This window comes from Alishewanella sp. HH-ZS (assembly GCF_001704375.1).
GTDB classification, from domain to species: domain Bacteria; phylum Pseudomonadota; class Gammaproteobacteria; order Enterobacterales; family Alteromonadaceae; genus Alishewanella; species Alishewanella aestuarii.
Map to the genome: position 1 here is coordinate 1 of NZ_LZEJ01000018.1, position 56,757 is coordinate 56,757.

58 protein-coding genes (1 of these 58 only partly in view) are annotated in these 56,757 nt (G+C 51.7%); 27 read left to right on the forward strand and 31 right to left on the reverse strand.

The genetic code is table 11. The features are described 5' to 3' along the window. The first annotated feature begins 149 nt into the window (after positions 1-149). The 4 genes from vapB (at position 150) to A9165_RS08705 (ending at position 2,587) form a co-directional block, all read left to right on the forward strand. Positions 150-383: a type II toxin-antitoxin system VapB family antitoxin gene (vapB, locus tag A9165_RS08690; protein ID WP_065955586.1), complete on the forward strand. Its 234-nt coding sequence runs from the start codon at positions 150-152 to the stop codon at positions 381-383. After that, positions 383-793: a tRNA(fMet)-specific endonuclease VapC gene (gene vapC, locus A9165_RS08695; RefSeq protein ID WP_065955587.1), complete on the forward strand. Its 411-nt coding sequence runs from the start codon at positions 383-385 to the stop codon at positions 791-793. Before vapB ends, vapC begins: the two co-directional genes overlap by 1 nt. 115 nt (positions 794-908) lie before the next feature. Beyond that, positions 909-1,958, forward strand: a complete 1,050-nt coding sequence (locus A9165_RS08700; RefSeq protein ID WP_065955588.1) for a DUF262 domain-containing protein — start codon at positions 909-911, stop codon at positions 1,956-1,958. After that, entirely contained in the window at positions 1,955-2,587 is a 633-nt protein-coding gene (locus A9165_RS08705) for a hypothetical protein (protein WP_065955589.1), read from the forward strand. Before A9165_RS08700 ends, A9165_RS08705 begins: the two co-directional genes overlap by 4 nt. A 249-nt stretch (positions 2,588-2,836) precedes the next feature. Here the strand turns inward: A9165_RS08705 and A9165_RS16895 are convergent, their stop codons facing one another. Then, the gene (locus tag A9165_RS16895) at positions 2,837-2,995 is read right to left on the reverse strand and encodes a hypothetical protein (protein ID WP_176714606.1); all 159 of its coding nucleotides are present in this window, start codon (positions 2,993-2,995) and stop codon (positions 2,837-2,839) included. A gap of 94 nt (positions 2,996-3,089) precedes the next feature. Between A9165_RS16895 and A9165_RS08710 the strand changes: the two genes are divergently transcribed. Then, the gene (locus tag A9165_RS08710) at positions 3,090-3,896 is read left to right on the forward strand and encodes a PEP-CTERM/exosortase system-associated acyltransferase (protein WP_065955590.1); all 807 of its coding nucleotides are present in this window, start codon (positions 3,090-3,092) and stop codon (positions 3,894-3,896) included. 23 nt (positions 3,897-3,919) lie between these two features. Continuing rightward, positions 3,920-4,975 (forward strand): metal-dependent hydrolase, encoded by a 1,056-nt coding sequence (locus A9165_RS08715; RefSeq protein WP_065955591.1) that lies wholly within the window; start codon positions 3,920-3,922, stop codon positions 4,973-4,975. On the opposite strand, the gene A9165_RS08720 is transcribed toward A9165_RS08715, so the two are convergent. Genes A9165_RS08720 through A9165_RS08730 form a run of 3 tightly spaced genes read right to left on the reverse strand, consistent with a single transcriptional unit; the run spans position 4,890 to position 7,342 of the window. Further along, a complete protein-coding gene (locus A9165_RS08720) occupies positions 4,890-5,390 on the reverse strand; it encodes a DUF1543 domain-containing protein (protein WP_065955592.1) in 501 nt (166 codons plus the stop codon). The two genes, A9165_RS08715 and A9165_RS08720, sit on opposite strands and share 86 nt — an antisense overlap. A gap of 9 nt (positions 5,391-5,399) precedes the next feature. After that, positions 5,400-6,656, reverse strand: coding sequence for an FtsX-like permease family protein (locus A9165_RS08725; RefSeq protein WP_065955593.1), 1,257 nt, complete (start codon positions 6,654-6,656; stop codon positions 5,400-5,402). Further along, complete coding sequence (locus A9165_RS08730; protein WP_065955634.1) at positions 6,650-7,342, reverse strand: ABC transporter ATP-binding protein; 693 nt, start codon at positions 7,340-7,342, stop codon at positions 6,650-6,652. The genes A9165_RS08725 and A9165_RS08730 overlap by 7 nt, the downstream gene beginning before the upstream one ends. Positions 7,343-7,440: 98 nt before the next feature. Between A9165_RS08730 and A9165_RS08735 the strand changes: the two genes are divergently transcribed. Continuing rightward, on the forward strand, positions 7,441-7,986 hold the full coding sequence (locus tag A9165_RS08735; RefSeq protein WP_008608847.1) for a DUF3299 domain-containing protein: 546 nt from the start codon (positions 7,441-7,443) through the stop codon (positions 7,984-7,986). A gap of 115 nt (positions 7,987-8,101) precedes the next feature. On the opposite strand, the gene A9165_RS08740 is transcribed toward A9165_RS08735, so the two are convergent. Further along, the gene (locus A9165_RS08740) at positions 8,102-8,728 is read right to left on the reverse strand and encodes a DUF2796 domain-containing protein (protein ID WP_065955594.1); all 627 of its coding nucleotides are present in this window, start codon (positions 8,726-8,728) and stop codon (positions 8,102-8,104) included. 124 nt (positions 8,729-8,852) lie between these two features. On the opposite strand from A9165_RS08740, the gene A9165_RS08745 reads away from it, so the two are divergent. The 3 genes from A9165_RS08745 to A9165_RS08755 are packed head-to-tail and all read left to right on the forward strand — an operon-like array spanning position 8,853 to position 13,230. Further along, complete coding sequence (locus A9165_RS08745; RefSeq protein WP_065955595.1) at positions 8,853-10,382, forward strand: cryptochrome/photolyase family protein; 1,530 nt, start codon at positions 8,853-8,855, stop codon at positions 10,380-10,382. Beyond that, complete coding sequence (locus tag A9165_RS08750) at positions 10,379-11,719, forward strand: DASH family cryptochrome (RefSeq protein ID WP_065955596.1); 1,341 nt, start codon at positions 10,379-10,381, stop codon at positions 11,717-11,719. The genes A9165_RS08745 and A9165_RS08750 overlap by 4 nt, the downstream gene beginning before the upstream one ends. Beyond that, positions 11,692-13,230, forward strand: coding sequence for an FAD-binding domain-containing protein (locus A9165_RS08755; protein WP_255365681.1), 1,539 nt, complete (start codon positions 11,692-11,694; stop codon positions 13,228-13,230). The genes A9165_RS08750 and A9165_RS08755 overlap by 28 nt, the downstream gene beginning before the upstream one ends. A gap of 28 nt (positions 13,231-13,258) precedes the next feature. Here A9165_RS08755 and glnB read toward each other — a convergent pair whose 3' ends face one another. Further along, positions 13,259-13,597, reverse strand: coding sequence for a nitrogen regulatory protein P-II (glnB, locus tag A9165_RS08760; RefSeq protein ID WP_008949963.1), 339 nt, complete (start codon positions 13,595-13,597; stop codon positions 13,259-13,261). A gap of 138 nt (positions 13,598-13,735) precedes the next feature. Here glnB and nadE point away from each other — a divergent pair, with 138 nt between their 5' ends. Next, positions 13,736-14,569 carry an ammonia-dependent NAD(+) synthetase gene (gene nadE / locus A9165_RS08765; protein ID WP_008608862.1) on the forward strand — a complete coding sequence of 278 codons (834 nt, stop codon included), beginning with the start codon at positions 13,736-13,738 and terminating at the stop codon, positions 14,567-14,569. Positions 14,570-14,708: 139 nt separating this feature from the next. After that, a complete protein-coding gene (locus A9165_RS08770; RefSeq protein WP_065955598.1) occupies positions 14,709-15,203 on the forward strand; it encodes a GspH/FimT family protein in 495 nt (164 codons plus the stop codon). Between the two features lie 104 nt (positions 15,204-15,307). Here A9165_RS08770 and A9165_RS08775 read toward each other — a convergent pair whose 3' ends face one another. From A9165_RS08775 to murJ, 19 genes are all read right to left on the reverse strand, one after another. Next, a complete protein-coding gene (locus tag A9165_RS08775; protein WP_065955599.1) occupies positions 15,308-15,709 on the reverse strand; it encodes a type IV pilin protein in 402 nt (133 codons plus the stop codon). Then, positions 15,709-16,776 (reverse strand): hypothetical protein, encoded by a 1,068-nt coding sequence (locus A9165_RS08780; protein WP_065955600.1) that lies wholly within the window; start codon positions 16,774-16,776, stop codon positions 15,709-15,711. The genes A9165_RS08775 and A9165_RS08780 overlap by 1 nt, the downstream gene beginning before the upstream one ends. Further along, complete coding sequence (locus A9165_RS08785; RefSeq protein ID WP_255365682.1) at positions 16,773-17,150, reverse strand: hypothetical protein; 378 nt, start codon at positions 17,148-17,150, stop codon at positions 16,773-16,775. Before A9165_RS08785 ends, A9165_RS08780 begins: the two co-directional genes overlap by 4 nt. A gap of 43 nt (positions 17,151-17,193) precedes the next feature. Then, complete coding sequence (locus tag A9165_RS08790; protein WP_065955601.1) at positions 17,194-18,156, reverse strand: PilW family protein; 963 nt, start codon at positions 18,154-18,156, stop codon at positions 17,194-17,196. 3 nt (positions 18,157-18,159) lie between these two features. Next, the gene (locus tag A9165_RS08795; protein WP_065955602.1) at positions 18,160-18,633 is read right to left on the reverse strand and encodes a prepilin-type N-terminal cleavage/methylation domain-containing protein; all 474 of its coding nucleotides are present in this window, start codon (positions 18,631-18,633) and stop codon (positions 18,160-18,162) included. A 78-nt stretch (positions 18,634-18,711) separates the two neighbouring features. Beyond that, complete coding sequence (locus tag A9165_RS08800) at positions 18,712-19,122, reverse strand: type IV pilin protein (RefSeq protein WP_065955603.1); 411 nt, start codon at positions 19,120-19,122, stop codon at positions 18,712-18,714. Next, positions 19,119-22,532: a pilus assembly protein gene (locus tag A9165_RS08805; RefSeq protein WP_065955604.1), complete on the reverse strand. Its 3,414-nt coding sequence runs from the start codon at positions 22,530-22,532 to the stop codon at positions 19,119-19,121. Before A9165_RS08805 ends, A9165_RS08800 begins: the two co-directional genes overlap by 4 nt. Before the next feature lie 9 nt (positions 22,533-22,541). Beyond that, positions 22,542-23,051, reverse strand: a complete 510-nt coding sequence (locus A9165_RS08810) for a PilX N-terminal domain-containing pilus assembly protein (protein ID WP_065955605.1) — start codon at positions 23,049-23,051, stop codon at positions 22,542-22,544. Positions 23,052-23,053: 2 nt separating this feature from the next. Next, a complete protein-coding gene (locus A9165_RS08815) occupies positions 23,054-24,034 on the reverse strand; it encodes a PilW family protein (RefSeq protein ID WP_065955606.1) in 981 nt (326 codons plus the stop codon). Continuing rightward, positions 24,031-24,456 carry a type IV pilus modification protein PilV gene (gene pilV / locus A9165_RS08820; protein WP_065955607.1) on the reverse strand — a complete coding sequence of 142 codons (426 nt, stop codon included), beginning with the start codon at positions 24,454-24,456 and terminating at the stop codon, positions 24,031-24,033. Before pilV ends, A9165_RS08815 begins: the two co-directional genes overlap by 4 nt. 13 nt (positions 24,457-24,469) lie before the next feature. Beyond that, positions 24,470-25,054, reverse strand: coding sequence for a GspH/FimT family pseudopilin (locus tag A9165_RS08825; protein ID WP_065955608.1), 585 nt, complete (start codon positions 25,052-25,054; stop codon positions 24,470-24,472). 108 nt (positions 25,055-25,162) lie between these two features. Then, positions 25,163-25,870, reverse strand: a complete 708-nt coding sequence (locus tag A9165_RS08830) for a LytTR family DNA-binding domain-containing protein (protein ID WP_008608882.1) — start codon at positions 25,868-25,870, stop codon at positions 25,163-25,165. Then, positions 25,848-26,927, reverse strand: coding sequence for a sensor histidine kinase (locus tag A9165_RS08835; RefSeq protein WP_065955609.1), 1,080 nt, complete (start codon positions 26,925-26,927; stop codon positions 25,848-25,850). Before A9165_RS08835 ends, A9165_RS08830 begins: the two co-directional genes overlap by 23 nt. A 12-nt stretch (positions 26,928-26,939) precedes the next feature. Continuing rightward, complete coding sequence (gene ispH / locus A9165_RS08840; RefSeq protein WP_065955610.1) at positions 26,940-27,869, reverse strand: 4-hydroxy-3-methylbut-2-enyl diphosphate reductase; 930 nt, start codon at positions 27,867-27,869, stop codon at positions 26,940-26,942. A gap of 2 nt (positions 27,870-27,871) precedes the next feature. Beyond that, positions 27,872-28,303, reverse strand: coding sequence for an FKBP-type peptidyl-prolyl cis-trans isomerase (gene fkpB / locus A9165_RS08845; protein ID WP_065955611.1), 432 nt, complete (start codon positions 28,301-28,303; stop codon positions 27,872-27,874). Further along, positions 28,300-28,791, reverse strand: coding sequence for a signal peptidase II (lspA, locus tag A9165_RS08850; RefSeq protein WP_065955612.1), 492 nt, complete (start codon positions 28,789-28,791; stop codon positions 28,300-28,302). The genes fkpB and lspA overlap by 4 nt, the downstream gene beginning before the upstream one ends. After that, positions 28,791-31,616: an isoleucine--tRNA ligase gene (gene ileS / locus A9165_RS08855; RefSeq protein WP_065955613.1), complete on the reverse strand. Its 2,826-nt coding sequence runs from the start codon at positions 31,614-31,616 to the stop codon at positions 28,791-28,793. Before ileS ends, lspA begins: the two co-directional genes overlap by 1 nt. A gap of 14 nt (positions 31,617-31,630) precedes the next feature. Next, the gene (gene ribF / locus A9165_RS08860; protein WP_065955614.1) at positions 31,631-32,581 is read right to left on the reverse strand and encodes a bifunctional riboflavin kinase/FAD synthetase; all 951 of its coding nucleotides are present in this window, start codon (positions 32,579-32,581) and stop codon (positions 31,631-31,633) included. Positions 32,582-32,629: 48 nt separating this feature from the next. Next, complete coding sequence (gene murJ / locus A9165_RS08865; protein WP_065955635.1) at positions 32,630-34,207, reverse strand: murein biosynthesis integral membrane protein MurJ; 1,578 nt, start codon at positions 34,205-34,207, stop codon at positions 32,630-32,632. A gap of 174 nt (positions 34,208-34,381) precedes the next feature. Between murJ and rpsT the strand changes: the two genes are divergently transcribed. Then, a complete protein-coding gene (gene rpsT, locus A9165_RS08870) occupies positions 34,382-34,651 on the forward strand; it encodes a 30S ribosomal protein S20 (RefSeq protein WP_008608893.1) in 270 nt (89 codons plus the stop codon). Between the two features lie 118 nt (positions 34,652-34,769). On the opposite strand, the gene A9165_RS08875 is transcribed toward rpsT, so the two are convergent. Beyond that, positions 34,770-35,066 carry a metalloregulator ArsR/SmtB family transcription factor gene (locus A9165_RS08875; RefSeq protein WP_065955615.1) on the reverse strand — a complete coding sequence of 99 codons (297 nt, stop codon included), beginning with the start codon at positions 35,064-35,066 and terminating at the stop codon, positions 34,770-34,772. An 89-nt stretch (positions 35,067-35,155) separates the two neighbouring features. Continuing rightward, complete coding sequence (locus A9165_RS08880; RefSeq protein ID WP_008608896.1) at positions 35,156-35,545, reverse strand: response regulator; 390 nt, start codon at positions 35,543-35,545, stop codon at positions 35,156-35,158. Between the two features lie 120 nt (positions 35,546-35,665). On the opposite strand from A9165_RS08880, the gene A9165_RS08885 reads away from it, so the two are divergent. The 3 genes from A9165_RS08885 to smrA all read left to right on the forward strand — a co-directional run bounded on the left by A9165_RS08885 (position 35,666) and on the right by smrA (position 38,115). Further along, entirely contained in the window at positions 35,666-36,994 is a 1,329-nt protein-coding gene (locus tag A9165_RS08885; RefSeq protein WP_065955616.1) for a M20/M25/M40 family metallo-hydrolase, read from the forward strand. A 151-nt stretch (positions 36,995-37,145) separates the two neighbouring features. Continuing rightward, a complete protein-coding gene (locus A9165_RS08890; RefSeq protein ID WP_065955617.1) occupies positions 37,146-37,424 on the forward strand; it encodes a hypothetical protein in 279 nt (92 codons plus the stop codon). A 112-nt stretch (positions 37,425-37,536) separates the two neighbouring features. Then, a complete protein-coding gene (gene smrA / locus A9165_RS08895) occupies positions 37,537-38,115 on the forward strand; it encodes a DNA endonuclease SmrA (RefSeq protein WP_008949982.1) in 579 nt (192 codons plus the stop codon). 310 nt (positions 38,116-38,425) lie between these two features. Here the strand turns inward: smrA and A9165_RS08900 are convergent, their stop codons facing one another. Next, positions 38,426-39,346: a glyoxylate/hydroxypyruvate reductase A gene (locus A9165_RS08900; RefSeq protein WP_065955618.1), complete on the reverse strand. Its 921-nt coding sequence runs from the start codon at positions 39,344-39,346 to the stop codon at positions 38,426-38,428. A 152-nt stretch (positions 39,347-39,498) separates the two neighbouring features. On the opposite strand from A9165_RS08900, the gene A9165_RS08905 reads away from it, so the two are divergent. The 8 genes from A9165_RS08905 (at position 39,499) to A9165_RS08940 (ending at position 49,487) form a co-directional block, all read left to right on the forward strand. Further along, on the forward strand, positions 39,499-41,205 hold the full coding sequence (locus A9165_RS08905; RefSeq protein ID WP_065955619.1) for a lysophospholipid acyltransferase family protein: 1,707 nt from the start codon (positions 39,499-39,501) through the stop codon (positions 41,203-41,205). A 135-nt stretch (positions 41,206-41,340) separates the two neighbouring features. Then, positions 41,341-42,885 (forward strand): DUF3300 domain-containing protein, encoded by a 1,545-nt coding sequence (locus tag A9165_RS08910; protein WP_065955620.1) that lies wholly within the window; start codon positions 41,341-41,343, stop codon positions 42,883-42,885. 151 nt (positions 42,886-43,036) lie between these two features. After that, a complete protein-coding gene (locus A9165_RS08915) occupies positions 43,037-43,732 on the forward strand; it encodes an OmpW family protein (RefSeq protein ID WP_065955621.1) in 696 nt (231 codons plus the stop codon). 133 nt (positions 43,733-43,865) lie between these two features. Further along, positions 43,866-45,710, forward strand: coding sequence for a bifunctional acetyl-CoA hydrolase/transferase family protein/GNAT family N-acetyltransferase (locus tag A9165_RS08920; RefSeq protein ID WP_065955622.1), 1,845 nt, complete (start codon positions 43,866-43,868; stop codon positions 45,708-45,710). Then, entirely contained in the window at positions 45,710-46,627 is a 918-nt protein-coding gene (locus tag A9165_RS08925; RefSeq protein WP_065955623.1) for a histone deacetylase family protein, read from the forward strand. Before A9165_RS08920 ends, A9165_RS08925 begins: the two co-directional genes overlap by 1 nt. A 51-nt stretch (positions 46,628-46,678) precedes the next feature. Beyond that, a complete protein-coding gene (locus tag A9165_RS08930; RefSeq protein ID WP_065955624.1) occupies positions 46,679-47,803 on the forward strand; it encodes a GGDEF domain-containing protein in 1,125 nt (374 codons plus the stop codon). Between the two features lie 301 nt (positions 47,804-48,104). After that, positions 48,105-48,842, forward strand: a complete 738-nt coding sequence (locus A9165_RS08935; protein WP_176714607.1) for a tetratricopeptide repeat protein — start codon at positions 48,105-48,107, stop codon at positions 48,840-48,842. A 150-nt stretch (positions 48,843-48,992) separates the two neighbouring features. Beyond that, the gene (locus tag A9165_RS08940) at positions 48,993-49,487 is read left to right on the forward strand and encodes a hypothetical protein (protein WP_065955626.1); all 495 of its coding nucleotides are present in this window, start codon (positions 48,993-48,995) and stop codon (positions 49,485-49,487) included. Positions 49,488-49,760: 273 nt separating this feature from the next. On the opposite strand, the gene A9165_RS08945 is transcribed toward A9165_RS08940, so the two are convergent. Beyond that, positions 49,761-50,516 (reverse strand): hypothetical protein, encoded by a 756-nt coding sequence (locus tag A9165_RS08945; RefSeq protein WP_065955627.1) that lies wholly within the window; start codon positions 50,514-50,516, stop codon positions 49,761-49,763. A gap of 115 nt (positions 50,517-50,631) precedes the next feature. On the opposite strand from A9165_RS08945, the gene A9165_RS08950 reads away from it, so the two are divergent. Continuing rightward, a complete protein-coding gene (locus tag A9165_RS08950) occupies positions 50,632-50,841 on the forward strand; it encodes a hypothetical protein (RefSeq protein WP_065955628.1) in 210 nt (69 codons plus the stop codon). A gap of 89 nt (positions 50,842-50,930) precedes the next feature. Here the strand turns inward: A9165_RS08950 and purL are convergent, their stop codons facing one another. Further along, on the reverse strand, positions 50,931-54,821 hold the full coding sequence (gene purL / locus A9165_RS08955; RefSeq protein ID WP_065955629.1) for a phosphoribosylformylglycinamidine synthase: 3,891 nt from the start codon (positions 54,819-54,821) through the stop codon (positions 50,931-50,933). A gap of 198 nt (positions 54,822-55,019) precedes the next feature. Between purL and mltF the strand changes: the two genes are divergently transcribed. Further along, on the forward strand, positions 55,020-56,450 hold the full coding sequence (gene mltF / locus A9165_RS08960) for a membrane-bound lytic murein transglycosylase MltF (protein WP_065955630.1): 1,431 nt from the start codon (positions 55,020-55,022) through the stop codon (positions 56,448-56,450). A gap of 74 nt (positions 56,451-56,524) precedes the next feature. Then, positions 56,525-56,689, forward strand: coding sequence for a hypothetical protein (locus A9165_RS16900; RefSeq protein WP_008608916.1), 165 nt, complete (start codon positions 56,525-56,527; stop codon positions 56,687-56,689). Here A9165_RS16900 and tadA read toward each other — a convergent pair. Then, positions 56,646-56,757, reverse strand: partial view of a tRNA adenosine(34) deaminase TadA gene (gene tadA / locus A9165_RS08965; protein WP_008949992.1) — the final stretch only. Its footprint extends 392 nt past the window's final position; the window shows 112 of its 504 coding nt (coding positions 393-504); its start codon lies beyond the right edge, outside the window; its stop codon occupies positions 56,646-56,648. The genes A9165_RS16900 and tadA overlap by 44 nt on opposite strands.

Here is a 56,757-nt window from a genome sequence, read left to right on the forward strand (position 1 = left end):
CTACTATTTGGCACAGTTATTTAGAGAAGCGGCGTATCAGCGCCGCTTTTTTATTGCCTGCCATTCCCGCTGCCGGATTTACTGCTCGATACTTTGAGTATCCTGCGCCATAGGTATATACTTCTACTATCTAGTTGTTGGAGTTGAATATGGATACGGGCACAGTGTTTAAAAATAACAATACCCAGGCGGTGCGACTGCCGGTTGAAGCGCGTTTTCCAGACGATGTAAAAAAGGTGGTGGTGCGTGTTGTCGGTAAAGACCGCATCCTAACGCATGTTGCCAACAGCTGGGATTCGTTTTTCATGCAATGCCCTGCGGTAACAGACGACTTTATGACTGAACGGGCATCACAAGAGCAGCAAGAACGGGAAGCCTTTTAATGCTGAAATATATGCTGGATACCAATATCTGCATATATGTAATAAAGCACCGCCCTGTTGAAGTGCTGGAAACCTTTAACAAGTATGCAGGCTTAATGTGTATCAGCTCTATTACCTACGCAGAGCTTTGTCATGGTGTAGAGAAAAGCGCGAGACCAGAGCAAAACCGAAAAGTAGTAGAAGATTTTGTTTCCAGACTAGAAACCTTACAGTATGGTGAAGTTGCTGCTCAGCACTATGGTGAGATAAGAGCTGAACTAGAAAAAAAAGGTAATCTGATAGGTCTAGATGATATCCACATTGCGGGACATTGCAGAAGTAAAAGCCTTTCCTTGGTTACAAACAACACAAAAGAATTTATTAGCGTTTCAGGCTTGAGGCTTGAAAACTGGATCAAAAATATCGACTAGACTCGTGGAGTTTATTAGAAGAAGTAATAGACGTCCCTTTTAAAGGGTATAACTAAAAATTATAAATCTAATCGGGCATTACATTGTAAACGGTTAGTCCAACGGGATAGCAGACATGAACATTAACCATTCTGAATATACAATTGCAGAGATAGCTGAACTTTTCAAAAAGAAAGATCTGATAATTAATCGACACTATCAAAGAGCATCTGGAGTTTGGCCAATATCAGCCAAGGTTTTTTTTATTGATACTCTTCTTGAGAATTATCCATTCCCTAAAATGTATTTTTATCAGTTATTTGATAGAGCTAAAAGGCGCCCAGTAATGGAAGTTATTGATGGTCAACAGCGCCTAATGACAATACTGGAATTTGTTGATGGTGATTTCAAATTAAACAAAGGCTCTAAAAATTATGCCGGGATGGCTTTTTCCAATTTGAGCGAGGAACAACAAGAAAAATTTTTAATGTACCGAGTACCGGTGGATGTTATTTTGGCAGCTCAACGTTCCGAACTATTAGAAATGTTCAGGAGAATGAACGCATATACTGCACCACTGAATACTGCAGAAAAAAGGCATTCTCAATTTCAAGGAGCTTTTAAGTGGTTTGCCGTTGAGTTATCTTCAAAAATTAGCCCCATGTTAGAAGAATGGGGAATTTTGACTACCAAACAAATAGTCAGGATGTCTGATAGCGAGCTTATAGCTGAATTATCACTTGTTTTAGAAAAAGGCTTAATAAACAAATCTGAAACTGAAATTAATAAAATTTACAGCAAGTATGATGATGCTTTCCCAGTTGCAGCTATTTATGAAAGCATTATTTCAGGTTTCTTCGAGAGTATGGCGACTAATTTTTCAGAGTTACGCGGTACAAATTTATCGAAACCATATGCGATCCATTCTTTGTTCGCAGCTTATGCTCATATCACACACGGAATACCAAATGGAGAAGTGGATTTAGGTTTTCCTACTAGAAATAAAGCAATTAAAGTTTCAAATGACGTAAAAATGGCTTTGTTGGAAATATCAGATGCGCAAGAGCTAAAAGAAGTCACAGGCAAATATGGTCAATATGTTGCTGCGGCATTAAGTACAACAACAAAAGTTGCTCAAAGAAGAGCGAGAACTAAAGTACTGGCGCAGATTCTTGATCCGAAATGAACGATCAATACAAAAGCTTCATAAAGAAAAGCACTAAATTCAAACAACGCGCTGACCTCATTCTCAACCATAGAAGTGAGTTATGGATGATTCAGTATTTGAATATCAGCCTACTTTCCGATCTCTGGCAGGCTTGGTGCTCATTTTCCAGAGAAGTAATCCTAAGCTCGTGCAATGGTACAACGACTAGATCCGGAGCCAGAGTACCTCCAATAGCAGGGGATAAATCATGGCAACGATTAGGTTATGTTGTACAACAAGCTAAGCGAGGTAATCCTATTAAACCCTCAAAAACAATCGCATTTTTGAGGGAAGAGCCCACTTGGGGTGATCAAAATGTATTAATTTCTGCAGTTAATACACTTATGCCCAGTAATATGACTACTTTGTTAATGGGTTTTGGGCAACCGACTAAAGCTATTCCTCATATTCAGACAGTCAGAAATGCAACAGCTCACTTGAATTCAGAGACAATTGCTAATGTGAAACAACTACTGCCCTTTTATCTAGGTCATGGCTTCTCGCATCCAATTGATATCATGTGGATGCAAGATCCTAATGCTAGAACTGAAGCTATTTATTACTGGCTTGATGAGCTTCAACTAATAGCCGATATTGTAACTTCGTGACAATTACAAATCATGTAAGAGGTATTGATTTTATTATGTTTTTAGAAAGTTCAACTCCCGCCAGCTCCACCAACTAGAGAAGCGGCGCATTAGCGCCGCTTTTTTATTGCCGTAACCACAAACCACAGCATAATCTCACCATCTAGCAATCTTTGTTTGCCAGCAGCAATTTAACCTCTTAGCGACTATCCTGCCCCCAAAGCCGCTTTATCATAACCTTGGCGATGCGAAATACACTCTGTATCGATACTATGTATAAATAATTTTCACACCTTTTTCCCTTGCCCTGTGGTGATTTAGCAGCGATTTGCTGCTAAATAAGCGCTTGCTGGTTTGATCTCTGCAAATAAAATCTGCATAGTAAGCAGCAGTGCTGCGCTGCGCCTGAAAATGGGCGGCCAGTTGCATAGCTGTATCAGGGAAGAATGCCGCATTCAGGACGCGCCGGCCGGCTTATGCTATTACAACAAAAACAGCATTTTCCTATTGTCAGGGTTGCGCCATGCATTCTAATTCTCAGGCCAGTCTCGCGCTTAGCCTGCCACAAACTGCTGTGCCCAGCGAACCACACTCACAGCAAGGTGGTCACTGGGCATTATTGTTTCAGCGTGATTTTCAGATCAAACGCGCCGTTAGTAGCGACGAGCAGCAACAAAGCTATCGCTTGCGCCATCAGGTATATTGCGAAGAGTTAGGCTTTGAACCCACCAACGCCAATGCGATTGAGCAGGATCACTACGATCAGCGCTCTGCCCATTATCTGCTGCAACACCGGCAAAGCCGAAGCCTGGCAGGCACTATGCGGATGGTGTATTGCCGTACAGCTGCCGAACAGTTACCGGTAGTCAGTTATTTTGACGACCATTTTACTGAACCACAATTGCAGCCAGCTGCCTTTGCGCCGCACAGCGTTTGCGAATTATCACGCCTGGCGCTGGCCGGTGAATTTCGCCGCCAACAGCAACCGCATAATCCGGCACTTAGCCAGTTGAATCCGTTGCAGGTTAGCCCGAACAACAGTCATTATCGTTATCTGGCGGCGGGTTTGTATCTGGCTGCGCTGGAGCAAGCCTACAGCGAGGGCATAGCACACGCCTACGCTGTGGTTGCGCCCGCTCTGGCCAGAATGCTCAACCGGGTCGGCTTTCAGTTCCGACAAATCAGTGCGCCGATTGAACTGAATGGCCAGCGCGCTGCCTATTATCTGGACGTAGACAAAAGCCTCTATACTCTGTGTGATGATTATAAGCTGTTACGGCAAGTGCTGGCGGCGCAACTGGCGCAGGTTAGCCTCTCTGGCATCCGCTAACATCTGACGGATTACATAGCACTATGGATTCATTAACCCAAATTGCCCTTGGCTCGGCGGTTGCCGTTGCTGTAGTGGGCCGCAAAAGCTCAGTCAAAAAAGCCGCGCTCTGGGGCGCGGTGGCCGGCACGCTGCCGGATCTGGATATCTTGATCGACTACGGTGATGCGCTGAGTAATATGGTGTACCACCGTGGCTTTAGCCATGCGCTGTTTTATCTGACTTTGTTATCACCGCTGCTGGCGCTGCTGATCTGTAAAATTCATCAGCAAATGCCGCTATACCGTCATTGGTTGCTGGCGATCTGGCTGGTGCTAATTACCCACCCCCTGCTGGATACTCTTACCATCTATGGCACCCAGCTGGCGCTGCCCTTTAGTAATCATCCGTTTGCGGTGGGTAGCATCTTTATTATCGATCCTCTTTATACGCTGCCATTATTGCTCGGCCTGGTCTGGGTGCTCTGGCGTGGCAAAAGGGCCCTGGCTGCTAATACCGCAGCGCTGGTGTTCTCCAGCTGTTATTTACTCTGGGGGCTGGCTGCGCAGCAGCATGTATTACAAATTGCTGCCAAGCAGCCGGTAAGCAATGACGCCAGGGTGCTGGTGGTACCGACCGCACTGAACACCTTGCTGTGGCGGGTACTGCTGGTGTCCGAAGAAGCTTACTATGAAGGTTTTTACTCGTTGCTGGAAAAGAACAGCGACATCGTGTTTCAGCGTTACCCACTGGATCCTGAGTTATACCAGCGTTATCAGCAGCATCCGGATGTGCAGACACTGGCGGCTTTTACCCAAGGCTTTTTCGCCCTGGAACAACAGGGCGAGCAAGTGGTGATGACAGATTTACGGATGGGGCAGCAACAAAACTATGCCTTTAGTTTTGTGCTGGCCGCGGAGCCGGGGCTACCGGTTAGCCGTATACCTCGGCAGTTTCAGCTGGCCGAAACTGTAAGCTGGGTGTGGCGCACCCTTACCGGTGAACTGAGTGCTGCTAACCAATTACCTCGTAACCTGACCAGTCCGGACGCAGAGGCTGAGCCTGACCGCCCGGTAGCAGCTCAATATAGTAACCACTAGCCTGCTGTAACGGCAGGCAGTCGTCCAGCTGCAGCAAATCATCTTTGTGCGGGCTATCGGCATCGGTCAATAGCAGAGCTTTAGCCCTTGCCTTAGCCTCTGCCGCACTCTTCGCCACACAGAGCATAAAATCATGCTGCTCGGCAATCTTGCCCGCGTAATAGCCACCAAAATTAACAAAAAACAGCTTTTCCGCCTGCTCAACCGGCGTCGTCGACAGACGGATCTGATAGCCATCAACATTATGTAGCGCCAGATAGCTGTCTAGATGCAGGCCTTTAATCTCGCCAAACCATTGCTGGCGCAGCTGAGGGTAAGTCTGCTCAATAGTCTCGCCAACCACAAAACGCACATCGTGCAGTTCAATATTGGCACCGGGTGCGGTGCCACCTAAATAAACTAAAAATAGCTGCATCAGCTGTCCTTATAAACGAATACTTAAACCATCAGTCAGGGCACGGCGATAAGCCACCAAGGCCGGTACGCAGGCCAGTAGCGCAGCGGCAGCCAGAATGCCGCCAGCCCAGTACAGGCTTTGTAAGCTAAAGGGGCTCAGGCTGATAAAGAGGCCATAGTTTGCCGCCAGATAGTCCTGCACACCCCACAGCGCTGCCAAAAGTAACATGGCACTGCTAAGCATCGACACACTGGTCAGTAACAGCACTTCCAGTTGGATCAGCCAAAACAGATACCAGGGGCTGGCCCCCACTGCACGTAAAATCGCCATTTCCCGTTGCCGCTCCCGCATCGAAGCCAGCAAGGTGGTCATCATGCCAACTAAAGCTGCCACCAGCACCAATAAGGTGATCAGCAGCAGCATATTCTCTACCATGCCCAGCATCTGCCACAGCTCAGCCAGTGCCACCCCGGGTAAGATGGCAGTCAGGGGTTCGCCACGAAACTCATTGATCTGCCGCTGCACCACAAAGGTGGCCATCCGTGAATTCAACCCCACCATAAAGGCGGTAATTGCCTTGGGAGTTAAATCCATTTCCAGCGCCTGTTCGGCACTGACCTGCCGGCCAGGCATAGGCGCGCCCTGCTGCCAGTCGATATGGATGGCCTCAATGCCTTCCAGGCTAACATGTACAGTTTGATCAACAGGAGTGCCGGTTGGCGCCAGGATGCCGACGACAGTAAAAGGCTTGTCTTTATGCTCGGAAAAACTGACCGCGCCGATACCATGCGCCAGTACGATTTCCTGCCCCAGCACATAGCCCAGGCGCTTTGCCACCTCAGCGCCTAATACCGCATCATAAACACCAGCAAAGGGCACGCCCTCAGCAAACTGCAGCTGCTGCGATGAGGCGTAGCGGAAATGTTCAAAATAGCCCTGATTCGTGCCCAAAACCCGGTAGCCGCGGTGCGAATCGCCGAGCGATAACGGGATAGTCCAGGCGATTTGTGGATGCCGGCTGATCCGCTCATAGGTTGCCCAGCTGACATTCGCGGTGGCATTACCGATCCGGAATACCGAATACAGCAACAAATTCAGCTGACCAGAGCGGGCGCCGACGATCAGATCAGTACCAGACACCGTATTGGTAAAGCTACTGCGGGCTTCTTTACGGATATGATCAATTCCCAGTAGCAGCACCAGACTAATGGTTAGCGACAACAGGGTTAGCAGCACAGTGCCCCGGCGGTTCCATAAACTTAGACGGGCGAGTTTGATTAACATGCCACTACTCCTTGCTCCAGGGCTGTCATCGCCAGTTGATAATGAAAATAACGCTGCAACTGACTGTCATGGCTGACAAAGATCACAGTAGTGCCGCTTTTATCCGCTTCACTGAGCAATACCTGCATAAAGGCATCGCGGTTATCGGCATCCAAGGCTGAGGTGGGTTCATCGGCAATCAGTAAGGTTGGCTGGGTCAGTAAAGCCCGGGCAATGGCGACCCGCTGCTGCTGACCTACGCTTAACTGGCTGGCTTGTTGCTGCCAGTAATTATCTCCCAGTCCCAGTGCCGTCAACAGCTCGCGGGCCCGCTGCTGCATTGCTGCGGCCGGCGCCCTGGCAAAGGCCGCGCGTAACAGTACGTTATCCAGCACGCTTAGATAGGGGATCAGGTTCAGTTGCTGAAACACCACCCCGATCTCCGAGGCGCGCAATTTATCGCGACGCGACGCACTGAGCTGATGCAGCGCCATGCCGTTTAACCAGATCTCACCGGCGTTAGGCACGGTAATACCGCATAACAAATTCAATAGCGTAGTTTTACCACTGCCCGAGGCACCGCGTACAAAGAGGTGCTGGCCGCTACTTAGCGACAACTTTGGGATGGCCAGTTGCCAGCCGCCGGGCTGGTACCAAAATTTAAGATCTTTGAGTTCAATCGCAGGAAATTTCGGCTTGGTGGTCACAGGGTCTCCTTTCTGCATGCTATGATAGCGCAGCATAGTGCAATGTGCTGTGCAGTGTTCTGTGCCGTATTATGCGTTAATTAAGAGGCGAAACTCCAATGTTCAACAAGTTGTCTGTTGCGTTTTCTTTGGTACTGACCGCAATGTTGGCTTTTAGCCTGCAGGCGGCCGAGGTTAAAACCATTGAATGGACTGATTTAATGCCGGAAGAGGACCTGAAGCTATTACAGTCCTTACCCGAGGTGACGCACGACTATAGTCAGCCTTCACCGTTTGAAGATAACTACAATGGTAATGACCCTACTGCCCAGGCCTGGCAGCAAATTTTACAGTCAGCCAAGGTAAAACCGGAATTTAATAACGTTAAGGTCCGGATCCCGGGCTTTATTGTGCCGCTGGAATTTGATGACAAACAAAATGTGACCAGTTTCTTCCTGGTACCCTACTTTGGTGCCTGTATCCACGTACCGCCACCGCCACCAAACCAGATTATCTATGTTACCGGCGCGTCCAATCTGCGCGCGGATATGATCTATTCGCCATTCTGGATCAGCGGCACCATTACCACCGACAGTGTCTCGCATGACTTAGCCAATGCGGCTTACAGCATCAAGGCCGATAAGGTAGAAGAATATACCTGGTAACGCCCCGTAACAAAAATTAGTAACAAAAACAGTTACAAAAAAGCCGGTTTGCTGTTTTAGCAATACCGGCTTTTTTATGGCGCTGCTTTTCCAGCGCCTTGCAATACAACTGCCGTTAGAATCGAATACTGTTGTTATTCAGCGTTGCTGTAGCAGCGCCCTGGCGACCGTTAATCACCCACTGCACCTCCACCTTTTCCAGTGCCGGCGTCAGACTGAACAACCCCAGCTCCAACTGCTGCAAACGCGCCGGGTTTTGACACAGCAAACTGATATTGGCATAAAAATCGCCATGACCAGTGTAACCCGGTTCGGTCAGATCAGTATTAGCATCGGCGCTTTGCACTTCGCAGTGGGCGTCGCGGCTTAAAGTAAGCCAGGTTGCCTGAGCAAGATTATCCAGCGCCAGCGCAATTTCCTGCCGTTGCTCGTTATTGCTTGGCGCATGTTCAAAACCGACGATATTGTAGGCGGCAGATTGCAACGCCAGTTGCAGTTCATTGCCTTCCAGCACCAGGGTCAGCGTCGCCGCGCCATGCACATGGGCACCCAATTGAGTCATGTCATCATGATCATGGTCGTGCTCATGCTTGTGGTCATGATCGTGTTTATGATCATGATCGTGATTATGTTGTTCAGCCTTAGGCGCTTTGTCGTGCTGATGTGCCGGGTGCGCCTGAACCAGCGCAGCCGGGCCCAGCAGTAAGGCGGGCAGCAGCAGGGCGAGCAATTTTGATGACATAGCCTTCTCCTCAAATGTTATTGTGTCACATCATACTCAGTTTTTACGCGACTGCAACGCTAACGAATGATCGCCAAAGGGCCCGCGCCCGTACTTGCCATAACTCTGATTAACTGTGGCCGCTATGCGCAAACTGATTATTATTCTGGGCGATCAATTAAGCCCGGCCCTGGCCAGCCTGCGTCAGGCAGGTCCTGACGACCTGATTCTGATGGCAGAGGTGAAAACCGAAGCCCGTTACGTTAAACATCATAAGCACAAAATCATTTTACTGTTTAGCGCAATGCGTCATTTTGCCGCAACCTTGCGGCAACAGGGCTTTGCGCTTTGTTATCTGGAATACGGCGCTCAGCCGGGTATCCACAGTATGACCGATGCCGTGGCCTATGCCCTGCAGCAGCAAGAGTTCAGTGACATTGTCATCACCGAGTGCGGCGAATACCGGTTGCAACAGGAAATACTGAGCTGGCGCGAACGCTTCAGTTTGCCGCTGCACGTGCTGGAGGATGATCGTTTTATCTGTTCAACGGCGATGTTTGCACAGTGGGCCACTGATCGCCAGCAGCTGAGGATGGAGTTTTTTTACCGCCAGATGCGCCGCTACACCGGCTTACTGATGGATGCGAAGCAACAACCTGTCGGTGGCCAATGGAACTACGATAAAGACAATCGCAAAGCCTGCCCTCCGGATCTAAAGCAAGTTCCGCCATTGCAGTTTAGCCCCGATGACATTACCCGGCAGGTGATGGCGCTGGTTGAAACCGAGTTTGCCGACCATCCTGGCAGCGTCGGCGAATTTCACTATGCCGTCACCGGTAAAGCCGCCCGGCAGGCGTTCTTGCATTTTGTTGATCAGCAGCTGGCCAATTTTGGCGATTATCAGGATGCGATGCTGCTGGAACAGCCATTCTTGTTTCACAGCATCTGTTCGATGTACCTGAATGCCGGTTTACTGGATGTGCGCTGGATGTGCCAGAAAGTCGAAACCGCGTGGCGCGAACAAAGCGTCAGCCTGAATGCCGCCGAAGGCTTTATCCGGCAGCTCATTGGCTGGCGCGAATATGTCCGCGGGCTGTATTGGTTAATGATGCCAGACTACAGCCGCCATAATTTCCTGCAGGCGCATACACCTTTGCCCGGGTTTTACTGGCATGCCGGAACTAAGATGCGCTGTATGCAGCAGGCGATCAGTCAAACCCTGCAACATGGCTATGCGCATCATATTCAACGCTTAATGGTTACCGGTAACTTTGCCTTGCTGGCGGGCTTAGCCATCGATGAAGTCACGGCCTGGTACCTGGCGGTTTATGTCGATGCCTACGAGTGGGTTGAGTTGCCTAATACGCTGGGAATGGCGTTATTTGCCGATGGTGGCATTCTGGCGTCAAAACCCTATGCCGCCAGCGGCGCCTATATCAACCGGATGAGCAACTATTGCAAGCATTGCCACTACCAGGTGAAAGAGGTGACAGGTGCCAAAGCCTGCCCTTTTAACGCCCTATATTGGGATTTTCTGGCCCGTAACGAGTCGCAATTAGGTCAGAATGCACGGATGCAGCTGGCTTATAAAAACTGGCATAACAAAACGCCGGAGCAGCAACAGGCGATCCGTGCCCAGGCTGCGCAGTGGTTAATACAGATTGAGCAGTTATGACAACACTGGTACTACTAAATAGCGGCTTACGGCTGGATGACAATCCACTGCTCAAGGCGCCAGCGGGGCCTGCCGCTGCCGTTGTGGTGCTTGAGCAGCAGCAGTGCTTTGGCCGCCAGTATGGCCTCTATCGCTGCAACCTGTGGCGCCTGAAAACCCAGCTGCAAGCCGTTCAGGCGCTCACTGAGGCCCTGGCACAGCACAATATTGGCCTGATTATCCGCTTTGGCGATACCCGCAGCGAACTTTTACAGTTAGCAGAACAGCTGCAGGCCGATAGGCTGCTGGCCAGTGAGCCAACGGCACCGGAGGAATACCAGGCGCTGCGTGCTCTGACCCCCATGCTTGCGCTGGAACTGCAGGATAATAACAGCCTACTCGGCGCTACGCTAAGACCAGAACTTGGCCGCTTGCCCGATCGCTTTACGCAATTTCGCAAACAGTTGGAGCCAAGCCTGTTGGTCACGCCGCCGCAAACGACGCAGCCTGCTGGTGACTGGTTAAGCCCGGCAGCTGCCGCTACTTACTCGCAGCAGGCGATACTGCAGCAATGGCTTGGCAACAGCGTTCCGGCGCGCTGGGATGAAACTAAGGCGCTGGCGCGACTTAAGCATTTTATCTGGCAGGGCCAGCATATTCTGCATTACAAAGACAGCCGCAATGCGCTCATCGGTGAGCATTACGCCAGTTTTTTCTCAACGCCGCTCAGCCTTGGAACCTTGTCGGTGCGCCGCTGCTGGCAGCAGGTGGAACAATTTGAACAGCAGATCGAAGCTAACGAATCGACCTACTGGCTAAAATTTGAATTACTGTGGCGGGAGTTTTTCCGCTGGCAAATGCGCAAATATCAGGCGCGCTGGTTTAGCAAAACCGGCATCAGCGGTAAGGCTGATTACAGCAAACCCAACCTGAACAACTCGCAGCAGCATGCTTTTGCCAACTGGTGTGCCGGTAACACTGGCGTGCCTTTTATCGATGCCAATATGCGGCTGTTAAATCAGAGCGGTTTAATGAGTAACCGCGGCCGGCAGAATGTGGCCAGCTATCTGGTGCATGACTTGGCGCTGGACTGGCGGCTGGGCGCTGCCTACTTCGAGCAGCGGCTACTCGATTATGATGTGGCCAGTAACTGGGGTAACTGGGCCTATATCGCAGGCTATGGTAATAGTGAAGCCCGGCCCTTTAACCCGATTAAGCAGGCGCTCTGGTACGATCCGGACGCGGCCTTTGTGCGGGAGCTGCTGCCGGACATCAGCGGCGTCGGTAAGGCAGCGCATCGCCCTGCCGCGCACGCCCGCCTGTTACCGCAATGGCGCAGCTGGTTAAGCGAACTCTAGCGATGCATCTGCTGTGGTTTAAACGCGACCTGCGCCTCGAAGACCACGCCGCGCTGTTTTATGCCGCCAAAAATGGCAGCGCCGTGTTACCAGTCTATATTGTCGAGCCGGATTATTGGCAACAGCCTGACGTGTCGTTACGGCACTGGGCCTTTGTCAGCGAAGCTCTGACGCAGCTGCAGCAGCAACTGACAGCACTGGGGCAGCCGCTGTTAGTATGTTATGGCGCCGCGACCCGGGTACTACGTGAACTCTGTGCCCGCTTTCCGATCAGCGCTGTCTATAGCCACCAGGAAACCGGTAATTTATGGAGCTATCAACGTGATCTGGCAGTAGCACGTTTACTGGCAGAACTGGCTCTGCCCTGGCAGCAATACCCGCAGTTTGCGGTGATCCGCGCGCTCAGCTCCCGTGATCACTGGTTCGAGCAAGCTGATCATTGGCTCAGCCAACCGCTTTACCCCTGCCCGGCGAGGCTACCTTTTATTTGCGCCGCGAACTGGCTGGCGCCGCTGCCGGTACCGCAACGTAGCCGCGATTTGCCGGCGTGTCAGCAGCGGCAGCATGGCTGGCAGCTGCAACAAACGCTGGATAGCTTTCTACACCAACGCAGCCAGCACTATCATGGCGGCATTTCTTTTGCGGCGCGCGCAGTAAACAGCTGCTCCCGTCTCAGCCCCTTTCTGGCTTATGGCCAGCTTAGTATCCGTCAACTGCAGCAGCTTACCGAGCAACAACGTAAGGCCAGCGATTCCACGCAGCAAAAACGCGGGCTGCAGGCGTTTTACAGCCGGCTGCGCTGGCATTGCCACTTTATACAGAAGCTGGAAGATGAACCGGAAGTGGAAATGCGTAATATGCATCGCGGCTTTGATGGCTTACGCGAGGACGCCTTTGATGCGGCGCTGTATCAAGCCTGGGCCAGCGGTCAGACCGGCTATCCGCTGATTGACGCTGCCATGCGCTCGCTGCTACATACCGGTTGGCTGCACTTTCGCGGCCGCGCCATGTTGGTGGCCTTTGCCAGTTATCATTTATGGCTGCACTGGCGGCCGCTGGCATTACATCTGGCACAATGCTTTGTCGACTACGAGCCGGGCATCCACTATCCGCAAATACAGATGCAAGCCGGCACGACCGGGATCAACCCCAACCGCATGTACAACCCGGTAAAGCAAAGTATGCAAAAAGATCCCAAGGGTGATTTTATCCGGCAATGGCTGCCGGAATTACGCCGGGTGCCGGACAGCTGGCTGCATCAGCCCTGGTTGATGAGCACCTCGCTGCAACAGCAATACGGTTGTGTGATAGGCCGTGATTATCCGGCACCGGTGGTCGCGGCCAGCCAGGCCGTAAGCGCCGCCAGAGCAAAACTCAGTCAGTGGCTGGCACAGCAACGCGGGCAGTTTGAACTGGAAAAGCGTCAGGTATTTCAGCGCCATGCCAGCCGGAATCGGCCAGCAGAGCGGCGCTCAGTAAAGCAGAGCAGTCAGCTCGGGTTATTCGACTAACACCTTGGCTTAAGCTGACTAGTGCAGCTTAGATGGCCTCTTCGTCTTCTTCACCGGTACGAATACGGATCACCCGTTCCACATCAAACACGAAGATCTTACCATCACCAATGCGGCCGGTTTGCGCTGTGGTCATAATGGCTTCGACACAACGTTCTACCTGCTCATCAGTGACCACGATTTCCAGCTTCACCTTAGGCAAAAAATCCACCATATATTCAGCGCCGCGGTATAACTCAGTGTGGCCTTTCTGCCGGCCAAAGCCTTTAACTTCAGTTACCGTCATGCCGGTAATATTCAGATCGGCCAGCGCTTCGCGCACGTCATCGAGCTTAAAGGGTTTGATAATGGCTTCAATTTTTTTCATGGTAGAACTCATCGCTCTGCTTAGATGGTGGCCGCAGTATAATACAACAGACGGCCGGCTTCAGCTGTCAGAGCGCATTTTGTTGATCCTTTCAGCAATAAATCCGTTAAGATATCAATAACCAACAGCGAGGCCACTATGAGCATAGAACAAGCAATTATCCGGGAAATGCGGGTGCTGCCGCAGATCGATGTCGAATTTGAGATCCGCCGCCGGGTCGACTTTATTAAAGCGAGGCTGCAAAGTGCCGGCTTAAAAACTCTGGTACTTGGCATCAGTGGCGGTGTCGATTCCACCACCTGTGGCCGGCTGGCCCAGTTAGCGGTGGATGAATTAAACCGTGAACAGAGTGGTGGCTATCAGTTTATCGCGGTACGGCTGCCATACGGTGTGCAAAAAGATGAAGAGGAAGCGCAGCTGGCGCTGCGTTTTATCCAACCCAGCCTTAGCGTGACGGTCAATATTAAGGCGGCGGCAGATGCGCTGCATCAGAGTACCTTACTGGGTATTGAGAGCCTGCCGTTACCGGGTGAAGCGCAGCAGGATTTTGCCAAAGGCAATGTTAAAGCACGCTGCCGGATGCTGGCGCAGTATCATATTGCGGCGCTGCAAGGCGGTTTAGTGCTGGGTACCGATCATTCGGCAGAAAATATTACCGGCTTCTACACCAAATGGGGTGACGGTGCCTGTGATCTGGCACCGCTGTTTGGCTTAAGTAAACGCCAGGTCCGGGCCTTGGCACGGCATCTGGGCGCGCCGGAACTACTGGTAGAAAAAACACCGACAGCCGATCTGGAATGTATGGCGCCGCAAAAGGCCGATGAAGCGGCTTTGGGACTTACTTACCAGCAAATTGATGACTTTTTGGAAGGTAAGGCAGTGGATGCGGCGGTCAGCGCGCGTTTAGTGCAGATCTATCAAAAAACCCAACATAAGCGCCAACCGATCCCAACGGTATACGACCCTTTGTAACAGCGCTCATCCCCTAAAGCGGGCCGAATTACCGCTTTAGGGCGTTTTAGCATAACAACCAAGAACAATATAAATAACATTTATTTCACATTACATATCTTCGCGCTAGACTTCAAAGCAGTAGCAAAGGAGTCTGGATATGCGCCAACTTGGGTTAACCTTACTTGAACTACTGATCGCGTTAGCGGTGTTAGCTATCTTGCTATCCATCGGTGCGCCGGCGATGGACGAACTTATCCACCAGCAACGCGCCAAAAGTTATATGCAGCAATTCAGCCGTCACTTACATTTTGCCAGGCTGCAAGCCAGTAGCCATCTGCAACCGGTACGCTTGTGCCCGGTCAGCGGCAATCAATGTCTGGGCAACTGGCAGCACGATCCCATTAGGTTGACGTTACAGTTGCCAGAGCCGACACCACCATTGCTATTACGGGAACTACCGGCGCTACCAGGCGGGCATCGTCTGAACTATAACCGCCAGCAGCTGGAGTTTCGCCGTGATGGCAGTTTAAATGCGCTGGAAAACGGTACCTTTTATTACTGTCCGCCCAGCCGCTTTAACTGGCATTACCGGCTGGTATTAAATCAGGCCGGACGCAGCAGGCTGCATTATATCAATACCGCCTGCCCCTGAATGGATTTCGCTTTAGCTTGCTCATCGCCAAGGCTCTGCGTCATATTGGCATTGCTGCTCTTTTAACTGCAGCATAAGCGGACTTGCTGACGCCACCATTGCCTTTACTCCCAACAGCTTAACGGTTCGGCCAAACCGGGATTGCGCTGCCCAAGATGATTCAGACTAAACTGCCGGCAGAGTTGGTCCTGTTGTTGAGGTCCCTGCGCCGTTAACAGCAGTAAATAGCTGTGCGGTGCCGTGCTTGCCGACAGCTGTAACTGATAACGGCCGTTAAGAGTTAGCGCTGAGCTTAGCCCCAACTCAACAGCACTGGTGGCGTAACGACCTTCTGCCAGCAGATATTGCTCTTGCCGGGCAGCCAGTTCTAATAAGGTAGTAACCGCCTGGGCACGGTAGGAGCGCAGGATATATTGCTGATAAGACGGGTAACTGATACTGGCCAGGATCCCCAGCAACAGCAATGTGATCAGCATCTCCAGCAGCGTAAAGCCACGCGTTGTCATTAAAAGGCCCCCTGCTCGTCTTTAAAGGTAGCCAGACGTCGGATAAAAGCTCTGGCATCCAGCTGCAACGGCTCACTGCAATAATGGCAATCACCACTGATCCGCCGCAGTACCGGCAGAATAGTCAGTTGCTGCTCGGTATTAGTCCAGATCAGGCTGACACTCAGATCCACCTGCTGTTGCAATTGCAGACGCCCGTCTGCCAGATAGGGGATGCTCAGCTGCCGGCTTTGATAGACCTGCCCTGCGGTATGTAATTGCACCGCCAATAGCTGATGCTCGGCCAGTTCAGGCTGGCAACTGTCTGCGGTTGCGCGCATTAAAGGCGCATAGATCACACCGGCAACCACTCGCGGCAGTGCCGTTAAGCGACCGTTTAAGCGCATTTGCCAACCCGCCGTTGCCAACAAATTACGCCAATCAGCAGCACTGAGCGTAAGTTGCTGCTCTGCATCGGATAATTCAGTGCGATCTGTGAGCTGAGCGCCCTGGACAAAGGTCTGCAGCGCCGGATTAACGCTATAACGCAATAGCAGCAACACATCCTGATCCGACAGTGGGTCGCGGCCAAGCAATAACAGCAGATGCTGCTCCAGATTTTGCCAGACTGCCGGCGCCAGGCGACCTGGTAATCGCGTTCTGAGCAAGCTGACGCTATAACGAAACTGCAGTCCAAGCCCGGACAAGTCCGCCAATAGCACAGGCGTACCCAGTTGGTTGCCGGAAAAAGCCACCCGCCAAATTAAGCCTTGTTGATTCACCAGCCACAGATGATCCGCCAGCCCATCCAGATCCGCATCTTCTGCCAGCGGCTGCGCCGCAAAGCTACCGGAAAAAGCCGGATGATTCAGCGCGATGCTGGCAAGTAGTTGCTGATCTGCTGCGCCGAGCACCTGCAGCTCGGCAGGCTCCGACGACGCTGCGGCCCAGCTCAGCTCCGCCTGTATAGTCTGTTGCTGATGGTTAAGCGTTAGCCGTGCCGGTTCAGCCGGCAGAAACTCCGGGCAAGCCGCAGGCAAAGCCAGACTTTGTAGTAGTAGCCAAAGTAGCAGAATGCGGGGGCTCATGGTGCAAACTCCGGGATCTGCAACCTTTTACGTAGCAGCATGCTGCCGTAGCGGGTATAAAGCGGGTATTGATGATGTTGCTCTGCTGTTTCAAATAACACCAACTCACATTGCATGCTGGCATCTGACCAGGCGGCATAGGTTCCTGGGCAAGAGGGCAGAGCTGATACCGGATCAGGTAGCAGTTCCGGATCCAAACCGGATAACTGTAACAGATGCGCCTGCAATGCCTGTACGTCCAGTTGCAGTTGCTGCTGCGCTGCCTGAGCCGATTTCACGCTAAGCTGGCTAATATATAAATTACTACTGACCATTAATAACATAACCACTAAAAACAACAGTGCACTGAGTAAAACCATTCCATGCTCTCTCATAGCTCCTCCGTAGTTTCAGTAACAATACTCTGGATTGTCGTCCTCACTCCTCTGCCGTACTGGCAAAACTAAAATTCACCGCCCCGCTTAACAGCAGGCGCCGGTAGTGATCGCCGGGCGCAGCAAACTGCTGCGATCCCAACTGATATAAACGCTGATTCTGATACCGCATATCCGGCTCCAACGCCCGCAGTAACACAAAGAAGCGGACACCCAGGATCCGCGCATCTTGTTGAAACCAGTTGCCGCTGGTCATATCGGCGGTGGGTACTATGGCATCAGGTTGCCCGTCCTGATCCAGATCGAGCAGAAACTCAAAGTGCAGCCGCTCCACCCCATCGACTACCGAGTCGGTACTGATACTGGCTTGTCCGCCTGCAGTGCGAACCAGACGCTTGCGCATCAAGACCGGTATACTGCCAGTGCTGTGTTGCTGCCATTGGATATACAGCACTAAATGTTGGTAGGGAAAAAGCAGTGTCTGAGCCGGAATAGCACTGTCACGATCGACGAACTGCGCTTGCTGCCACTGCGGCCAGAAGTAATAACGGTTGGCACGCATTTCATCAGGCGTTACAGCTAAACCCAAAGTGCGTTTGAGTTGGATAAACTCAGTGCCATTTGCCAGGTTAGACAAACAGGATAATTGCCCGCTGCTACCGGCCGCCGCGGCATAAAGCGTCAGAAAGGGCTCATTGGTAAGCGGAAAACTACCATGCGTCATACCGGGCAGCCGGCAATCGGCGGCCGGTGGCGCAGCCTGGCTGCTACTTTGCCTGACTTGTGCTAGCGATTGACCGGCCCAGAAGCCACTGTTTTCAAACTCGTTATACAACAAATTCAGTACCAGCTGGCCATTTTGCTGCAAAAACGCCAGCTGCCTGCTCTGGGTAGAAGCAGCACTAAGACTACTAAAAGCAGTTAACATCAACGCTAACAGCAGCAGCGCCAGCGTACTGGCGATCATTAATTCGATTAATGAAAAGCCTCCTTGCTTACCAGTCATAGGCTACTCCATGGCAGGAACCTGTAGACCGGTCCGGCCTGGCCCGCCGCCGCAGTGCTGGCTGGCCAGGCTTAGCGCCGAGCGCTGTTGCCAGCTGGCTTGCAATCTGATGTGTCCGGCTTGCTGCTGTAGGCAAAACTCGGGCGCCAGCAAGAGCCCGTAGCCACTATCGGTTAGCCATTGCTGCTGCCAGCGCGCCAGCAAATGCTGGCGGTAATCTCCATCAACGCAACCCGACGCGCAAGGCGGCATACCCGTTTCCGGCAATATATCGAGAGCGGTATCTGTAGCAGTATGAAAACTGGAAAGTTGTGGCAGGATATCACGCGCCAGCGCCACCGCTGTGGTGGTTTGCAAGGCATCGGTAGTCAAGCGCAGTGCTTGCAGCTGAGCGGCAAGCACTGTCAGTAAGCCGACTTTTAAGATCAGTAAAGTGACCAGTACCTCGACTAAAGTCACTCCCTGTTGGCGTAACATGGCGACCTCGTTTAGCAACCCTTAGGTAAATAAACTTAGATCACCTTGTTAAAATTTCAACAAGATTTGTGAATTTTTTTACCAGCACCTTTGCACTGTTGCCAGATCAAAACCACCGTTAGCCCCCTTGCGCCCGGTCTGATCATAGGTCAGCACACCACAACCATCCCCAGCCTGGGCTGCGGATGGGGTTGCGGTAATCTGATAAGTTCTTTGACCTGGAGTGCCTAAACTAAAAATATAACGTTGGTTTAAATCGTTTATACATTGTAAATCAGGTAACTCAATATCTTCATAACTGAAGTTTGCCGAGTATCTTCGCTCCATAAAGTGGGACAGCTCCATCACGCAAGCGGTAGCTGCACCACGATTACTACGCAACACATAATCGCGGTAGGATGGGTAGGCAATAGAGGCCAGAATACCGACTATTGCCACCGCCACCATTAACTCGATTAGCGTGATACCTTTAATTTTATTTATCATCATGGATTACTTAACTCCCGCCAGGATACCCTGCCGCGTAAAAATTCCAGATCGACATCAACATCAGCAATACGGGTATCTGCCAAGCCGACAATCATTTTGTTATCAAAGAATACCGGCTCACTCGGCATACCATCAAAGCGGATCGCACTGACGACGGTAAGTTCACCATTGTTGACACCGGGAATACTTATAGAATCATTGCCATCAAAAATACCATCATTGTTACGATCAAAGAAATTGTAACGCAGACGACTACCTGTGTACGGGTCAACTGACATTACCCAGCCGCTACCTTGCGGATTACACAGGTTATCACCCGGAATAATAGTATTGACGACCATCGCATTACCAACCAGCTGCGGCCGGTTTACGATCCGCTCCCGCTGATCGCCCAAATCAATAAACCAGCCCCGCTTCGTCGTCATATCATTGGGTGCGCCCAGTTCAATGACACGGGCATTATTTTGCTCGCCGAGAATTTTTCGCTCCTGTAATTCACTACGGCTGGTAATCTTGGAACCATCCCGGATCCCATACCAGGTATTCAGGCTGCTGGTCAAAGGGTCCTCTTCTGACAACATCCGTCCGGTACCGAAGTTAACCCAAAGATAACCGGTCTTCGGATCCGAGCTCAGCGTTAAACCGCCGGTAACAGGTTGGCGCACGCCATTTTTGTCTGTTGCCACAAACAAGGGATCACCGCCATAAGCTACTGCCCAGCTGGCTGCTGTATTGGAAGATAAGTCAAACTTCCAGATATTGCCCTGCAGATCGCCAACAAAAAACCAATCCGTAATCCCATCGCCGTTAGCATCCCAGCCTTCAACCTGGCCAGTGCCATTATTCAAAGCAGTACCGGCATCTAGTTTTCGCAATACCTCGCCGGTTTCCAAATCAATAACCAATAAACCGGCCTTATTGACGCTATTGTTGTAACCATAGCCTACAACCACAGCCCACTTGTTATTATTTAAGCGCGCAACTACTGGTTTACTGGTTGTGATACCCAGCTCCGGAAAACTCTTATCCCAAAGTACCAGCTCCGCCGCATTAGCACTTGCCAATGCTGTGGGTGAGGTAACATCTATTGCAAACAGACCGGTACCACCGCGGCCTAAAGAACCTATGAGAATGGTTCTCCAACTGCCGCCGAGATAAACGTCAAAAGCGACCGGGGAGCCATCGACAAAGTAGCGGTGCTCGTATTCTGTGCTGGCATAATCCGCGAGATTTGCTGCTGGCGTAAGTACTGAAGCCGGAACATAAGCCATAATTTCCGTGCCATTGGTAGCATTAAACCCATGTAACATGCCATCGTTAGCGCCAACATAGACCACTGGTTGCCGGTTCTGTTGCTCGGCTAAAAAGTCCCGATAACTACTGGCACCTGCCCAATTGTAGCGCTGAAAATTGCGATTTACCGGATTTGCTAGGTACAATGGTGACGAGTTAGCAATATCACCCAATATACTGACCCGCTTTCTAAATTGGGCAGATTCACCTTCCTCTTTAGTCTGATCACCGCGCAGATAGTCAATCAAGTCTCCGTTGCCACTTAAGGCATTTCCATCAGCATTAACATTAGCAGTTGTAAAAGCCGCTGCACCGGCATTATTTCGCTTACCAAAGAAAATATTTCTACTATCCCAGGCCGGGAAATTGGCTTCCCAAACCGGCACTACAGTGTCGTCAATATTGAATGCCTTTAATGCACCACTCCACTCACCCGAATTAAAACTGCCCTGAAACACGAAATTATCTGCCTGGGTTGAGGTCGTAGTACCTGCCAGATTGGACGCTGACGCCACCCTATCTTGAATTGCCCTTAGCGTCGCCTCCAGTCTGCGGGCAAAATCATCCGGGTTATCTGCGGTAAAGAAACCACCACGACCATTAACTGCAGCATGCAGCAGGTCATCCAACTTAGCGGCATTCGTTGTCGGGTTGTTCCATGTAACACTAGCAAGATTACTAATCGCATTAAATGCAGTAGTAGGACTAACTGAGCCTGTTACACCTAACCCCACACCAAAGGTCACCATATGTTGCCAGAAGGCTGGGTTAATAGTGCTGGTTGGCACTCGATTTTCCAAATCAGGTCTCAGATCACGGTTCCAGTAATACATGGCAACGTCGGCTAGCGTGTTACTATGCCCATCAGAAAATGGCGATCTGGGCTGATATTGAAAACTCAAATTATTCGGACCTGTGATTAGAGGACCTGTGCTACCGTCAACATTGGCTCTGGCACCTGCGGTAGTTGCTTCGGCGTCATTCCAATAACCATCGGTCATCAGGATGGTAAAGCTCTGCCGGCAAGTAATATGATCTAAAGTCGGCTCTGTACCTGAGCCCGGATTTAACCCCCAGGGCCCTCTACTATCAGTACGGGAGAAGTAACGGCCCGCATCATCCAACGCCCTGCGCAGTGGGGTGTTAGAAGTTGGCCAATTACTTGTGTATAAACGACTGTAGAAATCGTCCTTATCAGAGCCGGAAAAAGGCCGTACGCCACGGATAATAGTTCTGGTACTGACACCGTCGACGTTAGTTGAAGCCGCATTTAGGGAACCAAAGCCGACCCGCATCCGCTCTGACTGACTAACGAAAGCCCGACCAATACCGCCTTGTGAAGCCAACATTCTGGAACGGTAGTAGGTATACCAATTGGCAAAATTCTGGATTTCCTGGGCATAAGTACAAACCCCGCCGGTACAATCGGTGCGGTTAGTCCTGCCACCGCCACTATAAGAGGTCGTGGTTGGCCGGATCTCCACTTTAGTATAACTGGCACGGGCAAAGCGGTTGCCGCCATTATACTGAAAATAGACCGCAGGAAAGAAAGTCCGGGTCTGACTACTGGTGCTGCATGAACTGGAGCCAGATGCACCGACAGTACAGGTAACCCAGGTTGCCGACTGGGAGTTGTCTGCCGTTAAGTTCCGGGTACCGACATTCCTGATCGGATGATGCGGCGCCGCAGCAGGGGGCGCTGGAGGAAAAGAGCTGCCGTCAGCCCTTACCCAAGGTCGATAGGTTATCTCTGGATTATAGTAAGACTTATTCACCTCGAAGGAGCGCATGGTAGCAACAAAGTTGCGTTCAGCTGCTGCTGTAGAGGATTCGTCACGGAATGAGACTACAGTATTTGTATAATCATCGGCGCCATAAACGCCATTGGCTCGAGGAAACATATAGTACGCTGAACCTCTGAACTCATCCGGCGTAATTTCCCAATGCATCGACCCCGAGTCATCGATAATAAACATAATATTGGGCGGCACAGCACTACCGGTTTGCAGTGGTACATTCGAGATCTGGATTGCACTGTGGGCACTGGCGGCGCCAAAGAGCAATCCGAACAAAAACGCCGGTTTACTCAGCATAGGTATTGCGTTAAAAGGTTTCATAGCTTGTCCTCAACGACGCCAAACGGTTTGTAACATGGTTTCTGCCCGGCCATCATTCGCTGGTACCCTGGCGGTAATTCTAAAGGTAGGTTGCAGGCAATTTGCCGGTATCGTTAACGAACGGTCACAGTCCGGCGGATAGGCCCAGTCCCCCATATATTCGATAATATATTCTGCCTGTACCACCATATCGTCATTCATCGCCGGCCCCGGTTGCCACTGCGAGTTATTCCCCGGTGCCCAACGATCGGCCGCCAGCGGATTGGGTAAATTGTAAATGCCCGGCTGACCTATCAAGCCAACTGGGCCAGCCGGCAAAGCTGCATTTTCTAAACGCCGCTCAGCGAAAAGTAAGGCTGCTTCCGCTTGTTGCATCACCAGCTGACTGTCATAGAGGTTACCTGTCATTCGCTCCTGTACTGTGGTACGCCGCATATTACTGACCGCAACCAGGGTAATGGCTAACAGCAGCAGTAAACTGACCACCAAAGCAACACCTTGTTGTCTGGATCTCATCATAATTACCCCAATCTATTACGCAGCGATACTAAGAAACGAATCGTTCTGGCGTTTGCCGGTACCTCTGTTCCTTGCAAAATAGCCGGATCTAAGGTTAGGGTGACGTTGACCGCTATAACCCTGCCCCAGGCATTAGCAGCGGTCACCGCCGCCGCTGTTTGAAATGCCATGGTGTCGCCGTTTAAGTAAGCAAACTGCAGATTGTTTACGCCAAATAGCACCTCTTCATTTAGTTGCCCGCCATTAATCAACGAAGCGCGAAACAATGACGAAACATTGGCATCATCCAGGCTGGGCGCGACAAACCAGGCCACGGACTCCAAACGCATTAGCATGGCGCCATTATTAAAGTTACGCGCCGGGTGCACACCGCAGGCCCAATCCTCCGGCGCGACAAAACCCAGGTTAGCGTCACAATTTAGCCCAGCTTCGGCCACCGTATGCTGAACTTCGTTTTGTGCTACGCCACCGACCTGATTAACCTGAAAAATACTGGCCAGGTTCTCATCACAGGCAATGGCCAACTCACCGGCTCCAACCACTGAAGGACTATTTAGTGTTAGTGTTTGGCCATCATATAAACGAATGGTATTACTTCTACCGCCACCGTAGAGCACCCGTAATGCTTCTGAGCCGGCATTAGCATTGCGGCCATTAATAGCGCCAACCGGCGCAGGCAAACCGCGGATACCCTGGCCATCGCGCCAATTGGCCCAAATTGGGTTAGTAGCGAGATCAATCGAGACCACATTTGCTACCCGCGGCGAGTTGCCACAACCGGTAAAGCCGGCATTGCGGATATCATGTGCCATTAGCAGATGTGCCATCCGGGCGGTATTCTGAATTTCTGCCAGCGCCTGATTGGCGCGGCCAGTGGTTTGATTGGCCAGGAATACTGTCAGAGCACCACCGAGTACCAGTAAGCCCAGTACCATCGCCACCATCAATTCAACCAGCGTGAAGCCTGTTAACTGCTTGTTCATGGCATAATTTCCGTAATAACCCGGCTATCAACGCCGGTTCTTTCATCATCCCATTCAATTGTCACAATATAGACATTTCGTGCAGCAACCCATTCAACTTCTGGACAAGTAGCTGCCCGAGTCGCTTGTTTCACGTCCAATACCCAGCCATGTGTGCCCAGCTCAGTACTGCCGGTACAATCACTAAAGGCAAAACTGCCCTGCCGTGCCAGTTCTGGATTCGCACGCAGTAACTCAGACAGGGTTTCGGTCAGGATCACTGCCATAGTCCGCTCCAGGGCATTATTGGTATGTCTGACACTGGCACCTTGTAACGCGGCTACACCTAATAACCCTATCCCCAGCACAAAGACTGCGATCATAACTTCCAGCAGGGTGACGCCCCGCTGTGCAGTTTGGCTTTTGCGATTTTTTAGTTTCATCACTGTACCTACGCTAAGTTAAGTCTGTCGGGGCATTACAGCCAGCGTTATGAATTTGCACAATTCTGACCCGTCCGCCGGATCTCAGCTGGATATCCCGTGCATTCGGATTGATACTGGCGACATTAGTACACACCCGCAGCACACCGTTTAATACCGCTTCCCGATTACCCTGGCGCACCACACCTTGCGGATTAAAGCGAATCACCTGCCTAACATTAAGGATCGAATCATCTATGGCAGGGCTGGCCAACAAGATAAGGTTGGCTGAGCTAAGACGACCAGCAGCAATCACAAGGTTATCTTCCGGGTTGGGGGCTAACCTGATGACCAGATAACCACGCCAGCCCGCAGCAGGTGCATTTTCGCAAACCAGCAGATCATTACTGTGGCAAAATACGATGTCCTGATTTTGCTTAATGGCTTCGTTTCTGGCCAACGCCAGTGCACCAAGCAGTTCATTTGATTGGCCGGTTAAACGGTTTGCGGCCAGTAAATTGCCAAAGCTGGGCACGGCTACAGTAATCACTATTGCCAGCACCGCCACTGTTACCATTACCTCGATTAACGTAAAGCCGGATATGTTTGCTTTTTGCACAGCCACTTCCTTATCGGGTGGTGAAAACCTGTCTCAGTTTTACTATAGCGGCGAGTACAAACAAGGTAAAAGCCGGCTTGACCAGCGGTTGAAATTTCAGATAAGCGGTTAAGCCAGCGCTTGTTTAACCTGGCTGAGCAGACGGCGGCTAACTTCCAGTAGCTCAGGGCGCCCCTGGCATTGCATATAGTGTTTGCCATCCCGGGTTAACAGCGCCTGACAATGCGCCTTATGCACCAGCAGACTACGATGGATCCGCAACAACTGATTTGGAAAACGTTGCTGTAGTGCCAACAGACTTTCTTCCAGCAAGATCTCCTGCGCCGGCAGTACCGCCGTCACATATTTATCGCCGGCGCGAAAATAACACACCTCACTCAGTGACAGTGAGCGTTTAATTCCGCCCTGCAGATAGACTAATTTCGCCGTGTCAGACTCCCGGGCTCGCTGGTCCGCCCGCGTTACCAGACTCAACTTCGCCAGTGCTTTATCCAAACTTTGCTGACTGACAGGTTTCAGTAAATAGTCTTTCGGCGCACAGTCATAGGCTGCCAGTGCATGTTCTGCATAAGCGGTGCAAAAGATGATTGCCGGTGGTGTTGGCTGAATGGCGAAAACCCTTGCCAGCTCTAAGCCATTTTTGCCGGGTAAGTTAATGTCCAGAAACACCACATCTGGCAGGTGTTGCTGATTGAGCAGGAGCGCCTGCTCAGCGTCCGCAGCTTCATCGATTTCTGCAAACTGCGCGCTCGTTTGCAGTAAACGTTTTAAGCGGGCCCGTGCCAGAGGTTCATCATCTATGATTAGCGCCCGCATCCGCTGTCTCCCGTTTTATGATAGGTAACACCAGTTTAACCCTGAATACACCATCCTGCGCGCTGCAGCTAAATTGCTGTCGCTCGACATAAAGCAGATCCAAACGATTGCGGATATTACTCAGCGCAATACCGTTTTGCTGCGTTAAGGCCGTGGCTGGCTGCATAGTGGAGTGGTTAATCGGATTCGTGATCAATAATACCAGCTGCTGCTGTCCAACCAGTAATTGCACCGAAATGGTGACCGGTTGCGACGCTGGTTCAACACCGTAACGTACTGCGTTTTCCAGCAAGGGTTGTAACGTCAGCGCCGGCAGCTGAGTATCCGGATAGTCTGCTGGCAGTTGCCAGTCCAGTTGCAGTTTATCGCCAAGCCGGATCGACTCCAGCTGCAAATACTTGCGCGCTAATGCCAGTTCCTGACTAAGCGGGATCAATTGCCCCGCCTGCATGGCGGCCCGGAATAAATCAGCCAGATCCAACAAACTCTGCTCTGCCGCCGCACTGGATTGATGCGTCAACTCTGCTATAGCATTTAAACTATTGAACAAAAAGTGCGGTGCAATCCTGGCCTGCAGGGCATCTAACTCGGCCCGCTGCTGGGCAACCAGCAGCCTGGCACGCTCGGCATGCATTAACAGTAGTTGAATTAACAATAACGAGACGACAAAAGCCAACAGCATATTCGCTGCAGTAAAATGCCAGACACTCTGATATTCCGGCAGGCCGGCAGCGAAGTACCACCAGATCACCAGCGACACCAGGACGGTTGCTAACAACAAGGCACTACCGACCAGCGTCGCCAGACGAGGCAAACTGACACCCGGCAAGCGTTGCAAGGCCGGACACAAGAACCCGAGACTTAACAAGGTTATCCAGTGACTGCAGAGCGATATCACCCCCAGTCTGAGCCAGGGGTCGCCGCTAATTCCGGGAGCAAAGGCCAGCAGGATAGCTACGGCCTGGGTTAACACCAGCAGCCGCAGCAGCATTTTACCGCGGCAAAGTGATGGAAAAACGCCAGACTGTTCGGGAGCTTGCGTCACAGTCTGTCGCATGGTCGTCTCCGCTTAACGTAGCTCAGCCGGAATGGCGAACACCACATTCTCTTCGCGGCCGGTGGTTTCGGTCACGGTTTTACCGCCCCACATTTTCAGCTGGCTAATCACATCCTGCACCAGAATTTCCGGCGCAGAAGCACCGGCGGTAACGGCAACCCGGCTGATACCGTCGAGCCAGCTTTGCTGGATATCGTTGGCGGTATCAATTAAATAGGCTTTGCAACCAAGCTTCTCCGCCAGCTCGCGTAAGCGGTTGGAGTTACTGCTGTTTTTCGCACCGACAACCAGCATCAGTTCAGCCTTGGCGGCCAACTCGCGCACCGCATCCTGGCGATTCTGCGTGGCATAGCAAATATCATCTTTGCGCGGCCCTTCAATGTCCGGAAAACGGGCGCGCAGCGCATCAATCACATCGGCGGTATCGTCTACCGACAAGGTAGTCTGACTGCTATAGCACAGCTGTGCCGGATTTTTAACCTGCAGTTTTGCCACATCCTCGACCGACTCCACCAGATAGATGCCACCTTCAGCATTATCATACTGGCCCATGGTGCCTTCTACCTCAGGATGTCCCGCATGACCAATCAGGATACATTCGGTGCCTTTGCGGCTGGCGCGGGTCACTTCCATATGCACCTTGGTCACTAATGGGCAGGTGGCATCAAACACCTTTAAACCGCGCTGCCGTGCATTTTCACGCACCGCCTGCGACACACCGTGGGCGCTGAAAATGACAATATGGCTATCCGGCACTTCGTCCAGTTCATCAACAAAGACTGCGCCGCGACGGCGTAAACCATCTACCACAAATTTATTGTGAACCACTTCATGCCGCACATAGATTGGATGCGGAAACAGCTCCAGCGCCCGCTCTACGATACTGATCGCCCGATCAACACCGGCACAAAAGCCCCGCGGATTAGCGAGTAAAATATCCATCTTTAGCTTACCTGCACAATTTCGACATTAAAGGTCAGGGTCTGACCCGCCAGCGGATGATTAAAATCAACGGTGACCGAATCGCCCACCACTTCCCGCACTAAGCCAGGCAATTCAGAGCCATCCGGCATCGCAAAGCCAATAATGGCGCCAACTTTCGCCGGCGCATCAGCCGAGAATTTACTGCGGTCAACGTAATAAATATTATCCGGGTTCGGCATACCATAGGCGTCTTCCGGGGCCAGGGTAAAGCTTTTTTTCTCACCGGCCGTCATACCTAACAGCTGGGCTTCAAATGCCGGTGACAAGCTGCCATCGCCCATCTGTAATTTTGCCGGCTTGTTGTGCACCCGGGTACTCTCGGCCGCACTGCCGTCGGCCAGCGTGATATCAAAGTGAAAAATTACTGTACTTTTGGCCTGAATTTCGCTCATTTTTTTGCCTCGGAATCACTGCTAAAACTGTCCCAGATAATCAGGGCGGCGCCAATACAGATCGCCGAATCTGCGATATTAAAGGCCGGGTAATGCCAGGTCTGGTAATACAGATGGAAAAAGTCTATTACGTAACCATAGATGCTGCGATCAATTAAATTACCGATAGCACCGGCAAACACCAGGCTTAATGCCAGTCCCAGCTTAATCTGCTGCCGTGGTAACCGGCTCATCCAGACCGCAATCACGCTACTTATCACCACCGCCAGAATCGTAAAGAACCAGCGCTGCCAGCCACCGGCGTCACTTAAGAACGAAAAGGCAGCGCCATAGTTACGCACATAGGTCAGATTAAAAAATGGCAACAGTTCAATCGAATCGTACAGGGCCATATTCTGATGTACCAGCTGCTTGGTCAGCTGATCCAGACCGATTAACAGCAGGATCAGCCACCACCAGCGCCAGGCGGTATTATTAAACAACTGCATCAGGCAAATTCCCGCTGTTCACCGCTACCTTCTACGTTACTGACGCAACGTAAACAAATACCCGGATGGGCGGCATCGGCGCCGACATCATGACGGTGGTGCCAGCAGCGCTCGCACTTGGCGGCGGTAGAGGCTTCTACCAGCACACTTAAACCTTTAATGGCGGTGGCCACCGCCGCAGCAGCCGGTTGCTCCGCACTCACCTTAGCGGTTGACGTAATCAGCACAAAACGCAGCTCGTCGCCCAGCTGTGACAGCGCCTGCGCCAATTCAGCACCGGCGAACAGTGTTACTTCAGCCTGTAAAGAGGCGCCGAGCTTTTCTTCGCGGCGCGCTGCTTCCAGCACCTTATTCACTTCATCGCGTACTTCTAACAGCTGTTGCCAGAAGGCGTCACTGAATTTACCTGCCGGTAAGTTGGCAAAACCCGGATACCAAACATCGGTAAACACATAAGGCGTGCTCTGGCCTGGTAAGGCCTCCCAGATTTCCTGCGCGGTAAAGCTCATTACCGGCGCCATCCAGCGTACCATCGCCTGAGCGATATGATACAGCGCAGTCTGGCAGGAGCGGCGGGCTTTGGACTCGGTGTGCGCGGTATACTGGCGATCTTTAATCACATCCAGATAGAAACTGCCAAGCTCCACGGTACAGAAATTCATCAGTTTCTGACTTACCTGATGGAACTGGTAGTTATCGTACGCATCAATAATTTCTTGTTGTAACTTCGCCGCCCGGTTTACTACCCACAGATCCAGCTCCACCAGTTCATTAAATGGCAAGGCATCCGTTTGCGGGTTAAAGCCATTCAGGTTGGCCAGCAGGAAACGCGCGGTATTCCGAATACGGCGGTATTTATCAGCGGCACGGTTCAGAATTTCATCCGATACCGTCATCTCCGAGGTGTAGTCCGTGGTCGCCACCCATAAGCGCAGAATATCAGCACCCAGTTTGTTCATCACATCCTGCGGTGACACCACATTGCCCAGGGATTTCGACATCTTGCGGCCTTCACCATCCACGGTAAAGCCATGTGTCAGTACCTGTTTATACGGCGCCTTGCCTTTAATGCTGACGCCAGTCATCAGTGACGACATAAACCAGCCACGGTGCTGATCCGAACCTTCTAAATACAGGTCAATTTCGGCGCCATGGAATTCCGGCCGCGCATCTACGACTGCGGCATGGGTTACACCAGAGTCAAACCAGACATCCAGGGTATCGGTAACCTTAACGTAATCCGAAGCGTCCGCGCCCAACAGCTCAGCAGCATCCAGATCAAACCAGGCCTGAATACCAGACTGTTCAACTTTCTGCGCCACCTGCTCAATCAGCTCGGCCGTGTGTGGATGCAAGGCACTGTTGTCTTTGCGCACGAAGAGCGCAATTGGCACGCCCCAGGTGCGCTGGCGTGAAATACACCAGTCCGGCCGGCCGGCGACCATATTTTCAATCCGCTGCTGCCCCCAATCGGGGATCCAGCGGGTTTGCTCAATTTCCGTTAATGACGTCTGGCGCAGGCCCTGCTGCTCCATGCTGATAAACCACTGCGGCGTGGCACGGAAAATAATGGGCGTTTTATGGCGCCAGCAATGCGGATAACTGTGCTTATAGGCTTTGTGCACCAATAAGGCACCGGCCGCTTTCAGCGCTTCAACCACGGTGTCATTGGCTTTAAACACATGTTGCCCGGCAAACAGCGGCGTATCCGGTAGATAAACCCCATTGGCACCAACCGGGTTAGCGACTTCCAGGCCATATTTCTGGCCAACCACAAAGTCTTCCTGACCATGGCCCGGTGCCGTATGCACACAGCCGGTACCCGAATCCGTCGTAACATGTTCGCCTAACACTACCGGCACGCTAAAGTCATACAGCGGATGCTGCAACTGAACTAAATCCAGCGCCGCGCCCTGACAGAAACCCAGCGCATGGTAATGCTCGATATTGGCGCGCGCCATCACGTCTTTCACCAGCTCAGTGGCCAGAATTAAGCGCTCTGCGCCATTTGGACCTTGCTCAACCTGTACCAGCGAATACTGTAAGTCAGCGTTGAGGGCCACGGCGCGGTTCGCCGGAATGGTCCAAGGAGTGGTGGTCCAGATCACCACCGAAATCGGGCCCTGACCGGCATGACCAGCCGGATGATCAAACTTATCCGCAACGCTGTCATCCAGTACTTTAAAGCGCACATCAATCGCGGGGGAGACCTTGTCCTGATATTCTACTTCGGCTTCGGCCAAGGCCGAACCACAGTCGGTACACCAGTGCACCGGCTTAAAGCCCTGTTGCAAGTGGCCATTACCGATAATTTTGCCCAGGCTGCGGATAATATTGGCTTCGGTCGCATAATCCATAGTGCGATACGGCTTATACCAATCGCCTAATACCCCTAACCGGATAAAGTCAGTGCGCTGGGCTTCAATTTGCGTTAGCGCATACTCGCGGCATTTGTCACGAAACTCCGCTGGCGTCAGCTTGGTACCCGGCTTGCCGTATTTTTTCTCCACCACCAGCTCAATCGGCAGACCATGACAATCCCAGCCCGGGACATAGGGCGCATCAAAATCAGACAGGGTTTTGGCTTTAACAATAATATCTTTCAGAATTTTGTTAACGGCATGACCGATATGGATATTGCCATTGGCATAGGGCGGGCCATCGTGCAGGATAAAGGTTTTCTTGCCTTTTTTTGCACTGCGGATCTGACCATAGAGATCATCCTGCGTCCACTTGGCCAGCATTTGCGGTTCCCGCTGCGCCAGATTACCGCGCATGGCAAAGGCCGTTTCCGGTAAATTAAGGGTATGCTTGTAATCGCTCATCCGTTTCGGTTCCGTTAGGTTGTCGGGGCCTGCGCGGACGCGGCCTCACTAAAATACTGTTGTGCTGCCGCAACATCGGCGGCAATTTGTTGTTGCAACGCATCCAGACTGGCAAAACGTTGCTCGGCTCGAAGTTTATGCCGTAGCTCTACCCGGATCTGGCTGCCATATAAATCCTGATTAAAATCAAATAAATGGGCTTCTAACTGCTCACGACTGCCCTGCACTGTCGGTCGGTTGCCAATATTGGCGACACCGTTAAAAACACCATAACAAGTATGCGCTGTAATAGCGTACACGCCCGACACCGGTAGCTTACGCCGGTAAAGCCAGACATTGGCCGTCGGAAAACCCAGATCCCGCCCCAGCTTACGGCCATGGCGCACCCGGCCGCTTAGTGTAAAAGGCCGCCCCAGCATGGCGGCGGCTCTGTCCAGTTGGTCTTGTTGCAGCGCTTCGCGAATCAAAGTGCTGCTGACCCGCTGCTCGCCCAGTTTTAAACTGGAGGTACTGTTTAAACCAAAGCCATATTGCGCCGCGGCCTGGGCCAGTAAGGCATAATTACCACTGCGGTTTTTGCCAAAATGAAAATCATCGCCCACAATCAGATGCCGCACGCCCAGCTTATCCAGCAACAGGGTTTTGATAAACTGCTGCGGATCCTGAGCGGCAAAGCTGCGATTAAAATTCACACACAGCATGCGGTCAATCCCGACGGCGGCCAGCGCCTGATATTTTTCGCGAAAGCGGCTTAAACGCGCTGGCGCGGCATTACCGGCAAACAGCTCCAGCGGCTGCGGCTCAAATACCATAACGCAGGATGGCAGCTTAAGTGACTGCGCTAACTGCTGCACCTTTGCCAGCACCGCCTGATGCCCCAGATGCACACCATCAAAATTGCCAATAGTCAGTACACAGCCTTGATGCTGCGGCAGAATATTATGGATACCGCGGATTAACTCCATGCCTGCAATAATGCCTCTGGTGCCTGTAAACGCCGGATTATAACCGGATTAGTGACGGCTTTCAGCAACAGATTTCGCTTTAAAATCAGCCAAACGTACCCCGAAAAGCAACAGCAAGGCGAAGTACAGCAGCACCGCGCCGACACAAAGGCTACTTAACAACAGAATTTGTGCTGCCAGTGGCCGGGCAATCCAGTCATTCAATTCTGGACTTAACCACCACAAGGTTGCCGCCATTAAGATCGCGGCCAAGCTAAACTTGGCTAAGAACCAGCAGTTTTGCCGGCTTAGCCGATATATTCCGGCTAGCTTTAAACCCCGATACAATAAAAACGCATTTAAACTGGCCGACATCGCAGTCGCTAGCGCCAGACCGACATAACTTAAAAACGGTGCCAGCATCAGGTTAAACACCATATTAGCGACCATGGCAATAATGCCAATTTTTACCGGGGTTTTAATATCTTGCCTGGCGTAGTAGCCAGGTGCCAGCACCTTAATCAGCATATAGCTGAGCAAACCACAGCTATATGCCACCAGACTGTATGACACCATCAGCACATCCTGCTGGGTAAATTCGCCGCGCATAAAGAGCACACTGATAATGGGCTGGCCCAGCACCATCAGCGCCAGCATCGCCGGTAAGCCAAACATCACCACAAAACGGATCGCCCAATCCAGCGTATGCGAAAAACGCTCCGCATTGGCAGTGGCATGATGGCGTGACAGGTTCGGTAGAATGACAGTGGCAATCGCAATACCGAATAAACCCAATGGAAATTCAATTAAGCGATCTGAGTAGTACAGCCAGCTCACCGCACCGGTTAATAAAAACGACGCGATCACTGTATCCAACAGCAGGTTGATCTGACTGACAGATACCCCGAAAAGCGCCGGCAACATCAGGGTGCGGATTTTCGTCACGCCCGGATCGCGCCAACCCCATTTTGGCATCACCAGCAAACCGGCTTTGGCCAGAAACGGCAGTTGAAACAACAGCTGCACCACGCCACCGATAAACACACCCCAGGCCAGGGCCAGCGCAGGCTCATCCAGCGTCGGTGCCAGGTAGAGCGCACTGCCGATAATGGCAATATTTAAAAATACCGGCGTAAAGGCCGCCACCGCAAAGCGGTTATAGGTATTTAGAATGGCACCCGACAAGGCAACCAAGGTGATAAACCACAGGTAGGGAAAAGTGATTTTCAGCATTAACGAGGCCAGCTCAAACTTATGCGCATCCGGGCCATCGTTAAGCCATTCGATAAACCAGCCCATACCAAACAGCAAGGCTAATAGCGGTGAGGCAATGACACCAAATAAGGTCACCAGCGTAACAATCACGCCGAGAGTACCAGCGACTTTCGCCACCAGTTCGCGCACCGCATCATCGCCATGCTGCGCTTTCACCTCACTTAGTACCGGCACAAAGGCCTGCGAGAAAGCGCCTTCGGCAAATAAACGACGTAAGAAATTTGGAATGCGGTTTGCAAAAAAGAATACGTCGGCCGCCGCACCGGCGCCGACAAAATTAGCAACCACCACATCGCGGACCAGCCCCAACACCCGTGAAATCAGGGTCATAAAACTTACAATCAGCCCTGACTTTAATAATTTTCCCGACACCTGAAACTCCTGTGTATAATGCGTCGCTATTTTCACCTGTTCGGGGCGCCAATTACCAGCGGTAATCCCAATTAAATTGCTGGCCTTTTCGCGGAAAGCATTTGACAATGGCACAGTAAATAGGCATATTATGCGGCCTTTAAAGAGTCCGGTTTAGTTTTTAGGAGTGTTACCTTGGCTAACATTAAGTCTGCTAAGAAGCGCGCAATTCAATCAGAAAAACGTCGTCAGCAAAACGCCAGTCAACGTTCTATGATGCGTACTTTCATCAAGAAAACCTACGCAGCGGTGTTAACTGCTGACGCAGTTGCTTCTCAGGAAGCATTCAACAAAATGGTTCCGGTAATTGACCGCATGGCGGCCAAAGGTCTGATCCATAAGAACAAAGCAGCTCGTCATAAAGCTCGCTTAAATGCACATGTTAAAGCGTTAAAAGCCGCTTAACTGTCAGAGTTCGACGAAAAAGCCAGCTAATGCTGGCTTTTTTGTTTTACGCGATTCTTCATAGTAAAGGTCAACAAACCCTGATAGCGGCCAAAAATAAAGGCTGCCGTAGCAACCTTTATTCTGAACAGTACAATTTATGCATCAACGCGATCAATGCCTCGGCCTCGGCGCTGTTAAGGCGGTAAAATACCGTTTGTGCTTCTTTGCGGGTTTTCACCAGTTTATGCTTTCGTAACAATGCCAAATGCTGCGAAAGGGCTGACTGACTTAAATCCAGCTTTTCGTTAATTTCACCCACCGACATTTCACTTTCTAACAGGTGACATAAAATAATCAGCCGCCGTTCATTCGAAACGGCTTTCAGCAATTTCACCGCTTGTGCTGAGTTCTTCAGCATATCTTCTAAATTCATTTATTGTTACCGTACCTGACTGAACCTGAAAAAGAACCCAGAGCTGACAACTGAAGCCCTGATACGCCTGACCAGCCTCAGACCAACAATCAGAGCAAAGGTTGCACCAGATGACTAATTCGCTCTGCCGAAAATGGCTTCACGACAAAAGCCTTGGCACCACCTGCTACTGCCGCTTTCAGGTTGTCGACGCTGGAGTGGGCCGACACCATAAAAATATGCGAGTGCTGATCAATACGCCGGAATCGTTGTAAGAGTACCTTACCGTTGATGTCTGGCAGCTGAATATCCAAAAAAACCAGCTGCGGTTGCTGTTGCACAAATAAGGCTTCAGCACTGGCGCCATCTGCGGCCTCATGCACTACCGCTACGCCAAGCGACTGCAGGATCTGTTTCAGATAATGTCTGCTGGTTAGCGTATCGTCTACCACCAGCGCCGTCAGGCCTGATGATGCGTCTCCCTGTGTCTGCCCTTGCATCCTGAAGGTACTCCTTACTCAGTTAGTCTGGCTTTTTCTTACGTTAGCCGCTAAATCTGGGTTTAATCCGTTAAAGATGATAAATTCGAAAAAATCTAAACTACCAAGGTCACTTAGCATATGAAACTCTGGATCAGCACAATAATAGCAGCTTTTAGTCTGAATGTGCAGGCAACAACCCTACCACTGGATAAAGATTTGGCCTATAAGCTGGTGGAATCCTTAACCGTCGAGGTCGGGCCGCGCCTGGCTGGCAGTGAAGCTGACATCCGCTCTGTGATCTGGGCCGAGCAACATTTTAAACAGTTAGGTTTTGATAAAGTCTGGCGCGAGCCGTTTGAGATGCTGTATTGGGAGCGTGGTGACGCCAGTCTGCGCGTTGGTGCTCCTTTCAACCAGGCCTTGGTACTCACCGCTCTGGGTGGCTCTGTGGGTACGCCCTTTGATGGTATCACGGCGCAGGTCGTGATGTTTAATACGCTGGAAGAGTTGATTGCCGCCGAGCCGTCACAGGTCAAAGATCGTATCGTCTTTATTAACCATGCGCTGGAAAAAGACATCCGTGGTGGCTTCTACGGCCAGGTAGTCGGTGGTCGCGCCCGCGGTGCTGTCGAAGCGGCAAAACTCAGTGCCAAAGCCTTGCTGATCCGCTCGGTCGGCAGCAGCAGCAACCGGTTCGCTCATACCGGTCAGATGCGCTATGAAGAGGGCGTGCCGCGGATCCCGGCGGCGGCGATCTCGGTACCTGACGCCTTGCAGCTTAGTAAAATGCTCAGCCGTAACCCGGAAGTCAGCTTAAGCTTGCAAATGAACAACAAGCTGCCAGGCACCGTCACCAGCCATAATGTGATTGCGGAAATTACCGGCAGTAAAAGACCGGATGAAATTGTGTTAATTAGTGCGCACCTGGATTCCTGGGACGAAGGCACCGGGGCTTTGGATGATGGCGCCGGGGTGGGCATCGTAATGGCGACGGCCGCCCTGCTAAAACAGGAAAAGCCGGAGCGCACGATCCGCGTGGTGCTGTTTGGCAACGAAGAAGGCGGTCTGATTGGCGCCCGTGCGTATGCCGCCCGTCATCACCAACAACTGCATAAGCATGTCTTTGCCTCTGAATCTGACTTTGGTGCCGGCCGGGTTTGGCGTTTTGATACCGGTATGGGCGAGCAGGCGCTGCAATTTGCCAGACAGATCCAGCAACAACTGGCACCGCTGGGTATTGCCATGGGTCCGAATACCGCCTCAGGTGGTCCGGATGTGTCAATTTTAAAGGCTCAGGGCGTGCCAGTCGCCAGCCTGATGCAGGATGGCACCGATTACTTCGATTATCACCATACGCCAAACGATACCCTGGATAAAATTGATCCAACGGCACTGCGGCAAAACCTGGAAGCCTGGCTGATTATGACCCGCGCCATCGCCAATAGCAGCGTTGATTTACGCCAGTAAACTCCCCCCTGCCCCTGCTGTCGCCATTATGACAGCAGGGTTACATCTATTAAAAAATCTAATTTGAAATCTACAATATTCCTCAGTTGAGTAAAAACTCGACACTGCTCATAATGCGCGCAATTAACCTGCCGTATCGTGGAGCCTGCAGATGGAAAACTTAATTTATGACATTATCAGCTGGGTTGGCCTGACGATCTGTATCGGCGCCTTTTTTATCAAAGATGTATTCTGGCTGAGATTAGCTACATTAATAGGTTGCAGCCTGTTATTTGTCTATTACAGCCATATTGCCATTCCGCAAGGGGTGATCTCCAATCTGCTGGTATTGCTGATTAACGCCTACTATTTACTGCGCTTTGCTGCGGCACGCAAAAAAGCCGCCAGTAGCGACGCCGTACCCGCCGCCTTAAAACCGCAAGCCGAATAAGCCGCTTTTTTCTAAAGCGGCTTGCCGTTATACTTTCCGATCTTTCAGGTCTGGACCAGCGCTAGCTTTTTAACGTAGTGCATCCAGACCATGCTAATCGACGGAGACCGCTATGCAGGAAGATGAATTCGAGCTGTTTCTTTCTGAAATGGCCGATGTAAAGCCACTGACTCAGGATGCTGTGCTGCAAGCCAACGCTGAGTTTAGCCCCACTTTGGCGCAGCAAGCCAGACGCAAGGCGGCGGAACAGGAAATGGAGTATGATCCGCATTACCTGAGCATGGAATATGTCGAGCTGGTCAAGCCGGATGACGTCTTTGCCTATTGTAAAGACGGCGTGCAACAAGGGGTATACCGCAATCTGCGCCTGGGCAAGTATCAACTGGATGCCACCCTGAACCTGCTGGGCAAAACACTGATCGAAGCCCGCGGCGCGCTACAGCAATTTATTACCGACTGCCATCAACGGGGCGTGCGTACCTTATTGATCCAGCATGGTATGGGCCGCAACAGCAAGCCGCATCCAGCCATCTTACGTAGCTATGTTTTTAAATGGTTACCGGCTTTTGGTGTCGTTCTGGCAGCGCATACCGCTCAGCGTCAACATGGCGGCTATAGCGCCACCTATGTCCTGCTGCAGAAAAATGCCGAACAAAAACGCGAAAACCGGGAACGACACAGCAAGAAATAGCACAAAAGGCTACCGCACCGCGGCAGACAGATAAAAAATTAAGGGCCCAAAAGGCCCTTAATTTTTAAATCACCCAGCAAACGGCTTCTGCCCGGGTGAGAAAGGCTGACAACGCCATTAAAATCACGGCAATAGCCAGAGTGGTAAAGCCAAAACCACGACTGGACGCTTTACTCATAACCTAACCTCAACATTTATTCTTATTATTCTGTCACGGCAACAGCCCTGGTTGCGACCGGCAGGCAGGTTACTGCGACCAAAAGAGTGTAGTCCGTTAATAACTCCTTGGCAACGCTGTAATTTTAACCAGTTAATAGCCCTGTTGCCGGTCGATTTGATTTAACAATGCTAAGCCGGCTTCACTACGCAGGTAATTCTCTGCGATCTGCGCCACCACTGTATCCACCCGGGTTACCGCTGAGATATGCGGTGTGACCAAAATCGACGGATGCGACCAGAACGGATGCGTTGCCGCAAGGGGCTCTTGCCGGAACACATCAAGACACGCCGCCTGAACCTGCCCACTGTTCAGTGCGGCCAATAAATCTGCCTCCACCAGCAGCGCGCCACGCGCGACATTGACCAGTATCACTCCCGGCTTCATCAGGGCAAACAGCTGTTTATTTAACAGATCCTCGGTGGCACTGGTCAGTGGTAATAAACAGATCACCAGATCGGCATCGTTAAGAGCTGCGGCTAAGCCATCAACGCCGGCATAGCAAGTTACACCGCTAAGCTGTTGCGGGCGACGGGCCCAGCCCGTCACCTGATAGCCCTGCATCTGAAAAAATTGTGCGGCCGCCGCGCCCAGTTCACCTAACCCCAGCACACAAAGCTTGCGCAACTGACGTGGGCTTTTCGGTTTCCAATGCGCCTGCTGTTGCTGGCGATGAAACTGATCCAGGCGCAAACGGTAATAGCTTTCAATACCGGCCAGATAACGCAGCATAGACTCAGTTAACGCCGGATCAACAACCCGCGCCAGCGGTACCGCGGGCAGCTCGGGATCGGCAAGAATACTATCCACACCGGCACCATAACTTTGCAGCGCTTTTAAATTCGGTAACTGCTGTAAACAGCCTGCCGGGTGCTTCCATACCACGGCAAAGGTGACAGCAGCAGGATCATTCAGCTCGGGCCAGACCTCAATCGTTACCCCCGGTAGGGCGGCACTGAGCCGTTGTTGTAAGTCATCCAGTTTTCGATCAGGGATAATCAGGGCAATAGTCACAGCTCACTCCATATCTTGGCCAGGGTGCCAACCTTAGCATAAAAGCGGCACTTCGGCTGTCGTCAAACTGCCATAAAACTGCCAACTTGGCGTCATACAAAGGCATTAGGCTCAACTGTGTGACCCTATGTAACAGGTGAGAGGACAGAGCGATGCTGAATGTCGAACAAATGATCGAACAACAACTGCCCCAGGTTGACCGCCAGAGCTGGTTTTACCGGCCGGTTAAAGGATTCCTCAGCTACCTGTTACATGAGCAGGATTTTCAGAATTTTGCCAAGCGCTACCCGCACCTGCAGGGACTGGAGTTTGTGGAGCAGGTGCTGGACTATTTTAACTTCAGCTACGCCGTACGCGACAACGAGCTGGAGCGGATCCCGGCGACCGGGCGGGTGGTGATTATCGCCAATCATCCGATCGGCTCGCTGGACGGGCTGGCCCTGCTAAAGCTGGTCAGCGAGATCCGGCCAGATGTTAAGGTACTGGCCAATCAGCTGCTGATGGCACTACCGCCGCTGCACCCCCTCTTGTTACCGGTAAATAATATGACAGGTGGCACCGAGCGGCGCCGCTTAGACGCCATTGCCGCCCATCTGGCGGCAGAAGGCGCGCTGATCCTGTTTCCGGCCGGTGAGGTGTCACGCTTAAAACCCAATGGGATCCGGGACGGCAAGTGGCATAGCGGCTTTTTGCGCTTTGCCAGTCAAAGTAAGGCACCAATCCTGCCGATCTATATTGGTGGGCGCAATTCGGCGCTGTTTTACAGTGCCTCGATGCTATATAAACCGCTGGCCACCTTATTGTTGGTAAAGGAAATGTTTAAGCAACAGCGCAAATCGATCACGCTGCGCATTGGTGAAAGCATTCCGTTTGACAGCTTTAACCACCTACAGCTGGAGCTGGTAGATAAAGTTAAACTGTTTAAAAAGCACCTGTACCGGCTGGCAAAAGATAAAGCCCCGCTGTTTAAAACCCAGAGTGCGATAGCGCATCCGGAAGAGCGGGCTGTACTGAAAAAGGCCGTAGAAAGTTGCCAGTTGCTGGGCGAAACCGGCGATGGCAAAAAAATCTACCTCTATCATCATCAGCAAAGTTCGCCGGTAATGCGTGAAATCGGCCGCCTGCGCGAGCTGGCGTTTCGGGCTGTCGGTGAAGGCTGTGGCCAGCGCCGTGATATTGACCGTTTCGACAGCCACTATGAACATCTGATCCTGTGGGATAGCGATGATTTGGAGATTGTCGGCGCCTACCGTTTTGCCAATACGGCCCGGGTGATCGCTGATCACGGCTTAGCTGGCTTATATACCGCCTCGCTATTTCAATTTAGCGCTCAGATGCAACCTTATCTCGCGCAGGGGCTGGAGCTGGGACGCAGCTTTGTGCAACCGCGCTATTGGGGTAAGCGCAGCCTGGACTATCTGTGGTATGGCATTGGTGCTTACCTTAAGCAGTATCCGGAACTACGCTATCTGTTTGGCGGCGTTAGTCTGTCGAACAGCTACCCGCAAGCAGCCCGGGATCTGATGGTCTATTTCTACTCTTTATATTTTCAGGATGAACAGCGAACAGCGGTATCAAATCAGCCCTATCAGCTGCCGCACGCTATTCTGCAACAGCTGCAGCAGCACTTCAGCGGTCAGGACTATGCGGCAGACTTTGTGCAGCTAAAACACCTGCTAGCGAATATGGGGGTAAGTATTCCCACCTTATATAAACAATACAGTGAGCTGTGCGAGCCAGGCGGTGTGAAATTTCTGGCCTTTGGCACGGATCCGGATTTCGCTGACTGCATTGATGGCCTGGTACTGGTAGACCTGACGCAGCTAAAAGCACAAAAACGCGCCCGTTATCTAAGCTAATCCGCCGTTTCTTGTGGCTTAGTGTAAAGATGCGGTAAAGTTCAGCCGCGATTCAGCCGCAGCCCACTATAAGTTGTATACTTAATGTCCATCCCTCTGCCGGCGCAATCTATCGCCCGTGGTTAGGAGCTTGATATGACGATACAACGAACCCTGCCACAGCTACTATTAGCCCTGGCAATTTTATTGCTCAGTGCCTGCGCCAGTCAGGCACAAAGCCGCACCAGTAACAGCGAGGCCGAGCTGGACCAGATGCTGGCCCCGATTGCACTGTATCCGGATTCAGTACTAACCCACGTCTTGATCGCCTCGACCTATCCGCTGGAAATTGTGCAGGCGGCGCGCTGGTTAGAGCGCAATCCGGATCTCAGCGGCGAAGACGCGCTAGAAGCCGTGCAGGGCCAGGACTGGGACCCCAGTGTGCAGGCTCTGGTTGCCTTCCCACAGTTAGTGCAACGCCTGAATGATGATCTGCAATGGACGCAGCGGCTGGGAGAAATCTTTTTAGCCGATGAGCCAGCGTTACTGGCCAGTATTCAGCGCTTACGGCAACGCGCCTATGCCCAGGGCTCATTGCAGCAGATGGAGCATGTGGTGGTGGAGCGCGAACGCGAAGTGATCGTGATTGAACCGGCGCGGCGTGAGGTGATTTACGTACCCTACTACGATACCCGGGTGGTTTACGGTAACTGGTGGTGGCCAGCCTATCCACCACTGTATTGGTATGAGCCTGTCGGTCACCGCAGCCGGGTCAGCTTTTACTGGAGTAGTGGCTTTTACGTCAGGCCAGCGTTTTATTTCAGCGTCTTCGACTGGCACCGTCATCATGTGATAGTGCACCACCATTACTATCATAAGCCACCGCGCTATTATCCAAAACGGCAGCATTTCCATAATGCGCCTCGCTGGCAGCATGACCATTATCACCGTCGTGGCGTGCATTACCGGCACAGTCAATTGCGTGACCGGCCAGACTATCAGCACCACCCGGACCGGCCACGCCGCCATGACGATACGCAGCACAGACCTCGCGAACAGTGGCGTGCTGAGCGAAATCAGGAGCAGCGCTCACAAACTGATAATCGCTTTATTCCGGCCGACAGCAAGCTACGTCAGGCAAATCGCGAAGCTGAGGCTGCGCCACGCAGTGCACAGCGCGAAGGCCGTCAGTATGACAGCAACCGCCAACCACGCCAGTATGAGGCAGCTCGAAGCGAACGGCCGCAGCGTCAGGAGCGCCCGACGGACGGACGTATTGTTCAGCAATGGGCGGAAAATGAGCAGCGGATCCAGCCAATCCCTGTTGCAGACACCAGCCCGGCCGTTGACCGGCAGCGGCCACAGCGTGTGCAGGACAGCGCGCTACGCACACAACAGCGCAACGAAGTATTAAATAGAGAACAGCAGCGCAGTGAGGCGCTAGGCAGAGAGCAGCGCGTGCAGTATCAACGGCCGCAGCCAGAGGTAAGAACCGAGCGGGTGCAGCCGCAAAGATTTCAGCAAGAGCGGGTACAACCGGTTAGTCGGCCAGCGCAGGACAGCCAGCGGGTACAACCGCAGCGGCCACAAATGGAACAACGGCAAGCCGTTGTTAGCCGGCCAGCAAGCGAGAGCCGGACAACAGGTTCGATCTCCGAGCGCTCTAACCGCTTTGAAAACCGGCGCCAACAGCAGGACTAGGCTTGGTTGGGGCGTGTTCCCTACCACTTTGTTGATATAGAACAATACTTACCATTAAAGGCCCGCTTTGTAGCGGGCTTTTTTGATCCAGCCCAAGGTTTTCACCGCCAGCAAGCGCACAATGGCGCCAGTTATCTGACGGGAGAATATAATGAAAACAATGTTATCTACAGTAGCACTGGGCCTGAGTTTAGTTGCCGCCCCTGCCATGGCCGAATTTTCTGTCAACGTTGGTGCCATCAGCGTGATGCCAAGTGACAGCAGCGGCAATCTGAATGTGGTGGAAGCCGTCGCAGGCTTACCAGCCGGCTCAACTGGCGTCAAGGTGAATGACAATACCCAACTGGGCCTGACCTTTGACTACAAACTGGATAAAAACTGGGGCGTGCAGTTAATTGCCGCAACCCCCTTTACCCACAAAATCAGTGGCGATGGCGCTATTGACGGTTTAAAAGTAGGTAAAACCAAGCATTTACCGCCTACCTTACTCGGCCAGTATTATTTTGATGTTGGTAACAGCAACATTCAGCCTTTTGTTGGCCTGGGCGTCAACTACACCAACTTCTTTAATACCGAAGCCGACGGTCAGCTGAAAAGCACGCTGGTCGCGCTGGGTGCGGCTGGTGCTAGTGATCCTGTGACCATTAAGCTGAAAAACTCCTGGGGCCTGGCCGCACAAGCCGGCGTCAATATCAAACTGGCTGATAACCTGGGTGTCCACCTGATGATCAGCAAAATTGATATCGATACTAAGGCGCATGTCCGGGTGAATGGCAATACAGTGCAAAGCGTTGATGTCAGCATTGATCCGCTGGTAGCGATGATTGGTCTGCGCTGGACGCTGTAAGTTTTATCTTGCCCTTTGCCGTCAACATTACGGTGTTGACGGTATTTTTCCGGGCGCTCCGACCAAAGTCGGGGCTTTTCCCGCTCCGGCTTCTGGATTAGAGTGCTAATACTGATCTCAAGCCGGAGCTGTTATGCCAAGTCCTGTCTCCAAACTTAACTGGCAACACCTGCTAAAATCCGGAAACCGGATTTTTATTGGCTCCCATGCCGCGGTGCCGACCCTACTGATTGACGATCTGATTGCCAATGCCAAAAGCCTGCATGATATTGAAATTGTGCAGCTGGTAACCCTGTCAGACAACAAATGGGCCAAACCCGAGTTTCAGCATTTATTTAAGGTCAATACCTTCTTTATCGGCGGCCATACCGTGCGTCAGGCTGTCGCTGAGGGCCGGGCTGATTACACCCCCTGTTTTATGACCGATATTCCGGCGCTGTTTACCGACGGCGTACTACCGCTGGATGCCGCACTGATTATGGTGAGCCCGGCTGATGAGCATGGCTATCATTCACTTGGTGTATCAGTTGATGTGATAGCCGCGGCAGCAAAGGCCGCCAAAACAGTGATTGCCCAGGTCAATCCGGCGATGCCAATCACTTACGGCCAGTCTTTTATTCATAAAGACGATATCGATGCTTTTTTCTATGCCGAGCAGCCACTACCGGAAGTGCAGCCTACCGAGCTGGATCCGCGCACTGAGCGGATCGGCCAGTATGTGTCGCTGCTGGTAGAAGATGGTGCCACTATTCAGCTTGGCGTAGGGAAAATCTGTGAAGCGGTCACCCGCTATCTGAGCAATCACAAGGATCTGGGCCTGCATACCGAGCTGCTGACCGACGGTGTACTGGAGCTGATTAAAAAAGGGGTGATCAACAACAGGCGCAAAACCTTTCACCCCGGTAAAAGTGTCACCAGCTTTTGTATCGGCACTAAGCAGCTGTATGACTTTGTGCACCAAAACCCGCATATCGGCTTTTATCCGAGTGAATATGTCAATTCACCCAGCAATATCGCCCGCAACGAACGCATGGTCTCGATTAACAGTGCCATCGAAGTCGATCTGACCGGGCAGGTGGTGTCAGATTCAATTGGTCATCAGTTTTACAGCGGCGTTGGCGGTCAGGTTGACTTTAGCCGCGGTGCTTCAATGAGTAATGGCGGTAAACCTATTATCGCCCTGCCCTCGACCGCCAAAGATGGCAGTATTTCGCGCATAGTGCCGCATATCCGCGAAGGCGCCGGCGTCGTTACCAGCCGGGCGCACGTACACTATGTGGTGACAGAGTTTGGCGTGGCCTCGTTACGCGGCAAAAGCATCCGCGAGCGGGCGCTGGAGCTGATCCGGGTCGCCCATCCGAAATTCCGTAATCAGTTACTGGCTGAAGTCCGTAAACATTACTGGGTACCGCATTATCAGGTGCAAACCCCGGTCGAAGTGCCAGAGCTGGGGCCTGTCGGCTTTAAAGAGCTGAGCGTAAACGGCGAGAGCTTTGATTTGCGGCCACTGAACCCGTCGGATGAACGGCGCTTGCAGGAGTTTTTTTACTCCCATACCAAAGAAACGCTGCAAATGCGCTATAACTCAGTGCCGACTCAGATGAGCCGCGAAAAGTCCTGCACCCTGGTCAGTGTCGATCAGTCCAAGGATTTAGCACTGTGTATTGTGAAGCAAAAAGGCTCAGTCGTAGAGATCCAGGCCGTCGGCCGCTACTACCTGATCGAAAGCCAGAATAGCTGTGAAGTGGCCTTTGTTACCCGCGAAAAGTTCCAGGGCAAAGGTATGGCAAAGCGGCTGCTGGCAGAAATGATTGATGTGGCAAAAGCGCGTGGCCTGGCGTCAATGCAGGCCTATGTGCGCGCCGAAAACAAACCCATGCTCAAAGTATTCGAAAACGCCGGCTTTGTGCGCTTGCGTAGCGAAGATCCATCCGAAGCCTATTTAAAACTGGATTTAACACCAGCAGGAGACAGCTGATGCCCATTACCATTTTCAGTCACCCCAGCTGTTACTACCATGAAAATGGCGTTGATCATCCGGAGTGTCCGGAGCGCCTGTCGGCGATTAATGACCAGCTGATCCGTTCCGGTATGGAATATGTGGTGATGCAGCGCGACGCCAGCCCGGCCACAAAAGAAGCGCTATATCTGGCGCATGGCAAACGCTATGTCGATGAATTATTTGCCAAAGCACCAACCGAGGGCCATATCTGGCTGGATCCCGATACCATTATGGGCCCGAAAAGCCTGAATGCCGCCCTGCATGCCGCCGGCAGCGGTATTAATGCCGTGGATCAGGTAATGCAAGGCAGTAACGAGCAGGCCTTTTGCGCGGTGCGCCCGCCCGGTCACCACGCCACCCGCGAGCAGGCAATGGGCTTTTGTCTGCTCAATAATATTGCTATCGCGGCAGAGCACGCCCTGAACACCTATCAACTAAGCCGGATCGCCATCGTTGATTTCGACGTACATCATGGTAACGGTACCGAGGATATATTTCAGCATGAACCCAGGGTACTGTTTTGCTCCTCGTTTGAGCATCCACTATACCCTTACACCGGCGCCGACAGCAGTAACGAGCATATTATCAATTTACCACTGGCCGGCGGCTGCCGCAGCAGCGCCTGGCGTGAGCAGGTACAGCAACACTGGCTACCGGCCATTGATGCCTTTGCCCCACAACTGATCCTGATCTCGGCCGGCTTTGACGGCCACGCTGAAGATGAGATGGCGCACTTTATGTTGCGCGAAGAGGACTATCAGTGGATCGCCAGCGAGCTAAAACAACTGGCCGATAAACATTGCCAGGGCCGCATCGTCGCCATGCTGGAAGGCGGATATGCGTTAAGTGCGCTCGGACGTAGTGTGGTGGCTTTTTTAAAAGGCTTGCTCTGAGTAGCAAATTAGCTGCTAAGCTTAGAGGTATCATCTGGATATCTCTTTTCTATGCAATTGATTAAAAACTACTTTCCAGCTTTATCTTATCTGGACCCGGCCAGTGAGGCCGAGTTCCGGCTGTATCTGGTTGCCAGCACCCGCCATATCGCACAGCGGCTGGCGCTGGTCTGTTCCCTGTTGCTGCTGGTATTCAGTGCCACCGATATTATCCTGGGCGATCAATGGCACAGCCTGAACAATCTATCGCGCTTTATTGCCGCTACACTGATTGTCGGCTTCGCGATTTACAACCGGCGCCTGACACCCGACCACTGGCTACAGGGCTGGCTGGCGATAGCCGCCCTGGTGTTATTGCTGCTGGCGGTGACCTTTTACAGTTCAGCCCAATATTTTGGCAAGCTGGGCGAAGGTGGCCCCCTGGTGGTGGCCTTTGCGCTGGCCGCTATCCCGATTTTTAACCTGCAGCAAAAACTGCTGCTCTGGCTGCAACTGAGCGCCAGCATTTTGTTTCTGAAATACTGTACCGATACCAACACCGGCTGGACACTGTTCTATCTGAGTATTACGTTATTGCTGTGCCTGAGCTGGCAACGGCAGTTCGATATTTTATTGCGCAGCCAGTTTAAAACCGTGCGGCTGGAGCAACAAAAAGCCGAAACTGATCAGTTAACCGGCTTGCTGAACCGGCGTAGCTTCGAACAGCGTTTGCAGCAAAAACTGCAACAACTGCCGCCAGGCCAGCAATTATCGCTGGGGCTGCTGGATATCGATTACTTTAAACGCTATAACGATCATTATGGTCATTTGGATGGCGATCTGGTGCTGGTGCAACTATCCAGGCTACTGTCTGCCGATCCCAAGCTGCTGGTGGTGCGTTTTGGCGGCGAAGAATTTATTCTGGTAGAGCAGCACAGTGCCAGCAGCCGCAGTACTTTACTGCAATTACCCGACAAGCTGGCGGCAATGGCGATCCCGCATCAAAACTCACCCTTTGGCGTAGTCACCGCATCGATCGGTATTATCACCCTAAATTACCCGGCCAGCGGTTATCAGAGTGGTCAGTTGATGCAGCAAGCCGATCAGCTGCTTTATCAGGCCAAGCAGCAAGGTCGTAATCAGGCCAGGCAGCAGTTTTTAGCATCAACGGTGCAGCAAGCGACAAGCTCAGCCTAATCTGCTTCTAAGTTATAGCAGTACCCTTATCGAATTAGATTGCCCTTATCATGTTAATAAAACGCTAATTGACAGTATATTTCTTAACCGCTAAGCTTAAATCCCGACCCTAATTCAGGATGAATCAATGAAACACACCACACGGTTTCTGGGCAGCTTAGTCTTTGTGTGCGCCTTTTTGCTTCCCTTACAATTGCACGCCCGATCTGCACAGTCGCAGGAACTTGCCTGTGTATCAGGCAACTGCAACAAAGATATCAGGGATTTACATAAGTTAGCCCGTCACGGTAGTACAGAAGCCATGACTCTACTCAGTATGATTTACGCTACCGGTGATGGCCGGCCGGCTGAACCGGAGCGTGCGCTGCGGATGCTGCGCCGGGCTGCGAAGTCGAATCATGAACCAGCATTGCTGTTAATGTCGGACTGGTATGAACGGGGTTTTGTGGTTGAACAAGACCCGGCACAGGCCGCTTCCCTACTACAAAAAGCAGTGGATTTGGACTATGCACCGGCCCTTTATAAAGTTGCAGTGACGAAATTATTGGATCCAGACCCGGGTATCCAGCGTGACGGCTTAGCGTTATTGGAAAGGGCCAGTGAGAAAAAACTGCTTGATGCCGTCTTTTTACTCGCCCGGATGAAACTGAGCGGGGAAATTGCAGAGCAGGATATCAGCGCCGCCGCCAATCTTTTTAAACAATTGGTGCTGGTCGGTCATCAGCCGTCCCGACCATACCTACAAAACTGCATTACACTCTTATCCGCACAGGTATCCGCGCAGGCAGAGGTTGCCGAACAGGTCGCTGACTTACAACAATCTTACGATATGGAAATTATTCAGGTAATTGGCCGTGACTTTAAAACGGAATCGATGCTGACAAACGTAGTGCAACAGTTACAACGTACCGGATTATTTGACCCTGGCAGTATGGTTAGGATCAGAAGCCAAAGGTGTGATGGTTCTTATGGCTGTGTATCCATCAGCCCGCGCGCCGGTGACCGGGATCTGAAGCAATCGCTTACCAATAGCATGTAACCTTACTTTGCCCCTATCTTGCCGGCTTTATCTTACAACCAGGTATGCAAATACCCGGTTGTATGGCTTTTGATAAAGCTTTAGTGGGACTAAATCGCGGTTAGCCAGCACTTTTAGTGCTAAGGTGTTTACTTTAGCAAGGAGCCAGATATGAAAAGATTAATAACAGGGAGTGTCGCTTTTTTATTATATTGCATAGCAGCCATACCAGCCCGAGCTGACGTGTTTTTTGATGACGTCAACATGATGCTATACATTCCTGCAACAGCGCCTGAACTGCAAATTATTATCGACTATCATAACGACAACGTATCCGAACCTAACCTGATAATCAGCAGACTTTTCGCTTTTACTAGCTCTCAGGCACGGCAGTATTACAATAAAGCAACCACAGATAGGCAAAGAGCTGAGTTGGTATTAGAGAAGATAAAACTACGACGGCAGTTTGGCCCGCTAATCATGCATCGAATCCCAAGCGATTTAAAAACGAATCGCTTTCCATATGAATATGTCATCGTACAGCATGATCCTAAGCTGCATAAATGGATGACGACTTTAAACTATGGGGATATTGATCTGCAGTTACACTATCTGGCGCAGATGCTGGGCGCGCGTGTCGCAGCAGATGCTGTCAGCACGCCCTAGACAAATTGACTTAGTAATTTAACAATACACGACCGAGCATTTACCGACAAGGATTGAGTTTGAATATGTTTTAGCAGCAGCATACTCCAAGCTCCCTTTCTCTTGTAAATAAGAGATTGAATTTAAGAGCTTTAAAAATCATTTCTCTACGAGGAGAGCTGCGTGAGTTCAAAAATTCTGCATTCTTAAATGATTATATAAGTAAAATCTATAATGTTTACCTTATTTCGATTGCACTAGCTATTTTACGGATATTAAAGAAATAAATTAGCGCTACCACCAGGCGCAATGAGCTTCTTGAAATTCACCTTGATGGTCAATATAAACTCCACACCATTCTATTAAGTCTCCATCGTAATCAATGATTAAAATGTCTTGCCCAGAGAAACCATGAGGTAAACCGTTTAACCAGTTCCAAAGCCAATCCTTCCACTCATTAAATCTTCTATCATCTTCAAGCTCGTTTTCATTTCTTTCATCCGACAAACTAAACAAGTCAGCAGAGTTAATTAAGTTCTTTGTTGTAGGATGCGCCTTGATGATGGAATGATCTATATCGAAATCTACTTCGGCTCCGAGTAGAGCCGCAAGATACTTCAATTGCAAATCAATATCACCGAAATACAAAAGGCCGCCTCCAGCATTAATTTTAGCATCTTGATGAATGATAACGTATTCATAGGTAATGTTTTCCAGTCTACGATTAGTAGGTACACGTTGAATAGTCAGGGCGCCGGCCTGACGGAGTAAGTTAATTTTTTGCAATGCGACTTCCGCTCTTTGCAATTCCGTCATGCCTTTCTTTACGTATTTTATGTTCAGCTCGGTATGGAAGCGAGTTAGCGCGTTGCGCTGTTCAAGCCGGGACAGCTGCCCGTTATTAAAGCCAACGATCAGTTCGTGTTCGGCTTTACTGGCAGGAACATGTAACGTCATATTCACGTCATCGAAAATAACGTCTGCGAATGCCTTGGTCGAAGACAACCAAAAAAAGACAAACATTAGTAGAATTGAAATTAGATTTTTCATAGTTTAGCCATCCTTAGTATGATAGTAAGATATAAGCCATAAGTTTATAACTTATAATTCAAATTAAAACAACACCAAAAAGATCATCACAGTAGCAGCTATTGTCGTCAGCTTAATGATTAGCGCCTGTAGCACTTACAGTACCCAACAAGGCGCCGATGATTTCTTTGACGGCGCGATCAACAATGCCAAGCAATCTCATGCGCAGTCGCCAACTGCGATTCACCCGGCGGAGCCCTCGGTAAAGGCAGACACCCTGGCTGGGCTCCTTAATATCGGTTTTGGTTGGATCCGCTCCTTGTTCACGGAAGAAAAAAACCAGTAGTGATGCCGTGATAGCCAGTTTCTGACAACAGGAAAAGCGCCCAATAAAAAACCTGCCGCAGCAGGTTTTTTATTGGATGGTGTTAGGAATTAACCTAACCATACCCGGGCATTGCGGAACATCCGCATCCAGGGGCTGTCTTCTTGCCAGTCGTCCGGATGCCAGGAGTTGGCCACGGTGCGGAATACCCGCTCCGGGTGTGGCATCATAATGGTAACCCGGCCATCGGTGGTAGTCAGCGCGGTAATACCGGCCACTGAGCCATTCGGGTTTGCCGGATACTGCTCGGTAACCTGACCATAGTTATCCACAAAACGCAGTGCCACAGTACCGCTTTGGTTAGCCGCCGCAAAGGCAGCTTGCGAGGCAAACTCGGCATGACCTTCACCGTGCGATACCGCAATCGGCATCCGCGAGCCAGCCATACCGCTAAAGAACAGCGACGGGCTTGGCTGCACTTCCACCAGGCTAAAGCGGGCTTCAAAGCGCTCAGATTTATTGCGCACAAAGTGTGGCCATAAATCGGCACCCGGGATCAGGCTCTTCAGATTCGACATCATCTGACAACCGTTACAAACACCCAAGGCAAAGGTGGATTGCCGTTCAAAGAAGGTCTGGAACTCTTTGCGTGCCTGCTCGTTAAACAGCACTGACTTGGCCCAGCCTTCACCGGCCCCTAACACGTCGCCGTAAGAGAAGCCACCACAGGCCGCTAAACCGTTAAAGTCTTTTAACGACACCCGACCGCTCAGAATATCGCTCATATGCACGTCAACCGCGCTAAAGCCGGCACGGTTAAAGGCTGCGGCCATTTCCAGCTGCGAGTTAACACCCTGCTCACGCAAAATCGCGATCCTGGGTGCAGCGCCTTTTAAAATCATCGGCGCGGCAATATCGGCATTCGGATCAAAGGTCAGCTTGGCGTGCAAGCCCGGATCCTGCTGATCGGCCTTGGCGTCAAACTCCTGCTTAGCACCCGCCGGGTTATCGCGCAGGCTTTGCATCTGATAAGTCGTTTCTGCCCAGACAGTACGCAGACGGCTGCGGCTGTCGCTAAATACCACAGTGCCCTGCTGGCTGATTTCAAAACGATCGCTCTGTTCAACTTTACCTACAACATGGCTTAAGTCTGCCAGATTATGTGTGGCCAGCACCTGCTGGACATAAGCCAGTTCACTGTCGGCAACCTGCAGCACCGCACCCAGCTCTTCGCTGAATAACGCTGCCAGCGCATCGCTGCCCAGAGCGCTTATATCGGCGGCGATACCGGCTTTACCGGCAAAGGCCATCTCTGCCAGGGTGACAAATAAACCACCGTCCGAGCGATCATGGTAGGCCAGCAATTTCTGCTCGCGCGTCAGTTGCTGCGTGGCATTAAAGAAGTTAATCAGTAGCTGTGGGCTATCCAGATCAGCTGGCTGATCGCCCAGTTGCTTATACACCTGAGCTAAACACGAGCCGCCTAAGCGGTTAGCGCCCTGCCCCAAGTCGATTAACAGCAAGGAGCTGGCGCCTTTATCAGTACGCAGCTGGGGCGTCACGGTTTTACGGATATCTTCTACCCGGGCAAAGGCGGTGATAATTAGCGACATAGGCGCGGTAACGGCCTTATCTTCACCATCCTGTTGCCAGCGGGTTTTCATCGACATCGAGTCTTTACCCACCGGGATCGTCACTTTTAGTGCCGGACACAGCTCTTCGCCAACGGCTTTTACCGCCGCATATAAACCGGCATCTTCGCCCGGGTGACCGGCAGCGGCCATCCAGTTAGCAGACAGTTTAATCCGGTTTAAGTCACCAATATCCGTGGCAGCAATATTGGTAATGGCTTCCGCCACTGCCAGCCGGGCCGAGGCAGCAAAGTCCAGCAAGGCAACCGGCGTCCGCTCACCCATCGCCATGGCTTCGCCATGGTAGGTATCATAACTGGCCGCAGTAACACCACAGTTCGCCACCGGCACCTGCCAGGGGCCCACCATCTGATCGCGCGCGACCAAACCCGTTACCGTACGATCACCAATGGTTACCAGAAAGGTTTTCTCGGCAATGGTCGGCAAGCGTAATAAACGCTCGGCCGCATCGGCAAGCGTAATAGCAGAGCGATCTAAAGGCTTAGCCGGCGCTTTTAAGCTTTGCACTTCGCGGTGCATTTTTGGCGCCTTGCCCAGTAACACGTTTAACGGCAGGTCAATCGGCGTATTGCCAAAGTAGCTGTCGCTCAGCGTTAAATGCTGTTCGGCGGTGGCTTCACCCACTACCGCATAAGGGGCACGTTCACGTTTACAGATGGCTTCGAATACCGGCATTTTGTCTGCCGGGATCGCCATCACATAGCGCTCCTGCGATTCGTTACACCAGATTTGCAGCGGCGACATGCCAGGCTCATCGTTCGGTACATTACGCAGCTCGAACTTACCACCCACACCGCCGTCGTTGACCAGCTCCGGGAAGGCATTGGATAAACCGCCGGCACCGACGTCATGAATAAAGACGATAGGGTTGTCCTGGCCCAACTGCCAGCAGCGGTCAATCACTTCCTGACAACGGCGTTCAATTTCCGGGTTATCGCGCTGTACCGAAGCAAAATCCAGATCTTCATTCGACTGGCCTGATGCCATCGAAGACGCCGCACCACCACCCAGACCGATATTCATCGCCGGGCCGCCTAATACCACCAGCTTGGCACCCACCGGCAAATCGCCTTTTTGAACGTGCTCTTCGCGGATATTGCCCAGACCACCGGCAATCATAATCGGCTTATGGTAACCGCGAACTTCTTCGCCGTTATGGCTGTGCACCTTTTCTTCGTAGGTACGGAAATAACCGTTGATCGCCGGACGACCAAATTCGTTGTTAAAGGCGGCGCCACCCAGTGGGCCTTCCAGCATAATGTCCAGCGCGGTAACAATGCGCTCCGGCTTACCAAAATCACTTTCCCACGGCTGCACAAAGCCCGGAATACGCAGGTTCGACACCGAGAAACCCACTAAGCCCGCTTTGGGCTTAGAGCCCACACCAGTAGCACCCTCGTCGCGGATTTCGCCGCCCGAGCCGGTTGCCGCGCCCGGATAAGGTGAAATCGCCGTCGGGTGGTTATGGGTTTCGACCTTCATCAGCACATGGATTGGCTCATGGTGATACTGATACTCGCGGCCATCCGGCGTCGGGAAGAAACGACCGGCTTCAGAGCCAACCATCACCGCCGCGTTATCTTTATAAGCTGATAACACATAATCCGGTGTTTGCTCGAAGGTGTTCTTAATCATTTTGAACAGCGATTTAGGCTGTTTTACGCCATCGATGGTCCAGTCGGCGTTAAAAATCTTGTGCCGGCAGTGCTCAGAGTTGGCCTGCGCAAACATATAGAGTTCAATGTCGTTCGGGTTGCGGCCCAGCTGCTGAAAATTGCTGACCAGATAATCAATTTCATCATCGGCCAAGGCCAGACCCATCGTCTGGTTGGCCTGTTCCAGCGCCGCACGGCCACCGCTCAGAATGTCCACCGAGCTTAAAGTACCCGGCTCGGCCTGCGCAAACAGCGCGGCAGCCTGCTCCAACTCGGTAAACACCGCTTCCATCATCCGGTCATGTAACAGGCTGGCCAGTTGTTGCTGCTGAGCCGCGGTTAAGGCTACGGCGTCAACATAATAGGCAATACCACGCTCTAGGCGTTTTACCGTTGGCAGGTTACAGTTGCGGGCAATGTCGGTGGCTTTGGAAGACCAGGGAGAAATAGTGCCGGGGCGTGGTGTCACTAACAGCAACAAACCGCTGGGTTGGTGGCTGGCAATGCTCGGGCCGTAGGTTAACAGTTGATCCAGCACCTGGCGCTGTTCGCTGCTAAGTGGTGCCGATAAATCAGCAAAATGCATATATTCGGCATAGATACCGTTAACCGGTAAATTTTGCTGGGCACAAAGATCGAGTAACTTTTGAATTCGGAATTCGGACAGTGCAGGTGCACCACGCAGGATCAACATAGGCTATTTTCCGTTGGTTGAACGACAGTGGAACCTAGGACGTGCTGACGTTTGCTGCTTGTTTTTGCAGCAAACATCAACACGCCTTAAAAGGCGCCACATTATAAAGAAAATTCGCGCTAAGTGATATGTGAAAAGTCTGGCTGTGGTCAAGAAGTTTGCGGTAACATCGCAAAGTCGTCTCAACCGGAACTGATTATGCTGCGATTATGGTCTGTGCTTTGTCTGAGCTTGCTGTTACTGGCATGCTCTAAGCCATTGCCAGAACAAACAAATCAGCTTACTGACATTTATCAGCGCGGTCAGATCCGCGTCGGCATCCTGCATGGCCCGACCAGCTACTATATTGGCGTCGATGGTCCGACTGGCTTTGAATATGAATTAGCCAAGGGCCTGGCCGATCGTCTTGGCGTCGAATTACAACTGTTTCCCAGCTTCGATCTGGAAGATTTACAGCGCAAGCTGAAAAACGGCCAGGTGGATTTTATTGCCGGTGGTTTAACGCTGACACCGGAGCGCACCGCGAAATTCCGGGCTGCACCGGCCTACCGCTGGATTGACGAATTATTGGTTTTTCGCCAGGGCAACAGCTGGCCACAGCAACTGGCCGAACTGGATGAGGCGGTAATCGTCTCGGCTTTTAGTAGCCATGCCGAAACGCTGCGCCGTCTGGCGGCGGAGGAGCCGGCGATCCGCTTTCAGGAATCAGCCGATTTGGACGCCGATGAACTGCTGCAAAAAGTGGTCGATGGCAGCATCCGCTATACCCTGACCGACTCTAACCAGTTGGCGGTAAACCGCCGGCTATTCCCGCAACTGAATATCGGCCTGACCGTCAGTGAAAATCTGCCGGTAGGTTGGCTGCTACCCAAAAATCAGGACGACAGCCTGTTTAGTGTACTGATTGAGTATTTTGGCCATGTTTATCAAAATGGCGATTTGGTTACGCTGGAAGATCGCTATTTTGGCCATGTTGAGCTGTTTGACTATGTCGATACCATCCGCTTTATCCGGGCTATCGAAGACACCCTACCGGCATTCCGGCATTGGTTTATCGAATATGCCGGCGACCTCGACTGGCGCCTGTTAGCGGCGCTGAGTTACCAGGAATCGCACTGGAATCCGAAAGCCCGCAGCCCTACCGGGGTACGCGGTATGATGATGCTGACCATGCCCACTGCGCGGCAAATGGGAGTACAAAGCCGGTTGGATGCCGAAGAAAGTATTGCCGGGGGTAGCCGTTATCTGCAGCTGCTGCTAAACCGGATCCCGGAGCGGATCCCGATGCCAGACCGGCTGTGGTTTGCGCTGGCGTCGTACAATATTGGCTGGGGTCATCTGGAAGATGCCCGGCGCCTGACGCAGCGTGATGGCGCCGATCCGGATAAATGGTTGGAAGTAAAACAGCGCTTGCCGTTGCTACGGCAAAAATCGGTGTACCAACATACCCGCTTTGGTTTTGCCCGCGGTGACGAAGCCGCACTCTATGTTGAAAATATCCGCCGCTATTACGATACGCTAGTGGGTGTAGATGAGCGGCAACAATTAGAGCAGCGTCAGGAACAACAGCGGCAACGACTGGTCGAACAAAGTGAGCAAGTTGCCGAGGCGCCGCCCCTGTCACAATAAATTCATCTGGGGTGCTTGCAGCCCGCCAGCCCTGCCCATATTATTCACAACAGTGTAAAGAACAGGATAAGTCTATGCTAAAAAAGAAAAAGCCGGCGCTAAAACGCCGCCGTCGCTTACTGGATGTGGCATCCAGCCGCCGCCGGATTAAGCGCAATCTGCAAATTAAAAAGGTACATCACCGCCGCCGCAGTTTTATTGCTTACTTTCAACATCTGGTTGAAGCGCCTGCTGTTTAAGCTGTTTTTTCTCGGCCCGCCGGCGTTGAAAAAACGCAGACAACATGGCGGCACATTCCTCAGCCAGC

Bases quoted from the DNA above. Each gene is read 5' to 3' on its own strand.
- vapB (WP_065955586.1), top strand. From the start codon at position 150: ATGGATACGGGCACAGTGTTTAAAAATAACAATACCCAGGCGGTGCGA.
- vapC (WP_065955587.1), top strand. From the start codon at position 383: ATGCTGAAATATATGCTGGATACCAATATCTGCATATATGTAATAAAG.
- A9165_RS08700 (WP_065955588.1), top strand. From the start codon at position 909: ATGAACATTAACCATTCTGAATATACAATTGCAGAGATAGCTGAACTT.
- A9165_RS08705 (WP_065955589.1), top strand. From the start codon at position 1,955: ATGAACGATCAATACAAAAGCTTCATAAAGAAAAGCACTAAATTCAAA.
- A9165_RS16895 (WP_176714606.1), bottom strand. From the start codon at position 2,995: ATGCAACTGGCCGCCCATTTTCAGGCGCAGCGCAGCACTGCTGCTTAC.
- A9165_RS08710 (WP_065955590.1), top strand. From the start codon at position 3,090: ATGCATTCTAATTCTCAGGCCAGTCTCGCGCTTAGCCTGCCACAAACT.
- A9165_RS08715 (WP_065955591.1), top strand. From the start codon at position 3,920: ATGGATTCATTAACCCAAATTGCCCTTGGCTCGGCGGTTGCCGTTGCT.
- A9165_RS08720 (WP_065955592.1), bottom strand. From the start codon at position 5,390: ATGCAGCTATTTTTAGTTTATTTAGGTGGCACCGCACCCGGTGCCAAT.
- A9165_RS08725 (WP_065955593.1), bottom strand. From the start codon at position 6,656: ATGTTAATCAAACTCGCCCGTCTAAGTTTATGGAACCGCCGGGGCACT.
- A9165_RS08735 (WP_008608847.1), top strand. From the start codon at position 7,441: ATGTTCAACAAGTTGTCTGTTGCGTTTTCTTTGGTACTGACCGCAATG.
- A9165_RS08740 (WP_065955594.1), bottom strand. From the start codon at position 8,728: ATGTCATCAAAATTGCTCGCCCTGCTGCTGCCCGCCTTACTGCTGGGC.
- A9165_RS08745 (WP_065955595.1), top strand. From the start codon at position 8,853: ATGCGCAAACTGATTATTATTCTGGGCGATCAATTAAGCCCGGCCCTG.
- A9165_RS08750 (WP_065955596.1), top strand. From the start codon at position 10,379: ATGACAACACTGGTACTACTAAATAGCGGCTTACGGCTGGATGACAAT.
- A9165_RS08755 (WP_255365681.1), top strand. From the start codon at position 11,692: ATGGCGCAGCTGGTTAAGCGAACTCTAGCGATGCATCTGCTGTGGTTT.
- glnB (WP_008949963.1), bottom strand. From the start codon at position 13,597: ATGAAAAAAATTGAAGCCATTATCAAACCCTTTAAGCTCGATGACGTG.
- nadE (WP_008608862.1), top strand. From the start codon at position 13,736: ATGAGCATAGAACAAGCAATTATCCGGGAAATGCGGGTGCTGCCGCAG.
- A9165_RS08770 (WP_065955598.1), top strand. From the start codon at position 14,709: ATGCGCCAACTTGGGTTAACCTTACTTGAACTACTGATCGCGTTAGCG.
- A9165_RS08775 (WP_065955599.1), bottom strand. From the start codon at position 15,709: ATGACAACGCGTGGCTTTACGCTGCTGGAGATGCTGATCACATTGCTG.
- A9165_RS08780 (WP_065955600.1), bottom strand. From the start codon at position 16,776: ATGAGCCCCCGCATTCTGCTACTTTGGCTACTACTACAAAGTCTGGCT.
- A9165_RS08785 (WP_255365682.1), bottom strand. From the start codon at position 17,150: ATGAGAGAGCATGGAATGGTTTTACTCAGTGCACTGTTGTTTTTAGTG.
- A9165_RS08790 (WP_065955601.1), bottom strand. From the start codon at position 18,156: ATGACTGGTAAGCAAGGAGGCTTTTCATTAATCGAATTAATGATCGCC.
- A9165_RS08795 (WP_065955602.1), bottom strand. From the start codon at position 18,633: ATGTTACGCCAACAGGGAGTGACTTTAGTCGAGGTACTGGTCACTTTA.
- A9165_RS08800 (WP_065955603.1), bottom strand. From the start codon at position 19,122: ATGATGATAAATAAAATTAAAGGTATCACGCTAATCGAGTTAATGGTG.
- A9165_RS08805 (WP_065955604.1), bottom strand. From the start codon at position 22,532: ATGAAACCTTTTAACGCAATACCTATGCTGAGTAAACCGGCGTTTTTG.
- A9165_RS08810 (WP_065955605.1), bottom strand. From the start codon at position 23,051: ATGATGAGATCCAGACAACAAGGTGTTGCTTTGGTGGTCAGTTTACTG.
- A9165_RS08815 (WP_065955606.1), bottom strand. From the start codon at position 24,034: ATGAACAAGCAGTTAACAGGCTTCACGCTGGTTGAATTGATGGTGGCG.
- pilV (WP_065955607.1), bottom strand. From the start codon at position 24,456: ATGAAACTAAAAAATCGCAAAAGCCAAACTGCACAGCGGGGCGTCACC.
- A9165_RS08830 (WP_008608882.1), bottom strand. From the start codon at position 25,870: ATGCGGGCGCTAATCATAGATGATGAACCTCTGGCACGGGCCCGCTTA.
- A9165_RS08835 (WP_065955609.1), bottom strand. From the start codon at position 26,927: ATGCGACAGACTGTGACGCAAGCTCCCGAACAGTCTGGCGTTTTTCCA.
- ispH (WP_065955610.1), bottom strand. From the start codon at position 27,869: ATGGATATTTTACTCGCTAATCCGCGGGGCTTTTGTGCCGGTGTTGAT.
- fkpB (WP_065955611.1), bottom strand. From the start codon at position 28,303: ATGAGCGAAATTCAGGCCAAAAGTACAGTAATTTTTCACTTTGATATC.
- lspA (WP_065955612.1), bottom strand. From the start codon at position 28,791: ATGCAGTTGTTTAATAATACCGCCTGGCGCTGGTGGTGGCTGATCCTG.
- ileS (WP_065955613.1), bottom strand. From the start codon at position 31,616: ATGAGCGATTACAAGCATACCCTTAATTTACCGGAAACGGCCTTTGCC.
- ribF (WP_065955614.1), bottom strand. From the start codon at position 32,581: ATGGAGTTAATCCGCGGTATCCATAATATTCTGCCGCAGCATCAAGGC.
- A9165_RS08875 (WP_065955615.1), bottom strand. From the start codon at position 35,066: ATGAATTTAGAAGATATGCTGAAGAACTCAGCACAAGCGGTGAAATTG.
- A9165_RS08880 (WP_008608896.1), bottom strand. From the start codon at position 35,545: ATGCAAGGGCAGACACAGGGAGACGCATCATCAGGCCTGACGGCGCTG.
- A9165_RS08885 (WP_065955616.1), top strand. From the start codon at position 35,666: ATGAAACTCTGGATCAGCACAATAATAGCAGCTTTTAGTCTGAATGTG.
- A9165_RS08890 (WP_065955617.1), top strand. From the start codon at position 37,146: ATGGAAAACTTAATTTATGACATTATCAGCTGGGTTGGCCTGACGATC.
- smrA (WP_008949982.1), top strand. From the start codon at position 37,537: ATGCAGGAAGATGAATTCGAGCTGTTTCTTTCTGAAATGGCCGATGTA.
- A9165_RS08905 (WP_065955619.1), top strand. From the start codon at position 39,499: ATGCTGAATGTCGAACAAATGATCGAACAACAACTGCCCCAGGTTGAC.
- A9165_RS08910 (WP_065955620.1), top strand. From the start codon at position 41,341: ATGACGATACAACGAACCCTGCCACAGCTACTATTAGCCCTGGCAATT.
- A9165_RS08915 (WP_065955621.1), top strand. From the start codon at position 43,037: ATGAAAACAATGTTATCTACAGTAGCACTGGGCCTGAGTTTAGTTGCC.
- A9165_RS08920 (WP_065955622.1), top strand. From the start codon at position 43,866: ATGCCAAGTCCTGTCTCCAAACTTAACTGGCAACACCTGCTAAAATCC.
- A9165_RS08925 (WP_065955623.1), top strand. From the start codon at position 45,710: ATGCCCATTACCATTTTCAGTCACCCCAGCTGTTACTACCATGAAAAT.
- A9165_RS08930 (WP_065955624.1), top strand. From the start codon at position 46,679: ATGCAATTGATTAAAAACTACTTTCCAGCTTTATCTTATCTGGACCCG.
- A9165_RS08935 (WP_176714607.1), top strand. From the start codon at position 48,105: ATGACTCTACTCAGTATGATTTACGCTACCGGTGATGGCCGGCCGGCT.
- A9165_RS08940 (WP_065955626.1), top strand. From the start codon at position 48,993: ATGAAAAGATTAATAACAGGGAGTGTCGCTTTTTTATTATATTGCATA.
- A9165_RS08945 (WP_065955627.1), bottom strand. From the start codon at position 50,516: ATGAAAAATCTAATTTCAATTCTACTAATGTTTGTCTTTTTTTGGTTG.
- A9165_RS08950 (WP_065955628.1), top strand. From the start codon at position 50,632: ATGATTAGCGCCTGTAGCACTTACAGTACCCAACAAGGCGCCGATGAT.
- purL (WP_065955629.1), bottom strand. From the start codon at position 54,821: ATGTTGATCCTGCGTGGTGCACCTGCACTGTCCGAATTCCGAATTCAA.
- mltF (WP_065955630.1), top strand. From the start codon at position 55,020: ATGCTGCGATTATGGTCTGTGCTTTGTCTGAGCTTGCTGTTACTGGCA.
- A9165_RS16900 (WP_008608916.1), top strand. From the start codon at position 56,525: ATGCTAAAAAAGAAAAAGCCGGCGCTAAAACGCCGCCGTCGCTTACTG.